The sequence below is a fragment of the Cupriavidus sp. U2 genome (genome assembly GCF_009663685.2).
Taxonomy (GTDB): domain Bacteria; phylum Pseudomonadota; class Gammaproteobacteria; order Burkholderiales; family Burkholderiaceae; genus Cupriavidus; species Cupriavidus necator_C.
The window spans coordinates 1-54,935 of the sequence record NZ_RCOG02000014.1 but is presented as its reverse complement, the minus strand read 5'-3'; the positions used below and the strand labels follow the sequence as shown (position 1 = coordinate 54,935).

The 54,935-nt window shown below is 66.9% G+C and carries 53 protein-coding genes and 2 riboswitches (1 of these 55 running past the window's edge); of the genes, 23 read left to right on the top strand and 30 right to left on the bottom strand.

Annotated features, from left to right (window positions below; translation table 11 throughout):
* The 3 genes from metF to ahcY all read right to left on the bottom strand — a co-directional run.
* Nucleotides 1–265, bottom strand: partial view of a methylenetetrahydrofolate reductase [NAD(P)H] gene (metF, locus tag D9X30_RS13730; RefSeq protein ID WP_153949881.1) — the beginning only. It extends 566 nt beyond the left edge of the window; only the first 265 of its 831 coding nucleotides appear in the window; its start codon is at nucleotides 263–265; its stop codon lies off the left edge, out of view.
* 46 nt (nucleotides 266–311) lie between these two features.
* Nucleotides 312–659: a phage holin family protein gene (locus tag D9X30_RS13725; protein ID WP_153949882.1), complete on the bottom strand. Its 348-nt coding sequence runs from the start codon at nucleotides 657–659 to the stop codon at nucleotides 312–314.
* 145 nt (nucleotides 660–804) lie between these two features.
* Nucleotides 805–2,223: an adenosylhomocysteinase gene (ahcY, locus tag D9X30_RS13720; RefSeq protein ID WP_153949883.1), complete on the bottom strand. Its 1,419-nt coding sequence runs from the start codon at nucleotides 2,221–2,223 to the stop codon at nucleotides 805–807.
* 142 nt (nucleotides 2,224–2,365) lie between these two features.
* Nucleotides 2,366–2,438, bottom strand: a riboswitch (S-adenosyl-L-homocysteine riboswitch).
* Nucleotides 2,439–2,539: 101 nt separating this feature from the next.
* Between ahcY and thiD the strand changes: the two genes are divergently transcribed.
* Nucleotides 2,540–3,370 carry a bifunctional hydroxymethylpyrimidine kinase/phosphomethylpyrimidine kinase gene (gene thiD / locus D9X30_RS13715; protein ID WP_153949884.1) on the top strand — a complete coding sequence of 277 codons (831 nt, stop codon included), beginning with the start codon at nucleotides 2,540–2,542 and terminating at the stop codon, nucleotides 3,368–3,370.
* 18 nt (nucleotides 3,371–3,388) lie between these two features.
* Nucleotides 3,389–3,844 carry a PGDYG domain-containing protein gene (locus tag D9X30_RS13710; RefSeq protein ID WP_153949885.1) on the top strand — a complete coding sequence of 152 codons (456 nt, stop codon included), beginning with the start codon at nucleotides 3,389–3,391 and terminating at the stop codon, nucleotides 3,842–3,844.
* Here D9X30_RS13710 and D9X30_RS13705 read toward each other — a convergent pair.
* The 6 genes from D9X30_RS13705 to thiC all read right to left on the bottom strand — a co-directional run bounded on the left by D9X30_RS13705 (nucleotide 3,841) and on the right by thiC (nucleotide 10,665).
* Complete coding sequence (locus tag D9X30_RS13705; RefSeq protein WP_153949886.1) at nucleotides 3,841–4,326, bottom strand: PaaI family thioesterase; 486 nt, start codon at nucleotides 4,324–4,326, stop codon at nucleotides 3,841–3,843. The genes D9X30_RS13710 and D9X30_RS13705 overlap by 4 nt on opposite strands.
* Before the next feature lie 893 nt (nucleotides 4,327–5,219).
* Nucleotides 5,220–6,350, bottom strand: coding sequence for a thiamine phosphate synthase (locus tag D9X30_RS13700; RefSeq protein WP_153949887.1), 1,131 nt, complete (start codon nucleotides 6,348–6,350; stop codon nucleotides 5,220–5,222).
* On the bottom strand, nucleotides 6,347–7,195 hold the full coding sequence (locus D9X30_RS13695; protein WP_153949888.1) for a thiazole synthase: 849 nt from the start codon (nucleotides 7,193–7,195) through the stop codon (nucleotides 6,347–6,349). The genes D9X30_RS13700 and D9X30_RS13695 overlap by 4 nt, the downstream gene beginning before the upstream one ends.
* Nucleotides 7,196–7,206: 11 nt before the next feature.
* Nucleotides 7,207–7,404, bottom strand: coding sequence for a sulfur carrier protein ThiS (thiS, locus tag D9X30_RS13690; RefSeq protein ID WP_092602951.1), 198 nt, complete (start codon nucleotides 7,402–7,404; stop codon nucleotides 7,207–7,209).
* Between the two features lie 12 nt (nucleotides 7,405–7,416).
* Nucleotides 7,417–8,625: an FAD-dependent oxidoreductase gene (locus tag D9X30_RS13685; protein ID WP_194946597.1), complete on the bottom strand. Its 1,209-nt coding sequence runs from the start codon at nucleotides 8,623–8,625 to the stop codon at nucleotides 7,417–7,419.
* Between the two features lie 162 nt (nucleotides 8,626–8,787).
* On the bottom strand, nucleotides 8,788–10,665 hold the full coding sequence (gene thiC / locus D9X30_RS13680; protein ID WP_153949890.1) for a phosphomethylpyrimidine synthase ThiC: 1,878 nt from the start codon (nucleotides 10,663–10,665) through the stop codon (nucleotides 8,788–8,790).
* Nucleotides 10,666–10,789: 124 nt separating this feature from the next.
* Nucleotides 10,790–10,892: riboswitch (TPP riboswitch) on the bottom strand.
* Between the two features lie 174 nt (nucleotides 10,893–11,066).
* Between thiC and D9X30_RS13675 the strand changes: the two genes are divergently transcribed.
* Entirely contained in the window at nucleotides 11,067–12,761 is a 1,695-nt protein-coding gene (locus tag D9X30_RS13675) for an acyl-CoA dehydrogenase family protein (protein ID WP_153949891.1), read from the top strand.
* A gap of 178 nt (nucleotides 12,762–12,939) precedes the next feature.
* Nucleotides 12,940–14,481: a methyl-accepting chemotaxis protein gene (locus D9X30_RS13670; protein ID WP_153949892.1), complete on the top strand. Its 1,542-nt coding sequence runs from the start codon at nucleotides 12,940–12,942 to the stop codon at nucleotides 14,479–14,481.
* A 64-nt stretch (nucleotides 14,482–14,545) separates the two neighbouring features.
* Here the strand turns inward: D9X30_RS13670 and D9X30_RS13665 are convergent, their stop codons facing one another.
* Nucleotides 14,546–16,228 (bottom strand): GMC family oxidoreductase, encoded by a 1,683-nt coding sequence (locus tag D9X30_RS13665; protein ID WP_153949893.1) that lies wholly within the window; start codon nucleotides 16,226–16,228, stop codon nucleotides 14,546–14,548.
* A gap of 236 nt (nucleotides 16,229–16,464) precedes the next feature.
* Here D9X30_RS13665 and D9X30_RS13660 point away from each other — a divergent pair, with 236 nt between their 5' ends.
* On the top strand, nucleotides 16,465–17,868 hold the full coding sequence (locus D9X30_RS13660) for a coniferyl aldehyde dehydrogenase (RefSeq protein WP_153949894.1): 1,404 nt from the start codon (nucleotides 16,465–16,467) through the stop codon (nucleotides 17,866–17,868).
* Nucleotides 17,869–17,877: 9 nt separating this feature from the next.
* On the opposite strand, the gene kdoO is transcribed toward D9X30_RS13660, so the two are convergent.
* Both kdoO and metK read right to left on the bottom strand, forming a co-directional pair.
* Complete coding sequence (gene kdoO, locus D9X30_RS13655; protein WP_194946598.1) at nucleotides 17,878–18,765, bottom strand: Kdo hydroxylase KdoO; 888 nt, start codon at nucleotides 18,763–18,765, stop codon at nucleotides 17,878–17,880.
* A gap of 136 nt (nucleotides 18,766–18,901) precedes the next feature.
* The gene (gene metK / locus D9X30_RS13650) at nucleotides 18,902–20,065 is read right to left on the bottom strand and encodes a methionine adenosyltransferase (RefSeq protein ID WP_092602939.1); all 1,164 of its coding nucleotides are present in this window, start codon (nucleotides 20,063–20,065) and stop codon (nucleotides 18,902–18,904) included.
* 285 nt (nucleotides 20,066–20,350) lie between these two features.
* Between metK and D9X30_RS13645 the strand changes: the two genes are divergently transcribed.
* The 4 genes from D9X30_RS13645 to D9X30_RS13630 all read left to right on the top strand — a co-directional run bounded on the left by D9X30_RS13645 (nucleotide 20,351) and on the right by D9X30_RS13630 (nucleotide 23,901).
* Complete coding sequence (locus tag D9X30_RS13645) at nucleotides 20,351–21,244, top strand: lysophospholipid acyltransferase family protein (protein WP_153949896.1); 894 nt, start codon at nucleotides 20,351–20,353, stop codon at nucleotides 21,242–21,244.
* Nucleotides 21,241–22,134, top strand: a complete 894-nt coding sequence (locus D9X30_RS13640) for a lipid A biosynthesis lauroyl acyltransferase (protein ID WP_153949897.1) — start codon at nucleotides 21,241–21,243, stop codon at nucleotides 22,132–22,134. Before D9X30_RS13645 ends, D9X30_RS13640 begins: the two co-directional genes overlap by 4 nt.
* Nucleotides 22,135–22,148: 14 nt before the next feature.
* On the top strand, nucleotides 22,149–23,015 hold the full coding sequence (dapF, locus tag D9X30_RS13635) for a diaminopimelate epimerase (protein WP_153949898.1): 867 nt from the start codon (nucleotides 22,149–22,151) through the stop codon (nucleotides 23,013–23,015).
* A gap of 76 nt (nucleotides 23,016–23,091) precedes the next feature.
* Nucleotides 23,092–23,901, top strand: a complete 810-nt coding sequence (locus tag D9X30_RS13630; RefSeq protein ID WP_153949899.1) for a polyphosphate kinase 2 family protein — start codon at nucleotides 23,092–23,094, stop codon at nucleotides 23,899–23,901.
* A gap of 65 nt (nucleotides 23,902–23,966) precedes the next feature.
* Here the strand turns inward: D9X30_RS13630 and D9X30_RS13625 are convergent, their stop codons facing one another.
* Together D9X30_RS13625 and pyrE are read right to left on the bottom strand one after the other, a co-directional pair.
* Complete coding sequence (locus tag D9X30_RS13625) at nucleotides 23,967–25,298, bottom strand: DUF3734 domain-containing protein (protein ID WP_249640957.1); 1,332 nt, start codon at nucleotides 25,296–25,298, stop codon at nucleotides 23,967–23,969.
* 58 nt (nucleotides 25,299–25,356) lie between these two features.
* Nucleotides 25,357–26,034, bottom strand: coding sequence for an orotate phosphoribosyltransferase (gene pyrE, locus D9X30_RS13620; protein ID WP_153949901.1), 678 nt, complete (start codon nucleotides 26,032–26,034; stop codon nucleotides 25,357–25,359).
* A gap of 30 nt (nucleotides 26,035–26,064) precedes the next feature.
* Between pyrE and D9X30_RS13615 the strand changes: the two genes are divergently transcribed.
* Nucleotides 26,065–26,841: an exodeoxyribonuclease III gene (locus D9X30_RS13615; protein WP_153949902.1), complete on the top strand. Its 777-nt coding sequence runs from the start codon at nucleotides 26,065–26,067 to the stop codon at nucleotides 26,839–26,841.
* Nucleotides 26,842–26,887: 46 nt separating this feature from the next.
* Here the strand turns inward: D9X30_RS13615 and D9X30_RS13610 are convergent, their stop codons facing one another.
* A complete protein-coding gene (locus tag D9X30_RS13610) occupies nucleotides 26,888–27,289 on the bottom strand; it encodes a type II TA system antitoxin MqsA family protein (RefSeq protein WP_153949926.1) in 402 nt (133 codons plus the stop codon).
* A 211-nt stretch (nucleotides 27,290–27,500) separates the two neighbouring features.
* Between D9X30_RS13610 and argC the strand changes: the two genes are divergently transcribed.
* Nucleotides 27,501–28,448: an N-acetyl-gamma-glutamyl-phosphate reductase gene (argC, locus tag D9X30_RS13605; protein WP_228771091.1), complete on the top strand. Its 948-nt coding sequence runs from the start codon at nucleotides 27,501–27,503 to the stop codon at nucleotides 28,446–28,448.
* A gap of 87 nt (nucleotides 28,449–28,535) precedes the next feature.
* Here the strand turns inward: argC and D9X30_RS13600 are convergent, their stop codons facing one another.
* Both D9X30_RS13600 and D9X30_RS13595 read right to left on the bottom strand, forming a co-directional pair.
* A complete protein-coding gene (locus D9X30_RS13600) occupies nucleotides 28,536–29,000 on the bottom strand; it encodes an excinuclease ATPase (RefSeq protein ID WP_153949904.1) in 465 nt (154 codons plus the stop codon).
* A gap of 109 nt (nucleotides 29,001–29,109) precedes the next feature.
* Nucleotides 29,110–30,045 carry a M48 family metallopeptidase gene (locus D9X30_RS13595; RefSeq protein WP_502799634.1) on the bottom strand — a complete coding sequence of 312 codons (936 nt, stop codon included), beginning with the start codon at nucleotides 30,043–30,045 and terminating at the stop codon, nucleotides 29,110–29,112.
* 117 nt (nucleotides 30,046–30,162) lie between these two features.
* Here D9X30_RS13595 and D9X30_RS13590 point away from each other — a divergent pair, with 117 nt between their 5' ends.
* Nucleotides 30,163–31,443, top strand: a complete 1,281-nt coding sequence (locus D9X30_RS13590; protein WP_153949905.1) for a muropeptide transporter — start codon at nucleotides 30,163–30,165, stop codon at nucleotides 31,441–31,443.
* Between the two features lie 50 nt (nucleotides 31,444–31,493).
* Here the strand turns inward: D9X30_RS13590 and D9X30_RS13585 are convergent, their stop codons facing one another.
* The 6 genes from D9X30_RS13585 to argB form a co-directional block, all read right to left on the bottom strand.
* Nucleotides 31,494–32,312 carry an acyl-CoA thioesterase gene (locus D9X30_RS13585; RefSeq protein WP_153949906.1) on the bottom strand — a complete coding sequence of 273 codons (819 nt, stop codon included), beginning with the start codon at nucleotides 32,310–32,312 and terminating at the stop codon, nucleotides 31,494–31,496.
* A gap of 132 nt (nucleotides 32,313–32,444) precedes the next feature.
* Complete coding sequence (gene metW / locus D9X30_RS13580; protein WP_153949907.1) at nucleotides 32,445–33,053, bottom strand: methionine biosynthesis protein MetW; 609 nt, start codon at nucleotides 33,051–33,053, stop codon at nucleotides 32,445–32,447.
* Complete coding sequence (gene metX, locus D9X30_RS13575) at nucleotides 33,050–34,222, bottom strand: homoserine O-succinyltransferase MetX (protein WP_153949908.1); 1,173 nt, start codon at nucleotides 34,220–34,222, stop codon at nucleotides 33,050–33,052. Before metX ends, metW begins: the two co-directional genes overlap by 4 nt.
* Before the next feature lie 287 nt (nucleotides 34,223–34,509).
* A complete protein-coding gene (gene slmA / locus D9X30_RS13570) occupies nucleotides 34,510–35,166 on the bottom strand; it encodes a nucleoid occlusion factor SlmA (protein ID WP_153949909.1) in 657 nt (218 codons plus the stop codon).
* The gene (locus D9X30_RS13565; protein ID WP_249640955.1) at nucleotides 35,163–36,197 is read right to left on the bottom strand and encodes a pyrimidine 5'-nucleotidase; all 1,035 of its coding nucleotides are present in this window, start codon (nucleotides 36,195–36,197) and stop codon (nucleotides 35,163–35,165) included. The genes slmA and D9X30_RS13565 overlap by 4 nt, the downstream gene beginning before the upstream one ends.
* Nucleotides 36,198–36,267: 70 nt before the next feature.
* A complete protein-coding gene (argB, locus tag D9X30_RS13560) occupies nucleotides 36,268–37,185 on the bottom strand; it encodes an acetylglutamate kinase (RefSeq protein WP_066735077.1) in 918 nt (305 codons plus the stop codon).
* A gap of 157 nt (nucleotides 37,186–37,342) precedes the next feature.
* On the opposite strand from argB, the gene D9X30_RS13555 reads away from it, so the two are divergent.
* Nucleotides 37,343–37,564, top strand: coding sequence for a cysteine-rich CWC family protein (locus tag D9X30_RS13555; RefSeq protein ID WP_153949910.1), 222 nt, complete (start codon nucleotides 37,343–37,345; stop codon nucleotides 37,562–37,564).
* A gap of 63 nt (nucleotides 37,565–37,627) precedes the next feature.
* Nucleotides 37,628–38,569 carry a LysR family transcriptional regulator gene (locus D9X30_RS13550; protein WP_153949911.1) on the top strand — a complete coding sequence of 314 codons (942 nt, stop codon included), beginning with the start codon at nucleotides 37,628–37,630 and terminating at the stop codon, nucleotides 38,567–38,569.
* 56 nt (nucleotides 38,570–38,625) lie between these two features.
* Here the strand turns inward: D9X30_RS13550 and D9X30_RS13545 are convergent, their stop codons facing one another.
* The gene (locus D9X30_RS13545; RefSeq protein ID WP_153949912.1) at nucleotides 38,626–39,123 is read right to left on the bottom strand and encodes a copper chaperone PCu(A)C; all 498 of its coding nucleotides are present in this window, start codon (nucleotides 39,121–39,123) and stop codon (nucleotides 38,626–38,628) included.
* 204 nt (nucleotides 39,124–39,327) lie between these two features.
* Here D9X30_RS13545 and D9X30_RS13540 point away from each other — a divergent pair, with 204 nt between their 5' ends.
* Nucleotides 39,328–40,701, top strand: a complete 1,374-nt coding sequence (locus D9X30_RS13540; protein ID WP_153949913.1) for an ATP-binding protein — start codon at nucleotides 39,328–39,330, stop codon at nucleotides 40,699–40,701.
* Nucleotides 40,701–41,315 carry a response regulator transcription factor gene (locus D9X30_RS13535; RefSeq protein WP_092602904.1) on the top strand — a complete coding sequence of 205 codons (615 nt, stop codon included), beginning with the start codon at nucleotides 40,701–40,703 and terminating at the stop codon, nucleotides 41,313–41,315. Before D9X30_RS13540 ends, D9X30_RS13535 begins: the two co-directional genes overlap by 1 nt.
* 37 nt (nucleotides 41,316–41,352) lie before the next feature.
* Here D9X30_RS13535 and D9X30_RS13530 read toward each other — a convergent pair whose 3' ends face one another.
* Nucleotides 41,353–41,679: a hypothetical protein gene (locus D9X30_RS13530; RefSeq protein ID WP_153949914.1), complete on the bottom strand. Its 327-nt coding sequence runs from the start codon at nucleotides 41,677–41,679 to the stop codon at nucleotides 41,353–41,355.
* Between the two features lie 302 nt (nucleotides 41,680–41,981).
* Here D9X30_RS13530 and D9X30_RS13525 point away from each other — a divergent pair, with 302 nt between their 5' ends.
* Complete coding sequence (locus D9X30_RS13525; protein ID WP_153949915.1) at nucleotides 41,982–42,539, top strand: YcnI family copper-binding membrane protein; 558 nt, start codon at nucleotides 41,982–41,984, stop codon at nucleotides 42,537–42,539.
* Between the two features lie 87 nt (nucleotides 42,540–42,626).
* Here D9X30_RS13525 and hslU read toward each other — a convergent pair whose 3' ends face one another.
* The 4 genes from hslU to D9X30_RS13505 all read right to left on the bottom strand — a co-directional run bounded on the left by hslU (nucleotide 42,627) and on the right by D9X30_RS13505 (nucleotide 46,914).
* Nucleotides 42,627–43,958, bottom strand: a complete 1,332-nt coding sequence (hslU, locus tag D9X30_RS13520) for an ATP-dependent protease ATPase subunit HslU (protein WP_153949916.1) — start codon at nucleotides 43,956–43,958, stop codon at nucleotides 42,627–42,629.
* Between the two features lie 19 nt (nucleotides 43,959–43,977).
* The gene (gene hslV / locus D9X30_RS13515; RefSeq protein ID WP_092602898.1) at nucleotides 43,978–44,514 is read right to left on the bottom strand and encodes an ATP-dependent protease subunit HslV; all 537 of its coding nucleotides are present in this window, start codon (nucleotides 44,512–44,514) and stop codon (nucleotides 43,978–43,980) included.
* A 261-nt stretch (nucleotides 44,515–44,775) separates the two neighbouring features.
* On the bottom strand, nucleotides 44,776–45,762 hold the full coding sequence (locus tag D9X30_RS13510) for a tripartite tricarboxylate transporter substrate-binding protein (protein WP_153949917.1): 987 nt from the start codon (nucleotides 45,760–45,762) through the stop codon (nucleotides 44,776–44,778).
* 240 nt (nucleotides 45,763–46,002) lie between these two features.
* Nucleotides 46,003–46,914 carry an alpha/beta fold hydrolase gene (locus D9X30_RS13505; protein WP_153949918.1) on the bottom strand — a complete coding sequence of 304 codons (912 nt, stop codon included), beginning with the start codon at nucleotides 46,912–46,914 and terminating at the stop codon, nucleotides 46,003–46,005.
* A 195-nt stretch (nucleotides 46,915–47,109) separates the two neighbouring features.
* Between D9X30_RS13505 and D9X30_RS13500 the strand changes: the two genes are divergently transcribed.
* From D9X30_RS13500 to D9X30_RS13475, 6 genes are all read left to right on the top strand, one after another.
* Nucleotides 47,110–47,643 (top strand): Fur family transcriptional regulator, encoded by a 534-nt coding sequence (locus D9X30_RS13500; RefSeq protein WP_153949919.1) that lies wholly within the window; start codon nucleotides 47,110–47,112, stop codon nucleotides 47,641–47,643.
* A gap of 56 nt (nucleotides 47,644–47,699) precedes the next feature.
* Complete coding sequence (locus D9X30_RS13495; RefSeq protein WP_153949920.1) at nucleotides 47,700–48,785, top strand: CobW family GTP-binding protein; 1,086 nt, start codon at nucleotides 47,700–47,702, stop codon at nucleotides 48,783–48,785.
* 354 nt (nucleotides 48,786–49,139) lie between these two features.
* Nucleotides 49,140–49,826, top strand: a complete 687-nt coding sequence (dksA, locus tag D9X30_RS13490) for an RNA polymerase-binding protein DksA (RefSeq protein ID WP_228771094.1) — start codon at nucleotides 49,140–49,142, stop codon at nucleotides 49,824–49,826.
* A gap of 217 nt (nucleotides 49,827–50,043) precedes the next feature.
* Nucleotides 50,044–51,228, top strand: coding sequence for a GTP-binding protein (locus D9X30_RS13485; protein ID WP_153949921.1), 1,185 nt, complete (start codon nucleotides 50,044–50,046; stop codon nucleotides 51,226–51,228).
* Nucleotides 51,218–51,655, top strand: coding sequence for a hypothetical protein (locus D9X30_RS13480; protein WP_153949922.1), 438 nt, complete (start codon nucleotides 51,218–51,220; stop codon nucleotides 51,653–51,655). Before D9X30_RS13485 ends, D9X30_RS13480 begins: the two co-directional genes overlap by 11 nt.
* A gap of 108 nt (nucleotides 51,656–51,763) precedes the next feature.
* A complete protein-coding gene (locus D9X30_RS13475) occupies nucleotides 51,764–53,944 on the top strand; it encodes a TonB-dependent receptor (RefSeq protein ID WP_153949923.1) in 2,181 nt (726 codons plus the stop codon).
* A 702-nt stretch (nucleotides 53,945–54,646) separates the two neighbouring features.
* Here D9X30_RS13475 and D9X30_RS13470 read toward each other — a convergent pair.
* The coding region (locus tag D9X30_RS13470; protein WP_153949369.1) for an integrase core domain-containing protein at nucleotides 54,647–54,935 on the bottom strand (289 nt) is incomplete at its 5' end.

The following is a 54,935-nucleotide window of genomic DNA, read 5'->3' as shown; positions in this document are numbered from 1 at the left end:
CGTCGCGATAGGTCTTGAGGATGTCGCGGATGCTCTCGCGCGACGACCCCACGCACGACAGGTGCGGCGCCGCCTCGATGCCCTCGCGCTGGATTTCCAGCACGGCGTCGAGCGTGCCCTGCTGCGTGGTGCCGCCGGCGCCGAACGTCACCGAGATGTACTTCGGCTGCAACGGTGCCAGCTGGGCGCGGGTGTTGCGCAGTTTCTCGGCGCCCTCCGCCGTCTTGGGCGGGAAGAATTCGAAGCTGTAGTAGCGATCAGTCATGGTTGGCACGCCGCACGCGCGGCGCCCCGAAGAATTTCAGTCGCGCTTAGTCACGGTCGCCAAGCAGTACGCTGGCGAGAATCGTGGAGATCACGCTATAGAGAATCGAGCCAAGCAGCGCGGCGCCAAATCCGGCTACGACAAACCCCTGCAGCAGGTTGCCGACGAACAGGAACAGCAGCGCGTTGATGACGAAGATGAACAGCCCCAGCGTCAGCAGCGTCACCGGCAGGGTCAGGATGACCAGGATCGGCCGGATCAGCGTATTGACCAGACCCAGCACCAGCGCGGCAATCATCGCCGCGCCAAATCCGCGCAGTTCGATACCGCCGATCAGATAGCTCACCAGGAACAGCGACGCGGCGTTGATGATCCAGACGGCCAACAGTCTCATTGGGACTCCTTGTTATTGGATGACATCGGAACTGCGCGCTTCTGGCGGAGCCCGGTCGCGCAGTCAGCTCAACGCCCTCTCCCCCGGGCCCCTCTCCCGCCGGGCGGGAGAGGGGAGAACACCGTCGGGGAGAATCTCGGGCCGATCAGTAGCGGTAGTGGTCGGCCTTGTACGGGCCCTGCTTCTGCACGCCGATGTAGGCGGCCTGCTGGTCGGTCAGCTCGGTCAGCTGCGCGTTCAGCTTCTTCAGCTGCAGGCGCGCCACCTTCTCGTCCAGGTGCTTCGGCAGCGTGTAGACGCCCACCGGGTACTTGCCGCTGTCGCGCTCGGCCCACAGTTCGATCTGGGCGATCGTCTGGTTGGCGAACGAGCTGCTCATCACGTACGACGGGTGGCCCGTGGCACAGCCCAGGTTCACCAGGCGGCCCTTGGCCAGGATGATGATCTTCTTGCCGTCCGGGAACTTGACGTGGTCCACCTGCGGCTTGATCTCCTCCCATTCGTACTTCTCGACCGATGCGATGTCGATCTCGTTGTCGAAGTGGCCGATGTTGCAGACGATGGCCTGATCCTTCATCCGGGCCATGTGGTCATGCGTGATCACGTGGTAGTTGCCGGTGCAGGTCACGAAGATGTCGCCGTGCTCGGCGGCGTAGTCCATCGTCACCACGCGGTAGCCTTCCATGGCGGCCTGCAGTGCGCAGATCGGATCGATTTCGGTGACCCACACCTGGGCCGACAGCGCGCGCAGGGCCTGGGCGCTGCCCTTGCCCACGTCGCCGTAGCCGGCAACCACGGCGACCTTGCCGGCGATCATCACGTCGGTGGCGCGCTTGATGCCGTCCACCAGCGATTCGCGGCAGCCGTACAGGTTGTCGAACTTGCTCTTGGTCACCGAGTCGTTGACGTTGATGGCCGGGAACTTCAGTTCGCCGCGCTGGGCCATCTGGTACAGGCGGTGCACGCCCGTGGTGGTTTCCTCGGTCACGCCGCGGATGGCGGCCAGGTTGCGGCTGTACCAGGTGGCGTCCTTGGCCAGCTTTTCCTTGATGGCGGCGAACAGGTAGGTTTCTTCCTCGCTGGTCGGCTTGCTGATCAGCGATGCGTCCTTCTCGGCGCGGGCGCCCAGGTGCAGCAGCAGCGTGGCGTCGCCGCCATCGTCCAGGATCATGTTCGGCGTGCCGCCGTCGGCCCAGTCGAAGATGCGGTGGGTGAAGTCCCAGTATTCCTTGAGCGACTCGCCCTTGAACGCGAACACCGGCGTGCCCGATGCGGCGATGGCGGCGGCGGCGTGGTCCTGGGTCGAGAAGATGTTGCACGAGGCCCAGCGCACGTCGGCGCCAAGTGCCTTGAGCGTTTCGATCAGCACGGCGGTCTGGATCGTCATGTGCAGCGAACCGGCGATGCGGGCGCCCTTGAGCGGCTGCGCAGCGGCGAATTCGTCGCGGATGGCCATCAGGCCGGGCATTTCGGTCTCGGCGATCGCGATTTCCTTGCGGCCCCAGCCGGCCAGGCCGATGTCGGCGATCAGGTAGTCTTGCTTCAGGTCAGTCACAGCGTTCATGTTCACTCCGATGTAAGAGTGGCGCATACGCGGGACGGGAGACGGATAAGGCCCATGAAACCAGGGGCCTGGGCGCGTCACGGATACCTCACGGGAGGCCATGACGGACAGACAGGTCGACTCGCGCCCCGTGCGAACCACGGAACAGCGAGCGCCGTTGAGACATTCCGAGCCTGGCGGATGGCAGGGCATCCGTTGCAACGCTCCTCGGAGTGGCGGTATTGTAGCGTGCCTGTTCGCGCCGAGCGGGCAGAAATGCCAGATTTTTTCCCGCCTAATTGTTTCGGACTGTTCCCGTCCCGTTCCCGCCTTGCACATGCTCCCCACGCCACCCCGCACCCTGACCATCGCCGGTTCCGACTCCGGCGGCGGCGCCGGCATCCAGGCGGACCTGAAGACATTTGCCGCGCTGGGCTGCTTCGGCATGAGCGCGATCACCGCCATCACGGCCCAGAACACGCTGGGTGTGACCGGGGTACACGCCATTCCGGCCGACATGGTGGCCGCCCAGATCGATGCCGTGGCCAGCGACATCGGCGTGGATGCCGCCAAGACCGGCATGCTTGGCACGGCGGCCATCGTCGAGGCCGTGGCCGGCGCGGTGGACCGGCACGGCATCCGCAAGCTCGTGGTCGATCCGGTCATGATCTCCACGTCCGGCGCCACGCTCTCGGACGACGCCACCAGCCAGGCCATGGTGAAGCGGCTCTTTCCGCGCGCCATCCTGGTCACGCCGAACCTGCCGGAAGCCTCGTACCTGCTCGGGCGCCGCATCGCACGCCGCGCCGAGATGGAAGCCGCCGCCGCCGACCTGCTGGCGATGGGCTGCCAGGCCGTGCTGCTCAAGGGCGGGCACCTGGAGGACGATGGCCCCGACGCCACCGGCCTGGACGACCTGCTGATGCTGGCCGACGGCACCACGCGCATCTACACGCATCCGCGTATCGACACCCCCAACCTGCACGGCACCGGCTGCACGCTGGCGGCGGCCATCGCGTCGCAACTGGCGCGCGGCGACGCGCTGCCCGACGCCGTGGGCACCGCGCTGGACTACGTGGCCCGGGCCATCGCAGCTGGCGCGCCACTGCGCCTGGGTGCCGGCAACGGCCCGCTCAACCACAGCTTCGCCCCGCGCCAGCTAGGCTGACGCGGCATCGGATTGGACATGGAAACCCTGAAAGACATCGACCTGCGCGACGATCCCGCCGCGCGCTGGTACGTGAAGGACGAAACCGTGCAGGTGGCGTTTGCCGCCGAGCCCGGCGAACTGATCAGCCGCGAGGGGCCGAACCGCTACCAGCGCGGGGATGCCATCGTGACCGGCGCCACCGGCGACCGCTGGGTGGTGTCGCGCGGGCGTTTCGACGCGCGCTATGTGGCCGTGGGGCCGAACGCGCACGGCGAGGCCGGCCCGTATCGCAACAAGCCGGTGCCGGTGCTGGTCAAGGAAATGCCGGTCGCGTTCGCGCTGGAACGCTCGGCCGGCGGCGATGTGCTGACCGGCAAGCCGGGCGACTGGCTGATGCAATACGCGCCCGGCGACTATGGCATCACCGAGCGCGCAAGGTTCGTGGCGGTCTATCGCCCCACGGAAGGCCCGCCGGACGGGCCGGACGCCTAGTTCCCGCCGGCCAGCTGCACCAGCTTGAACGACGCGCGGGCCACGCAGCAGACCGTGCCCGATGCGTCGCGGGCCTCGCCCTCGCAGAAGGCGATCTTGGCGCCCCGGCGCAGGATGCGCGCCTCGAACGTCAGCGCGCCGCGCGCGGCGGCCAGGAAATGCGTGGACATGTCGATCGTGATCACGCCCACGTCCAGCGGGGCATGCGAGCGCGCCGCGCCGCTCAGCGTGAAGTCCAGCACGGCCATCAGCGTGCCGCCATGCACGTCACCACGGCTGTTCACCACGTTCGGGCTGGCCGGCAGGCGCGTACGGCATAGCCCTTCCTCCATATGCACCGGCTGCAGGCCCAGCAGGCGCATCAGCGGAATCTCGATACCGAAATAGGGCTTGTCGGGGGTGCCCGGGGCGGCGGGGATGATCTCGTTCACTGCTGTTTCCTCTCTGCGGGTCCCGTTCCGTACTGCGGAACCTCTATCCATTGGTGACTGGATGGAGAGGATATGCGGATTGTCCGGTCGCGACCAGCCGGCGTGGCCGGTCAGCGCCCAAACTGTGAGTTCTCGATACGCTAGCCCTCTCCCCGGGGGGTGTCCATTGCTGATGGTCCGCTCCCCTTGCTTGCACCGGAGGGAGCGGCTCCCCTCTCCCGCCTGCGGGAGAGGGGTTGGGGGAGAGGGCAAGGCGTGTCGCACTTGCCGAGCCGGGTTAGCACCCCATGCTCCTGCCCTCTCCCCCGCCCCTCTCCCGCGCGCGGGAGAGGGGAGAAAACCGCGGCAGCGAATCTTCGGGGAGAAAACCGTCGCGGCAGCGCAGCGGTGACGGATTTGCTTTGCTTTCAGGGCGCTTGAAGATTGCGGCCCTTGCTTGCACAGCAGGGCGCGGCTCCCCTCTCCCGCCTGCGGGAGAGGGGTTGGGGGAGAGGGCAAGCGTGTCGCACTTGCCGAGCCGGGTTAGCACCCCATGCGCCTGCCCTCTCCCCCGCCCCTCTCCCGCCATGCGGGAGAGGGGAGAAAACCGCGGCTGCGAATCTTCGGGGAGAAAACCGTCGCGGCAGCGAATCTTCGGGGGAGAAAACCGTCGCGGCAGCGCAGCGGTGACGGATTTGCTTTGCTTTCAGGGCGCTTGAAGATTGCGGCCCTTGCTTGCACCGCAGGGCGCGGCTCCCCTCTCCCGCCTGCGGGAGAGGGGTTGGGGGAGAGGGCAAGGCGTGTCGCACTTGCCGAGCCGGGTTAGCACCCCATGCGCCTGCCCTCTCCCCCGCCCCTCTCCCGCGCGCGGGAGAGGGGAGCACACCGAAGGGTTATCAAGCCCCGGCGGTTCGCTCGCTCAGAGCGGTTTGGGGGAGCGGGTAAAACCGTTCAACCAGCGACCATCAAACAAACAAGGCGTTGAGCCCCGCCACCGCCGCCGGCACATCGCTGGCTTCCGTGATCGCCCGCACTACGGCGGCGCTGCCCACGCCGACATCGAGCACTTCGCGCATATTGCCGGCGTTCACCCCGCCGATGCCCACCAGCGACGGCATCACCGGCTTCATCAGCGTCACATACGACTGGAAGCGGCCCATGCCTTGCGGCTGGGTCGGCATGACCTTGGTCGTGGTCGGGAAAATCGCGCCCAGCGCCAGGTAGCTGGGGCGGATCGCCGCCACGCGCAGCATCTCGGCGTAGCCGTGCGTCGACACGCCCAGGCGCAGGCCCGAGGCGCGGATGGCATCGAGATCCGCCTCGTCCAGGTCTTCCTGGCCCAGGTGGATGCCATAGATGCCGCTGTCACCGCCGCAGGCCGCGTGATGGTCGACCGCCACGCGCCAGTGGTCATTGATGAACAGGCGCGATGTCGAACCCCTGGCGGCGTTGGCTGCCCGCACCACTTCGGCCTTCACCTCGGCGGCGTCGGCCGACTTGAAGCGCAGCTGCACGGTTGGCACCCGCAGCGGTACGAGCTGTTCGATCCAGGCGGCGGTCGGCATGACCGCATACAGGCCCAGATCGGGCGGGCACGGCGCGAAGGCTGGCGCCGGCTGGTCGGGCGAAACCAGCGCGGCATGGCGCACACGCGGGAAGCGCGCGAAATCGCCGGGCCACGCGGTGCTGCCCGGCTCCCAGGCGCGGGCGATGCACAGCGCGTCGTGCGCGGGAAAATGCAGCGACAGCGCCGCCGCCAGCACCGCCACGAAGCCCGGCGAGTGCGCGGTGTCATCGTCGGCGTGCGAATCGAACACCCACGTACCCATCCACGAGCGCACCGTGTCGATCCAGCGGCCGCCTTCGCGCTCCGACACGATCAGCACGGCATTGGCCGCCGCCACGCGGTCGATGAGGTCGGCGGCAGCCTCGCCGTCCGCCAGCACCACGTCGTGACGGCCCAGCGTGGCCGGGGCATTGGCCAGCGGCCACACCTGCCACGGCGATTCGTCGCGGCCGAACATCGCGGCAAAGCGCTGCATCACGTCTTCGAACAGTGCGGCATCGATGGCCGCCGCAACCCCCTGGCGCGTCATGCGCGATCCTCCGCGCCTTCGGCGTGCCAGAACGGCATGCCGACCACCGGCGTGCTGGCCTGCGCCACCTCGCGCTCCGGCATCGGGCCGGCCAGGTAGGCGGTGCGGCCCGCTTCCACGGCCAGCGCAAACGCGCGCGCCATGTTCACCGGGTACGCGGCCTGCGCCACGGCGGTGTTCAGCAGCACGCCGTCGTAGCCCCACTCCAGCACCTGCGCCGCGTGCGACGGCAGACCCAGGCCGGCATCGACGATCAGCGGCGTGTCGGGCAGGCGGTCGCGCAGCGTGCGCATGGCGTGCGGATTCACGGCGCCACGGCCGGTGCCGATCGGGGCCGCCCAGGGCATCAGCGCCTGGCAGCCCACGTCGAGCAGGCGGCGGCACAGCACGAGGTCCTCGGTGCAGTACGGCAGCACTTTGAAGCCTTCCTTGATCAGCGTCTCGGCCACGGCCGGCAGGTTCAGCGTGTCGGGCTGCAGCGTGTAGTCGTCGCCGATCAGTTCGAGCTTGATCCAGTCGGTCTCGAAGACCTCGCGCGCCATCATCGCCGTGGTGATGACTTCCTGCGCGGTGAAGCAGCCGGCGGTGTTGGGCAGCACGGGCACGCCCAGCGAGCGCAGCATCTGCCAGAAGGTGTCGCCGCCCAGCGTCTGGCCGTCGCCGCTGCCAACGGCGGTCTGGCGGCGCAGGGCCACGGTGATCATGGCCGGGCGCGAGGCTTCCACCGCAGCCTGCAGCGTGGCCGGCGACGGATAGCGCGCGGTGCCCAGCAGCAGGCGCGAATCGAAGGATTCGCCGTAGAGCACGAACGGGTCGCGCAGGGTTTCAGCAGGTTCGAATGTCATGGAGGGTCCCTTTAGCCGCCCGTTACCGGTTGCACGAGGTCGATCTGGTCGCCCGCATTGAGCGATGTGGCCGCATGCGCGGCGCGCGGCACGAACTGGCCGTTCACCGCGGCGGCGAACGGCGGCGCGATGGCTGCCGCCGTCACGGCGTCGGCCAGCGTGGCGGCGTCCGGTACGTCGAGCGGTTGGCCATTGAGCAGGATTTGCATGATGGTTATCGGTTAATGCAGCGTGCCGCCGCCGGGGTTGACGACCACGCTCGGCGCGGGGCAGACCACCTCGCGCACCTGCTGGATCATGCCGGGCCAGCGCAGCGCGGACGGCACGGCATAGGCGGCCGGGTCGTCGTTGAGCAGGGCACGTACCACGTGGCAGGCCGCTTCCGTCACGGCCGGAGCGATCAGCCAGCCATGGCGATACAGTCCGTTGATGCGCACCACGCGCGCGCGCTGGTCCACGCGGATGGACGGCAGGTGGTCGGGGCGCGTCGGGCGGCGCTGCACGTTCAGTTCCAGCACCCGCGCCTCGCCAAAGGCGGGATGCAGCGAGTGCGCGGCCGACAGCAGCTCCAGCGCGGAGCGCACGCTCATCGGCGAATCGTCCTCGCTTTCGATTTCGGTGGCGCCGATCACGTACAGGTCGTTCGGCTTCGGTGCGATGTAGATCGGGTAGCGCGGATGCAGCAGGCGCACCGGCCGGTGCAGCTTCACGTCGGGCGCATGCACGCGCACCACTTCGCCGCGCAGGCCACGCAGGCCCGGGACGGGATTGCCCTGCGCGTCCAGGTCCATCCAGGCGCCCCGGGCGCCCAGGCCACGGCAATCGAGCACCACGTCGGCCTTGACGCCCAGCGATGGCAGCGATTCGGCGTCGATTTCGCCGGCTTCCCACACGCAATGCAGCCCTTCGTCGATGGCACAGTGGAGCAGGGCCCGCAGCGCGCCACGATTGTCGAGCTGGCCTTCGCCCTGCAGCAGCAGGCCCTGCGCGAAGCGGCCGGCCAGTTCGGGTTCCACATCGGCCACGCCCTTGCCGTCCAGCGCGCGCAGGCGCGCCTGCACCAGTTCCGGCGGGGCGACGGCGCGCATGCGGCTGGTGAACAGCGACACCTCGCTGCGGTCCCGCGCATGCCAGACCACCAGCGTGCCGTCCTCCTGGAAGAACACGGGCTCGGGCAGTTCCTGGATCCACGTGCGCCAAAGGTCGACGCTGGCAATGCCGAGGTCGACGATGCGCCGTTCGGCGATGGCCGATTCGGCCAGCGGCGCCAGCATGGCCGCGGCCACGTGCGCGGCCGAGCCGCTGCCGTCGGGGCCGCCACGCTCCACCAGCGCCACGCGGGCACCGGCACGCACCAGCAGCCAGGCGGAAATCCGCCCGGCCAGGCCGGCGCCGAGAATGGCGACATCGAAGGACTGTACTGCTGTCATGGGCTTGTATGCCGGCGGCATTGGCCAGGTGAGTGGCGCCGACCGGCCTCCGGTTGGGTGAATACCGCCGCGCTGCGTGGGGGCGCCGCGCGCGGAACTCTCGGTGCTACGGTACTGCCGGGCGGCGCCGCGTGGGCGGCCGCCCGTCCTGCAAGACAACGCTTACGAGTAGATCTTCGAGCCCGACTTCACGAACTCGATGGACTTCTCTTCCATTCCCTTCTGGGCAGCCGGCAGCGATGCCGCGTAGTCGCGCACTTCCTGCGTGATCTTCATCGAGCAGAACTTCGGCCCGCACATCGAGCAGAAATGGGCGATCTTGGCGCCTTCGGCCGGCAGCGTGGCGTCATGGAACGACCGTGCGCGCTCCGGATCGAGGCCCAGGTTGAACTGGTCTTCCCAGCGGAACTCGAAACGTGCCTTGGACAGCGCATTATCGCGCAGCTGCGCGCCGGGCCAGCCCTTGGCCAGGTCGGCGGCATGGGCGGCGATCTTGTACGTGATGATGCCTTCGCGCACGTCTTCCTTGTCCGGCAGGCCCAGGTGCTCCTTCGGCGTGACGTAGCACAGCATGGCCGTGCCCATCCAGCCGATGTTGGCGGCGCCAATGCCGCTGGTGATGTGGTCGTAGCCCGGCGCGATGTCGGTCACCAGCGGTCCCAGCGTGTAGAACGGGGCTTCGTAGCAGTGCTTCAGTTCCTCGTCCATGTTGGCCTGGATGCGCTGCAGCGGCACGTGGCCCGGGCCTTCGATCATCACCTGCACGTCGTGCTCCCACGCCTTGGCGGTCAGTTCGCCCAGCGTGCGCAGTTCACCGAACTGGGCGTCGTCGTTCGAATCGGCGATGCATCCCGGACGCAGGCCGTCGCCGAGGCTGAACGACACGTCGTACGCCTTCATGATTTCGCAGATCTCGTCGAAGTGCGTGTACAGGAAGTTTTCCTTGTGGTGCGCCAGGCACCACTTGGCCATGATCGAACCGCCGCGCGACACGATGCCGGTCACGCGGTCTGCGGTCAGCGGCACGTAGCGCAGCAGCACGCCGGCGTGGATCGTGAAGTAGTCCACGCCTTGCTCGGCCTGCTCGATCAGCGTGTCGCGGAACATTTCCCAGGTCAGGTCCTCGGCGATGCCGCCGGTCTTGTCCAGCGCCTGGTAGATCGGCACCGTGCCGATGGGCACCGGCGAGTTGCGCAGGATCCATTCGCGCGTTTCGTGGATGTGCTTGCCCGTGGACAGGTCCATGATGGTGTCGGCGCCCCAGCGGATCGACCACACCATCTTTTCCACTTCCTCGGCCAGCGACGACGTCACCGCCGAATTGCCCAGGTTGCCGTTGATCTTCACGCGGAAGTTGCGGCCGATGGCCATCGGCTCCAGTTCCGTGTGGTTGATGTTGGCCGGGATGATCGCGCGGCCGGCGGCCACTTCGCGGCGCACGAATTCCGGCGTCATGTCTTCCGGACGCAGCGGCAGCGCGGCGCCCAGCGCATTGCCGGGATGCTGGCGCAGCAGCGCCTTGTATTCGGGCTTGTCGTACAGCGCCTGCAGGTTCAGCGATTCGCGCAGCGCCACGTATTCCATCTCGGGCGTGATGATGCCCTTGCGCGCGTAGTGCATCTGCGACACGTTGGCACCGGCCTTGGCGCGGCGCGGGTTGGTCAGCTGGGCAAAGCGCAGGTGGGCCGTGGCAGGGTCGTTGGCGCGCGCCAGGCCATATTCCGACGACAGGCCGGACAGCACTTCGGTATCGTTGCGCTCTTCGATCCACTTGGCGCGCACGGGCGGCAGGCCGGCCTTCAGGTCGATATGCACGTCGGGATCGCTGTACGGGCCCGAGGTGTCGTAGACGGGAATTGGCGGATTTGCCATCTCGCCCTTTTCGGTGCGGGTGGCGGTCTGCAGGATCGTGCGCAGCGGCACGCGGATATCGGGGCGGCTGCCCGTCAGGTAGGTCTTGGTCGATGCCGGATAGGCAAATTTCTGGTCGAGATCGCTTTCCAGCGACTCAAACGATGCAGCGGGGGCAGTACGGGCCATGGGTGTCGTCCTCTCTCTTGCGGGGATGGACGAAACCAGGAGCCCTGTGAGCCGGCCTGCGCGGCATGGCCGGCGGCGGCGTCCCGGTGCGGCAAAGGCGGCTTTCCCGCGGGACAAGAGGCAAATCGGTTTTTGTGAAACTTCCCACGCCGGTACTAGCCGGATCGGGTTCGAAGGGACTCTCTCAGCGCGCCCGGCCCATCCGGACGGCACCCCTGTTTCATCCAACGGGGTGAATTTAAGCACAAGCCCCGGCCCCGCGCCACCCGAAATTCGGTTTCAGCTGTCTGCTTCACGGTATCGGAATCATGGTGCCTTGCAGCATTGCGAACGGGCGAGTTGCCGTACCATGACCGCAGCCCGCCGAAGTGCCGAGACGCATTGCCGCCCCAGGAGATGCCATGACCGCCACACCCGCCGCCGACGTCGATCACGCCCGCATCGCAGATACCCACAGCGTGTTCAACCAGGTGCCCGACCTTGCCCACTACAACCTGTTCGACGCCGACCCCGGCCTGCGTGCCGCGCTGGATCGGCTGGGCGGGACGTGGCATGCCGACGCGCTGTCCGGCTATGGCGCCCGGCTTGGCGACCCCGAGGTGCAGGCATGGGCGGCCGATGCCAACCGCCTGCCCCCCACGCTGCATACCCACAGCCGCACCGGCGAACGGATCGACCAGGTGCAGTTCCACCCCGCCTGGCATCATCTGCTGGCCCTGTTGCGCAGCCAGCAACTGCAGGCGCTGCCTTTCGCGCAACCGCGCGAAGGCGCCTGGGTGGCACGCACGGCCGGTTATTTCCTGCAGGCCCAGGTGGAATCGGGCTCGCTCTGCCCCACCACGATGACATTTGCCAGCATCCCGGTACTCGGCAAGGAACCGGCGCTCTATCGGGATCTGCGGGCCCGGCTGTTCTCGACCGGGCACGATCCGCGCGACCTGCCGTGGCGCGACAAGACCGCCGTGATGATCGGCATGGGCATGACCGAAAAACAGGGCGGCTCGGACGTCCGCGCCAATACCACCGTAGCCATGCCGGTACGCGGCGAAGGCCGTGGCGCCGAGTACGCGCTGACCGGCCACAAGTGGTTTTTCTCTGCGCCGATGTGCGATGCCCACCTGGTGGTGGCGCGCATGGGCGCGGCCGACGGTCCGCTGTCGTGCTTCTTCGTACCGCGCTTCCGGGACGACGGCAGCAAGAATCCGATCCTGATCCAGCGGCTCAAGGACAAGCTCGGGAACAAGTCCAATGCCAGCAGCGAGGTGGAATTCCGGGGCGCCACGGGCATCCTGATCGGCCCCGAAGGCCGCGGCATCCCCACCATCATCGAGATGGCCACCAACACCCGGCTCGACTGCGTGATCGGCAGCGCCGCGCTGCTGCGTGCGGCGCTGGTGCAGGCGCTGCATCACGCGCGCCACCGTATGGCGTTTGGCCGTCTGCTGGCCGACCAGCCGCTGATGCGCAACGTGCTGGCCGATCTGGCGCTGGAATCCGAGGCGGCCACGCAGATCATGATGGCGCTGGCCCACGCGTTCGAGCATGCCGGGCAGGACCCGCTGGCTGCCGCCTGGAAGCGCGTGATGACGCCGGCCGCGAAGTTCTGGATCTGCAAACGTGCGCTGGAAGCCACCGGCGAGGCGATGGAGGTCTGGGGCGGCAACGGTTATGTCGAGGAAGGCCCGATGGCCCGGCTGTACCGCGAGGCGCCCGTCAATTCGATCTGGGAAGGTTCGGGCAACATCATGTGCCTGGACGTACTGCGGGCGCTGCAGCGCAATCCCGACGATGGTGTCCGCATCCTGCACGACCTGGCGCGCCTGTCGAACGGCCACGCTCTTGTGCGTGCGGAGCTTGCATCACTTCAGGCGATGCTCCACGGTCCTGCCGACGCGCTCGAAGCCAGCGCCCGCCGGTTTGCGCAGGGCCTGGTGCTGACCGCGCAGGCCGCGCTGATGATCGCCCACGCGCATCGGGAATCGGCCGAACACTTCGCGGCCAGCCGCCTGGGCCGTCAGCATGGCCGCGTGTTCGGAACGCTGGATGCCGATATCGCCACTTTGGCCCGTATCGCCAATCGCGCCTGGCCTGCCTGACACTTATAGTGTGCGGACATCGCACATTGCATGCTGCACGGCAGTATCCCCACCTTCAGGGGATATGGCACCTGCCGTAAACGTTGTGGCGACGGGCCCCGGCCCGGCTGCGAAACCTTCCAAGTCGTCGTCACAACGGACGGTCCACGCCAAGTAACGTGGCCGCCAAGCCACCCCCATGAATATCAGCAAACGTCTGCTTCTTACGCTGTCCCTTGCATTGCTCGCGCTACTCTTCGTTGGCCTGGGCGGTATCTGGCAGCTGTCCAGGGCCGAAGACCGGTTCGAGTACTTCAACGACAACACGCTGGCGAGCGTGCGCGATCTCAACAATGTCAGCGGCGCGCTGGCCAATATCCGCGTCTCGCTTTACCGGCATGCCATGACCGCCGATGCCGCCGCCAAGACCGAAGCCAAGGGCATGCTCGACAGGTCCAACAAGCGTTTCGACGATCTGCTGGCCAAGTACGAGCGCGAAGACATCTCGGACGAGACTGACCGCAAGATGCTGGAAGCCGATCGCGCGGCCATCAAGGCCTATCGCGAGACCCTGGGCGCGTTCCTGGAGAAATCCCGCGGCAATGATTTCGATGCCACGCGGGAAATGATCACGTCGGGTCCGGTGCACCTTGCATCGACCGCCGTGCGCAAGGCCCTGGACGAGCATCTGGACTACAACACCAGGCTCGGCGAAGAGGCAGTGGCCTTCAACAAGGCCCAGTACCACACGTCGGTGCGCGTGTTCCTGATCGTCATCGTGGTCGCCGTGGCACTGACCGCGTTCCTCGCCTTCGGCCTGTACCGGCGCATCCGCACCAGCCTCGATGAAATTCAGGGCACTCTCGCGCACGTCAGCAACACGCTCGACCTCGACCACCGCGCCCCGGTGGACCGCCTCGACGAGATCGGCCTGACGGCGCAGTCGTTCAACGCGCTGATCGAGCGGGTGGCGGGCACGCTGCGCGAAGTGCGCCGTTCCACCGATTCGGTGAGCGTGGCTGCCGCGCAGATCGCCGCCGGCAACGTCGACCTGTCGTCGCGCACCGAAGAGCAGGCCGCGTCGCTGGAGGAAACGGCGTCGAGCATGGAACAGCTCACCGCCACCGTGCGCCAGAACGCCGAAAACGCCCGCCAGGCATCGTCGCTGGCGTCAAGCGCCGCGCTGGTGGCCGACCAAGGCAACCAGTCGGTACAGCAGATGGTGGGCACCATGGGCGCCATCAGCAGCAGCTCCGAGCGTATCGCCGAGATCACCAACCTGATCGAGGGCATCGCCTTCCAGACGAACATCCTGGCGTTGAACGCCGCCGTGGAAGCGGCGCGTGCCGGCGAACAGGGCCGCGGCTTTGCCGTGGTGGCCGGCGAGGTGCGCAGCCTGGCGCAGCGTTCGTCGAGCGCCGCCAAGGAAATCAAGGAACTGATCGAGGCATCGGTCGATACGGTACGGACGGGTTCCGGCCAGGCCGAGGAAGTCGGCAAGACCATGACCGACATCCGCCAGGCCGTGAAGCGCGTGTCCGACATCATCGCCGAGATCTCGGCCGCGTCGCAGGAACAGAGCGCCGGCATCGAGCAGGTGGGCCACGCCGTGGGCCAGATGGACCAGGTCACGCAGCAGAACGCCGCGCTGGTGGAAGAAGCCGCCGCCGCCGCGCAATCGCTGGACGAGCAAGCCGGCCGCCTGCGCGACATGGTGGGCCAGTTCCAGATGCGCGGGTAAGGCCGGTATCTGTGTTGTGCCTTTCTCCGCTCCCCCACTGGTGGGAGAGCGGAGAACATGCCTCTCAGTCCGCTACGGCCGCCTCGCGGAACCGCAGCGTCACATGGGGCGCGAAGCGGATGAGGTCGTGGGCTCGCTCGCCGATCATGATGGCCGGCGCGTTGGTATTGCCGCCCACCAGCGTCGGCATGATCGACGCATCGACCACGCGCAGCCCCTCCACGCCTCGCACCCGCAATTGCGGGTCCACCACGGCCAGGGCGTCCATGCCCATGCGGCAGGTGCCCACCGGGTGATAGATCGTGTCCGCGTGCCGGCGGATCAGCGCGCGCACCGCCTCGTCGTCGCTGCCATCGAGCCGCAAGGCGTCCGAATACAGTTCGCGGCCGCCGAAAACCGCCAGCGGCGCCTGCATGAAGATGCGCCGCACGATGCGCAGGCCTTCCAGCATCGTCGCCATGTCTTGCGGATCCGTCAGGTAGCGGGGGTCGATGCGCGGCGCCTGCCGCATGTCGGCCGATGCCAGCCTGACCTCGCCCCGGCTACGCGGACGCAGCACGCAGACATGGCAGGAATAGCCATGACCCAGGTTGACGCGCCGCATGTGGTTGTCGGCCATGCCGACCACGAAGTGCAGTTGCAGGTCGGGCTCGGCCAGGTCCGGACGGCTGCGCACGAACGCGCCGGCTTCGGCAAAGTTCGATGTCATCATGCCGGTCCGGTCGCGCCGATAGCGCAGGAATTCGGCCACCAGGCGCCTGGCCCCGCCCAGCGATATGCCGAACAGGTCGGACGCCGGCACGCGCTTGTGCAGGATGATGTCCAGATGATCCTGAAGGTTGCCGCCGACGCCGGGCAGATCATGCACCACGTCGATACCGTGCTCGCGCAGATGGCCGGCCGGCCCCACGCCTGACGCCATCAGCAGCTGCGGCGACCCGAACGCCCCGGCCGACACGATCACCTCGCGGCGCGCGCGCAGCACGATTTCCTGGCCGTCGCGCCACGCCAGCACGCCCACGGCGCGCCGTTTTTCGAACAGGATACGCAGCACCTGCGTGCCGGTCATCACATGCAGATGGCTGCGCCCGCCGTTGCAGTTGCGGTCGCGGACATTGCCGCCGTGCAGGTAGGCGCGCGCAGCGTTCCACCGTTCGCCGTTGTGCTGCGTGACCTGATACCAGCCCACGCCCTCCTGCTCCTCGCCGTTGAAATCGTCGTTGCGCACGATGCCCGCATGCTGCGCGGCATCGATGAAATGCTGGCCGAACGGATTGGGCGAGCGCAGGTCGCTGACATGCAGGGGGCCGGTGCCGCCGTGCAGCGGATCGTCGTCATGGCCGGCCACGCGCTCATTGCACTCGGCGCGGCGGAAGTACGGCAGCACATCGTCCCATGACCAGCCGTCGCAGCCCGCCGCGGCCCATCCGTCGTAGTCGGCGGGCCGGCCACGCATATAGATCATGGCGTTGATCGACGACGACCCGCCCAGGCCGCGCCCGCGTGGCTGATAGCCACACCGCCCGTCCAGACCAGGCTGGGGCGCGGTCAGGTAGCCGTAGTTGCGCGCGCCGGCGCGCGGCAGCATGGCCGCGCAGCCGGCAGGTGTGCGTACCAGCACATGATGGTCGTGGGCGCCGGTTTCCAGCAGCGCGATGGTGTCATTGCCGCTGTCGGCCAGCCGTCCAGCCAGCGCACAGCCTGCCGAGCCCGCACCCACGACGAGATAGTCAAAGGTCGTTTCCATCTGTCTCCCCGCGTGTCCGGCGCCGGTCCAGTCTCCCCGCGGACGCCCGCCGCGAAAATCCAGTGTAGGCGTTGCCGCCGGCGTGGTGAAGCGGGGCTGCCCCGGAATCCAGGCGGCCAGCGCGCGGTGCCGCACGCCCCGCGTTTGGGAGCCGTCCTCCATTGATATAACCGACGCTCTGCCTTATGGTGCGCGATGGCCTACGGAAAACAGATCGCGCCCCAAGGAGACCGCCGATGAGAGAAGTGCCCGCCATGTCCACGGTGTTCAACGCCATGCATGCCGCGTCGCGCCACGACCAATCCCCGGCGTGGCCGGTCCGGGCCCACCGGCTGCGGCGCCTCAAGGCGCTGGTGCGCGACAACCACGACGCCATCGCGGCCGCGATCAGCGCCGATTTCACCAACCGGCCGCGCCAGGAAACCGCGCTGCTGGAAGTATTCCCGAGCATTTCGGGCATCGATGACGCACTGCGGCATGGCAAGCGGTGGATGCGCGTGCGCCGGGTAAAGACCGGGCTCTGGTTCAAGCCGGGCAAGTCGCGCCTGATGCCGCAGCCGCTGGGCGTGGTCGGCATCGTGGTGCCCTGGAACTATCCGCTGTACCTGGCCATCGGGCCGCTGACCGGCGCGCTGGCGGCCGGCAACCGCGCGATGGTTAAGCTGTCCGAATTCACGCCACGGTTTTCCGACCTGTTCGCGCGGCTGGTACAGGCCACGTTCGCGCCGGACGAGGTGGCGGTCATCAACGGCGACGCCGAGGTAGCCGCCGCCTTCAGCGCAATGCCGTTTGACCACCTGCTGTTCACCGGCTCCACCAGTGTCGGCCATCACGTGATGAAGGCCGCCGCCGCGAACCTGACGCCAGTGACGCTGGAACTGGGCGGCAAGTCGCCGGCCATCATCGGCCCCGGCGCCGATTTCGAGCGCGCCGTGGAGCGCATCCTGGTGGGCAAGCTGCTCAATGCGGGGCAGACCTGCATTGCGCCGGACTATGTGCTGGTGCCGGCCGATCAGCGCGACCGGCTGGTCGACACCGCACGGCGCGTGGTGAGCCGGCTCTATCCCGACATCGCCCGCAACCCGGACTACACGAGCATCATCAGCCCGCGCCATTTCGACCGGCTGGTATCGCTGATCGACGCCGCGCAGTCGGCCGGCGCCCGCGTGGTGCCGCTGACCGATGCCGGCCCCAACGCCGCCGTCCGGCAGCTGCCGCCCGTGCTGCTGACCGACGTTCCGGACGACGTGCGCGCGATGCAGGAAGAGATTTTCGGGCCGGTGCTGCCCGTGGTGACCTACCGCAACCTCGACGACGCGATCGGCTTCGTCAATGCGCGCCCCCGGCCGCTGGCGCTCTACGTGTTCGACAAGGGCGGCGACGTGGTGGATCGGGTGATGCGCCAGACCGTGGCCGGCGGCGTGACCGTCAACGACACACTGTTCCATATCGCCCAGGACGATTTGCCCTTCGGCGGCGTGGGGCCCAGCGGGATGGGCGACTATCACGGCGCGGCCGGCTTCGAGACGTTCTCCAAGCTCAAGCCCGTGTTCTATCAGGCCGGCCTGAACGGGGCCGGGCTGCTCAAGCCGCCCTATGGCAAGCGGTTCGCGTCGATGCTGAAGATGCTGATGCGCTAGCTGGCGAACTCAGGCAGCCAGCATCGGCTTGCCCAGCATGCGCGACAGCACGGCCTCGGGCGAATGGGTACGGTCGCCGATGGCGGCCGGGTCCAGGTAGATCGTCTGTTCCATCATCGCCTTGCCGCGCATGGCGGCGTGCAGCAGCTGGTCGCTGAACACGATCCACGTGGCGCCCGGCGGGAAATGGAATTCCTGCTGCGGCACCGACTTCTGGTAGTCCAGGTCGGCCTTGGCCAGGTCGTGCAATTGCAGCATGCGGTGATCGTATTCGCTGCGCTCGCGCTTGGTGATGTGCAGCGTCTTCATCAGCCAGGCCTGGCCCGGCCACATGCCGTGCGTCTTCGGCACGAATCGCGCAGCAAAATCGCCAAATGGCTCGCCCACGCGCCAGACACGCGGCGCTTCGGGGTCGATGTTGTGGAACACGCGCAGCAGGCGCTTGCCCAGCATCGGGTTCGACGGGAACGAATCCACGTGCAGCCGCGTATCGTCCTTGCGCCAGCTGACCGGGCGGCCGGCGATTTCGCTCGGACGCAGCGACGTGCCCGCACGCGTCATGTGCCCCTCGTACTCGGGAAACAGCGTGCGGATCAGCAATTCGCTCGACGTGGCATAGCGATGGATCAGATTGTAGAGATCGGTCAGGTCCTGCTCGGTGCCGGCCGCCCCACGCACGGCGCGGTCGTTGGCGCGCAGGTTGATGTTCTTCGACTTGCCGTCGGAATAGCGCGGGTCCAGAAACCGCTCCTCGCCCGGCTGCAAGCGGAACGCCAGGTTCGGAAAGTACAGCACGGCGCCCTGCTCCAGTTCGCGGCGCAGCGTGGCGCGCGTCTCGGGCGTTACCTCGGGCGACCAGTCGGTATAGGGCTGGGTGCGGATCAGGTCCAGGGACATGGCAATTCCGATAATTTCAGGTTGACCGGATTCTACCTCCATGCGGGCGCCCGCCCTGGTGACGCCCGCGCAACAAAAAACCCCGCGGGTCCGTGAGGACCGGCGGGGTCTCGCAGCGTGAAGACGCCCTGGGCGCTTACAGGCCGGCGGCGGCGCGCAGCACGGCGGCCTTGTCGGTGGCTTCCCACGAGAATTCCGGCTCCTCGCGGCCAAAGTGGCCGTAGGCGGCGGTCTTTTCGTAGATCGGGCGCAGCAGGTCCAGCATCGCCACGATGCCCTTCGGGCGCAGGTCGAAGTGTTCCTGCACCAGCTGGGCGATCTTCTCGTCGGAGATCTTGCCGGTGCCTTCCGTGTAGACGGTCACGTTGATCGGCCGCGCCACGCCGATGGCGTAGCTGACCTGCACCTGGCACTGGCGCGCCAGGCCGGCGGCCACCACGTTCTTGGCCACGTAGCGGGCGGCGTAGGCAGCCGAGCGGTCAACCTTCGACGGGTCCTTGCCCGAGAACGCGCCACCGCCGTGCGGCGAAGCACCGCCGTAGGTATCGACGATGATCTTGCGGCCGGTCAGGCCGCAGTCGCCCTGCGGGCCACCGATCACGAAACGGCCGGTCGGGTTCACCAGGTACTTCGTTTCCTTGAGCATGTCGGCCGGCAGCACGGGCTTGATGATCTCCTCGATCACCGCCTCGCGGATCTGTGCCTGAGAAATGTCCGGCGAATGCTGGGTCGACAGCACCACGGTGTCCACGCTGTGCGGACGGCCGTCCACGTAGCGCACCGTCACCTGCGACTTCGCATCTGGGCGCAGCCAGGGCAGGCGGCCATCGCGGCGCAGTTGCGACTGGCGCTCCACCAGGCGGTGCGAGTAGTAGATCGGGAACGGCATCAGTTCCGGCGTCTCGTCGCAGGCGTAGCCGAACATCAGGCCCTGGTCGCCGGCGCCCTGGTTCAGGTAGTCGTCCGATGCGCGGTCCACGCCCTGGGCGATGTCCGGCGACTGCTTGTCATAGGCAACCAGCACGGCACAGCCCTTGTAGTCGATGCCGTAGTCGGTGTTGTCGTAGCCAATGCGCTTGATGGTGTCGCGTGCGACCTGAATGTAGTCGACGTTGGCGGTCGTGGTGATTTCGCCAGCCAGCACCACCAAACCGGTGTTGCAAAGGGTTTCGGCGGCCACGCGGGCGTACTTGTCCTGGGCAAGGATGGCGTCCAGGACGGCGTCCGAAATCTGGTCAGCGACTTTGTCGGGATGGCCCTCGGAAACGGATTCCGAAGTAAAGAGGAAATCGTTCGACACGATCTAGTTTCTCCAGGTTGGCTTCTCGGCTATTGCGTGCCACCTTCGGAAACGATGCGGCGACGCTTTAGCGGTATTTAGGCTGCTCGGGTAGAGCGGCATCGCCCCGCAAGTTGTCAGTTAACTCGGCGATGGCAGGTATTATACCGCCCTGCCGCTTCCGTTGCAGGCCGCTAATTCTTCAAATAACGGCAGGAAACGGGCGTATCTCAGAAATCCCTGACTGCTTTTGCGGTTTTTACGCTTTACTTTCCGCTTTACCGGCTTCGTCTCGCCCGCACCGACATGACCTTTCTGTTCTGGCTCGTCTCCCGCCTGCCACTGCGCGTGCTGCACGCCATCGGCGGTGCATTGGGGCTGCTCGTGGCGCGTCTGCCCGGCCGCTATGGGCGGCGCCTGGCGGAGAATTTTCGCCATGCATACCCGCAGGCCACCGACGCCATGATTGCGGAGTCGGCGCGCCACACGGGGCGCCTGATCATGGAGATGCCGTACTTCTGGAGCCGCAGGGCGATCACCGTACGCACGGACGATTTCGCTACGTTGTGGTCGGAAACGGCCCGGCTGGGCGCGGCCGGCAACGGCGTGATCGTGCTGACCCCTCACCTGGGCTGCTTCGAGGTATTGCCGCAGGACTACGCTCGGCAGTGGCGGGTGACCTGCCTGTTCAAGCCGCCCCACCAGCCCTGGCTGCGCGATTTCGTCGAGAACATGCGCACCCGGCCCAATATGGCCATGGCGCCTGCCACGCCGCGCGGGGTGCGTATGCTGGTCAAGGCACTCAAGCGCGGCGAGGCCATCGGCATCCTGCCCGACCAGGTTCCAAGCGGCGGAGAGGGCACCTGGGCGCCGTTCTACGGCAAGCCTGCCTATTCGATGACACTGGTGCATCGGCTTCAGCAACTGACAGGGGCACCGATCGTGATGGTCTTTGCCGAACGCCTGCCGCGCGGCGCCGGCTACCGTGGGCACCTGCGCGTCCTGTGCGGCGGCGGCATGCTGCCGGAAGACCCGGCCGCAGCGTCTGCTGTCATCAATGCAACGATCGAAGAGTTGATCCACATCGACCCGACGCAATATTTGTGGGGATATAACCGCTACAAACATCCGGCCGGGGCCGGGCTGCCACCGGACATGGCCCCCGCCATGCCGGCGGTTACCAACAACGAGAATCAATGAGCCGCATCCTTACCTGGCTCGGCATCGGCTTGCTGACGGTGCTGGGCAAACTCCCCTACGCCTTTGTGGCGCGCTTTGGCGAGGCCCTGGGCAGCATCCTCTATCTTGTGCCGAACCCGCGCCGCGAGGTGGTGCGCGCCAACCTGCGCCTGTGCTTTCCGGAGCGGTCCGACGCCGAGATCGAGGCCATGGCGCGCGAAACCTATCGGAAGGTGTTCCGCAGCTTTGCCGAAGGCGGCATCTTCTGGACCTGCGGCGAAGCCAAGATGCGCCGCCTGGTGCAGATCAAGGACCACGGCAACCTGCCGGCGCTAAACGGCACGCCGCATATCCTGGTGACGCTGCACCTGTCGGGCCTGGAAGCGGGTGCCATCCGCCTGACCATGCACCTGCGCGACACCGTCGGCCGCTCGGGCGCGTCGCTGTACACGGTGCAGAAGAACAGGCTGTTCGACGATTTCCTGAAGGTGGCGCGCGGCCGTTTTGGCGCCAACATGATCTCGCGCAACGACAGCGTGCGTAACATTCTGCGGGTTCTGAAGAAGGGCGAGGCGCTGCAGCTGATTTCCGACATGGACTTCGGCGAGCGCGACTCGGAATTCGTGCCGTTCTTCGGCGTGCAGGCGCTGACGCTGACGTCGGTGTCGCGCCTGGCGCGGCTTGCCGGCGCCCGCGTGGTGCCGATCTACACCGAGCAGTTGCCCGACTACCAGGGCTACGTGCTGCACCTGCTGCCGCCGTGGGAGGATTACCCCGGAGAAAGTGTCACGGACGACACGCGGCGCATGAATGCGTTCTTCGAAGAGGCGATCCGTCCGCGCATCGCCGACTATTACTGGGTGCACAAGCGCTTCAAGCACCGGCCGCCCGGCGAACCGGACATCTACTGATTACAATCGGCACCATGAAACTCCAGTTCACCAAGATGCACGGCGCCGGCAACGATTTCATCGTGCTGGACGGCATCCACCAGAAGCTCGACCTGACCGACGCGCAATGGCGCGCCCTGGCCAGCCGCCATTTCGGCATCGGCGCCGACCAGATCCTGATCGTCGAGAAATCGGCGCGCGATGACGTCGACTTCCGCTATCGCATCTTCAATGCGGACGGCGGCGAGGTGGAGCACTGCGGCAATGGCGCCCGCTGCTTCGTGCGCTTTGTCACCGACAAGGGCATGACCGACAAGCGGTCCGTGCGCGTGGAAGTCATGAACGGTGTCATCACCCTGACGCTGCAGGACGACGGCCAGGTCACGGTGGACATGGGCGCGCCCGAATTGACGCCGGCCCGCGTGCCCTTCATCGCCGACGGCCTGCCCACGCGCACCGAGGGCGACGACACGCTGTACGGCCTGGAAGTCAACGGCCGCACCGAGTGGATTTCGGCCGTATCGATGGGCAACCCGCACGCGGTGCAGGTGGTGGACGATGTCGAGCAGTTTCCGGTGCTGCAGGACGGCCCCGTGATCGAGCATCACAAGTCGTTCCCGAACCGCGTCAATGCCGGCTTCATGGCCATCGCCGATCGCCACACGATCAACCTGCGCGTCTTCGAGCGTGGCGCGGGCGAGACCCTGGCCTGCGGCACCGGCGCCTGCGCCGCCGTGGTGGCCGGCATTCGCCGTGGCCTGCTCGATTCGCCTGTCAAGGTGCATACGCACGGCGGCGACCTCAGCATTGCCTGGCAAGGCGTGGGGCAGCCGGTGCAGATGACCGGTCCGGCGACGACCGTGTTCGAAGGGTCTATTGACCTGGCGACGCTCCCTGCCTGACCATAAGGGCTCGCCTCCGCACCGGCGGGGGCCGTGTGGAACGCGGGACGACACCGGTCCCGTCACCGGAGAGCCCATGAGCCTGGACGATTTCCGCATCACCACGGGCAAGCAGTTCAAGCTTGCCGCCTTCGACGCCGCCAGCAAGCCGCTGTCCACCGGCAACAAGACTTCCGATAACGCCCATCTGGCCGAACTGAGCGCCCGGCTCGATGCCGTGCAGGACATCTTCTACGCCGAGCACAAGCACAAGCTGCTGATCGTGCTGCAGGGCATGGACACCAGCGGCAAGGACGGCACGGTCCGATCGGTCTTCCGCAGTTTCGATCCGCTGGGCGTGCGCGTCGCCAGCTTCAAGGCGCCCACCCCGGAGGAACTGGCGCGCGACTACCTGTGGCGCGTGCATGCCCAGGTGCCGCGCAAGGGCGAAATCGTGATCTTCAACCGCAGCCACTACGAAGACGTGCTGATCACGCGCGTGCACGGCTGGATCGACGAAGCCGAATGCAAACGGCGCTACCGGCAGATCCGCGAATTCGAACAGATGCTGGTGGAGACGGGCACGACCATCGTCAAGTGCTTTCTGCATATATCCAGGGGCGAGCAGAAGCAGCGGCTCGAGGAACGGATCGCCGATCCGCAGAAGCACTGGAAGTTCGACATGCAGGACCTGGCCGAACGCAAGTTCTGGAAGGAATACCAGCAGGCCTACGAAGACGCCATCGCTGCCACGGCCGCGCCCGAGGCGCCCTGGTATATCGTGCCGGCCGACTCGAAGAGCCATCGCAATCTGATGGTGGCGGAGATCCTGCGGGCCACCTTCGACAAGCTGCGGCCCGACTACCCGCCTCCCAAGCCCGAGCTGGCGCAGGTCGTGGTCGAGTAGGGGTCGAGTAGGGGTCGATTCAAAGCAAGGGCCCGTGTCATTGCGGGCTCCGCCCTCAGTCGCGGTCAGCCGTCGCCGTTGCCGCGATGCACGTCGTGCGTGACGAACGGGCGTTCGGGGCCGGGCATGGCCAGCCAGTGCGGATGCTTGAGCGTGTCGCGGATATCGTCGAGCCCACTGGACCAGTGCTCGTGCATCGTCAAAACGCCAAACTGGTAATCCTTGGCGCTGCCTTCGAAGCTCTTGTCGCGATAGATCAGCTGGATCACGTTGCGGCGCGCGTCGCAGGCGTGCTCGGCGGCACGCTTGTACCACGCGTCGTCGCGCTTTGACGGCGGCACCAGCGCCATCAGTTCGCTGAGCATGCGGCGATAGTTCTGCTGTTCACGCATGGCGTCGGTGATGGCGCGCGTTCGGCTCGAATACTGGATGTCCTTCTGGCGCTCGGCCACGTCAAGCAGGTTATGCGGCAGCTTGCCCCGCGCACTCCACAGGTCCACCTGGAAGATCAGCGCGTCGCGCCGTGGCTGGGCCGTCAGCACTTCCTGCAGCGGGGTGTTCGATACCAGCCCGCCATCCCAGTAATACTCGCCATCGATTTCGATGGCCGGAAAGCCGGGCGGCAGCGCGCCCGATGCCATGAAATGCTCGGCGCGCAGCGTCATGCGGGTGTTGTCGAAGTACGCGAAGTTACCGGTGCGCACGTTGACCGCCCCCACCGACACGCGCATCTCCTTCGGCCTGTTGATCCGGTCGAAGTCGACAAACCGCTCCAGCGTGGCCTTGAGCGGCGCAGTGTCGTAATAGCTGGCGCTGCCCGGATCGTCGAAGCGCGACCAGAGATCGGCGATGTTGCGCGGCGAGAAGAAGCCGCGCTGGCCTTCCAGCAGCGCGCGCGTGGCGTTGATGCCGTCGAACCAGATGCGCATGGGCTCCGGCCACATCGGCGCGGCCTCGGTGAGCAGGTCCAGCGGCAGGCCGGGCAGCCACGGCTGGGCGCAGATGTATTCCCAGAACGCCCGCAATTGTGCGACCCGCGTTTCGGGCGGGTTGCCGGCGATGACCGCCGCGTTCAGCGCGCCAATCGAAATCCCGGCAATCCAGTTCGGATGGATGCCGCCTTCGGCCAGCCCCTGGTAGACGCCGGCCTGGTAGGAACCAAGCGCCCCGCCGCCCTGCAGCACCAGCGCGCGGATGGCGTAGGCTTCATGGGCAGGCCCCGCGTGCGGCGGCGCGTCCGGGGCGCAATGTTCGTGCGGCAGCGCCTTGCGGCGGCTTGCGGGCCGTTTGGCCTTGGACGGTGTGGCGGCGTCGGCCGCCGAATCCTGGGGCGGCGCACCCTGTTCGCCAATCTCGCGCTGGATCGCTTCCTGATTCTGCCGCCGCTTTTCCGCCACGCCCCTGCTCCCCTCAAAATGAAAACGGCCCCGAGCGGGGCCGTGTGCAACACAACTGTCAGACGCCGTACTTCTGACGATAGGCAGCAACCGCGTCCCGGGAGTTCCCGAGCGCCGGGTCCTGCGACGCATCCAGATAGGCCAGCAAGTCCTTCAGCGACGCGATGGCGATCACCGGCACGCCGTATTCGCGCTGCACGTCCTGCACGGCCGAATGGGTGCCGATATTGTCGGCGGTGCCGCTCTTTTCCATGCGGTCCAGCGCGATCAGCACGGCGGCCGGCTCGGCGCCGGCGGCGCGGATCATCTGCATCGACTCGCGCACCGAGGTACCGGCGGAGATCACGTCATCGACGATCACCACCTTGCCCTGCAGCCTGGCGCCCACCAGCGTGCCGCCTTCGCCATGGTCCTTGGCTTCCTTGCGGTTGTACGCAAACCCGACATCGCGGCCCATGCCGGCCAGCGCGACGGCCGTCGCCGACGCCAGCGTGATGCCCTTGTAGGCCGGCCCGAACAGCACGTCGAACTGCAGACCCGAGTTGATGAGGGTCTTCGCGTAGAATTGCGCCACCTGGCCCAGCATCGCACCCTGGTTGAACAGGCCTGCGTTGAAGAAATACGGCGACTTGCGGCCAGCCTTGGTCACGAACTCGCCAAAAGACAGCACGCCTGCATCCAGTGCAAAGCGGATAAAGGTCTGGCTCAGGTCGGCCGGCGTCGTCTGCTGCGTCATCTTTTCTCTCTGAATTCAAAATTTCCCGAGATGTTACGGATTATCAGCGCCAACCTCAACGGCATCCGTTCGGCCCACAAGAAGGGCTTCTTCGAGTGGATGGGCAAGCAGAACGCCGACATGGTCTGCGTCCAGGAACTCAAGGCGCAGCAAGCCGACATGACCGAGGCGTTTCTGGCGCCACACGGCTATCACGGTTTCTTCCACTACGCCGAGAAGAAGGGCTACAGCGGCGTTGGCCTGTACACACGCCACCAGCCCGAACGCGTGGTCACGGGGTTCGGCTGTGCCGAATTCGACGCCGAGGGGCGCTACGTAGAAGTGCAGTATCCGCACCTTGCGGTCATTTCGGTCTATGTGCCGTCCGGATCGAGCGGCGAAGAGCGCCAGGCGGCCAAGTTCCGGTTCATGGAAGCCTTCCTGCCCCACCTGCTGCAACTGAAGGCCACCGGCCGCGAGATCGTCCTGTGCGGTGACGTGAACATCGCCCACAAGGAAATCGATATCAAGAACTGGAAGGGCAACCTCAAGAACTCCGGTTTCCTGCCCGAGGAACGCGCGTGGATCGGCGCCCTGTTCGACACCCACGGCTACGTCGATGTGTTCCGCCAGCTCGACCCGCGCCCCGAGCAGTACACCTGGTGGAGCAACCGCGGCCAGGCCTACGCCAAGAACGTCGGGTGGCGCATCGATTACCACCTGACCACCGCCAAGATTGCCGCCACGGCCAAAGCCTGCGCCATCTACAAGGACGAGAAGTTCAGCGACCACGCCCCGCTGTCGATCGACTACGACTTTCCGTTGTGATGGGCCGCCCTGGCGCAAGGGCCGGGGCGGCTGACGGATTCCGATCTCAGATGGAGCGGATTTCGTCGAGCAGGTTCGGGTGGCGGTCGAGCAGCTTCAGGAGCTTGACGAGCGCCAGCGGCGGTTTGGTGCGGCCGGTCTCGTAACGCGAAAACGCGTTCACACCGCCGCCGAAGATTTCGCCGGCCTCCTTCTGGTCCAGATGCAGCTTCTTGCGGACCGCGATGATGAAGGTGGGATCGACAAGGGACGCATTGACCTGCTTGTTGAAGGCCAGGGCGAGGCCGTCCAGCCTCTCGTGCGCCTCACGGGAAAGAATCCCTTCGCCGCAGAGCGGACACCACTCGCCGTCCACGTCCTCGAACACTGTCGACTCGCCGCGATAGGCATAAGGCAGATCACGCCGTCCCTTGACCAGTTCGGCGCCGCCACATTCAGGGCATTTCATTTCGTTTCGTCCCTTGGCCGTTGTCGGCCCTCCATCACCGATTTCCATGCAACATTAACCTACTTGGTTATTTTTCATCAGCCCGGAACGCTGCCCCGCCAACACGCCTCTTTTGGCGTAAACCCTGCGTCCGGCAGTCAATCTCGCTACAATGCAGGTTCTCCGCCCCCAAGGACAGGAGACTCTTCGCATTTTTCATAGTGAGTCCGCCATGGTTTTCAAAGTGTTCGTCGATGGTCAGGAAGGCACCACCGGTCTCCGGTTGCTTGACTATCTCTCGGGTCGCTCCGATGTGGAGCTGTTGCGCATTGCCGATGACAAGCGCAAGGACCCGCAGGAGCGAGCACGCTTCCTGAATGCCTCGGACGTCTCTTTCCTGTGCCTGCCCGATGTGGCGTCGCGCGAAGCCGTGTCGCTGGTCACCAATCCGGACACCTGCGTGATCGACGCCAGCACGGCGTTCCGCACCACCGACAGCTGGGCCTATGGCCTGCCCGAACTGACCCGCGGCCAGCGCGAGAAGATTCGCGCCAGCAACCGCATCGCCGTGCCGGGCTGCCACGCCAGCGCGTTCGTGCTGGCCGTGCGACCGCTGGTGGAAGCGGGCCTGATGCCGGCCGATTACCCGATCTCGGCGTTCTCGCTGACCGGCTACAGCGGCGGCGGCAAGTCGATGATTGCCGAGTTCGAAGCCGGCGGTAACCCGAAGCTGAACAGCCCGCGTCCGTACGCGCTGGGCCTGGCGCACAAGCACCTGCCGGAAATGCGCGTGCAGGCCGGCCTGGCCCAGGCGCCGATCTTCAACCCGATCGTCGGCAACTTCCTGAAGGGCCTGTCGGTGACGGTGCCGGTGTATCCGTCGCTGCTGCGCACGCAGGCCAATGCCGAAGCCATCCTCGACATCTACCGCAAGCACTACGAGGGCGAACAGTTCGTCCGCGTGCATCCGTACAACAGCGACGACAACCTGGACCACGGTTTCTTCGACGTCCAGGCCAGCAACGACACCAACCGGGTGGACCTGTTCGTGTTCGGTAACGAAGAGCGCCTGAACCTGGTGGCCCGTCTGGACAACCTGGGCAAGGGTGCGGCGGGCGCGGCGGTACAGTGCATGAACGTGCGAATCGGCGCGGACGAAGCGAGCGGCCTGAAGGCTTGACGGCCGCACGCCAGCGCATGAGGCACAAAAAAACCGGCTCCGTGGAGCCGGTTTTTTCATGGGGCGCCTGGCTGGCAGCAGGCTGGATCAGCCCCCCACCTTGACCAGCGTGGCCTTGAGCGCGACGCCGATATAGGCCGCGCCCTTGGCGCACACATAAGTCTTGTCGCTCGACGTTTCGTCGTCCTTCCAGTTGCTGCGGATCTCCATCAAGGCGTTGTTGCCGGTGCTGCTGGCCCGTTGCTGCAACTCCTGCAGCGCCTCGACAAACACGGTCTGGCACAGTTCGGCATCGGTCGGCACAGGCGTGTCCTGCACCCGGCTCACAGGCCGGCGCACGCGCTTCACCGTCTTGAACAACACCGGATTCTGTGCGCCGTCGAGCCTGTTGAAGCCCCACGACATCTGGATGCCCGGGTCGATCCGGGTCGCCGCCGTGGGCGACTTCAATGCGGCATCGATCGGCATGTTCATGAGTTGGTCGGCCGCGCTGGCGGCCCCCGATGCCAGTACGGCGGTTGCGACGAGGGCACTGCGCAATGTCTTGTTCATGGGCCTCTCCCTGGTTGAGTCGATCCTCGGCATCGGCGGCGCCACGCGCCTCGAACGCCACCCGAACCATGCTACCCGATCCGCCGCTGCACGAATCAGATTGAAGTGTTTACTTTTTTAGTGGCCGCCGCTGGTCTTCGTCGCCGGCGTCCACCGGTGCGCCGGCCAGGCCAGCCATGTTGGCCTGATGCGGCGCCAGCTTGTCCATCGGCATGTTCATGGTCTTGGCGTAGATCGGCAGCACCTCTTGCATGTGGGCCTCCAGCACCGCGATGCGGCTGCGGCCCGACGGATGGGTCGACGAGAATTCGTCGCCCGCCTGCAGGAACTTGCCCATCTTCTGCCACAGCGTGACGGCCGCGCGCGGGTCGTAGCCGGCGCGGGCGGCGATGTCCATGCCGATCAGGTCGGCCTCGGTCTCTTCCAGCCGCGAAAACCGCAGCGACAACATCTTGGCGTTGGACCCGATGTCCATATTGCCCAGGTTGCCGAAGCCGGTCAGCTGCGACACCACGTTAGCCCCCAGATTCGAGATTTCCGCCTGCGCCGCACGCTGGCGCGCGTGCTCTTCCAGCGCATGGGCAATCTCGTGGCCCATCACCACGGCCACTTCGTCGTCGGTCAGCTTCAGTTCGTCGAGCAGCCCCGTATAGACGGCCATCTTGCCGCCGGGCATGCAGAAGGCGTTGATCTGCTTGGCGCGGATGACGTTGATTTCCCACGGCCAGCGGCCGGCGCGCGGGTTCCAGAGCACGGTCTGCGGCAGCAGCCGGATGCCGATCTCGCGCAGGCGCTGCACCTGCGGATCGGCGTCGTCCAGCAGCGTATGTTTGGCGATGGCTTCCTGCTTGACCTGTTCGTATTCGCGGGCGGCCTGCTGGTCGATGACCTCCATCGGCACGATCTCGCGCACCTTCGAATAGCGCCGCTCCACGCGCACGCCATCGTCGGGGGCTGCCACCAGCGCCACCTCCTGGGCCACCACGGGCAGCGCGGGTGCCAGCGCCACGGCGGCCATGATGACGCGCAGGCAGGACTGACGCATGGTCTCGGGCATGATGGGATTCACGGCGGGGCTCGATGCGAAATAAGTCGTGACGGGTTCGGGGGCAGCGCGAACGGGTGATGCAATAATACACGCCAGCCCTGGCGCCACCCCATCATGAATTTCCAGACCTATCTCGACATCTTCCGCAACCGCCGCATCGGCGCCATGCTGACGCTCGGTTTTGCCTCCGGCCTGCCGCTCGCACTGACTTCGGGCACGCTGCAGGCCTGGATGACCGTGGAAGGGCTCGACATCAAGACGATCGGCTTCTTCTCGCTGGTGGGCCAGGCCTATATCTTCAAGTTCCTGTGGGCCCCGCTGATGGACCGCTACACACCGCCGATGCTGGGACGGCGGCGCGGCTGGCTGCTGGTGACCCAGCTGGCGCTGGTGGGCAGCATCGCGGCGATGGCCTTCTGCCCGCCGCACCAGGCGCTGTGGGCGCTGGCGGCACTGGCCACGCTGGTGGCCTTCCTGTCCGCGTCGCAGGACATCGTGTTCGATGCCTACAGTACCGACGTGCTGCGGCCCGCCGAACGCGGCGCCGGCGCGGCGGTCAAGGTGCTGGGCTATCGGCTGGCCATGCTGGTGTCGGGCGGCCTGGCGCTCTACCTGGCCGACCGCGTGCTGGGCTGGTCGAACATGTACCTGCTGATGGCCGCGCTGATGAGTGTGGGCCTGCTCACGCTGATGTGGGCGCCCGAACCGGACACCCCGGCGCGCGCGCCCAGATCGCTGGAAGAGGCGGTACTTGGCCCGCTGCGCGACTTCTTCGGGCGCCAGGGCGCCTGGTGGCTGCTGCTGCTGATCGTGCTGTACAAGCTCGGCGATGCCTTCGCGGGCAGCCTGTCGACCACCTTCCTGATCCGCGGGCTGGGCTTCGACCCCGGCGAGGTCGGCATCGTCAACAAGACGCTGGGCCTGGCGGCCACGATCATCGGCGCGCTGTTCGGCGGATCGCTGATGGTGCGGCTGGGGCTGTATCGGTCGCTGATGCTGTTCGGCGTGCTGCAGGGGGTGTCGAACCTGGGCTACTGGGTGCTGGCGGTGACGCCGCCCCACCTGTGGACCATGGCCGCGACCATCGCGGTGGAGAACATCTGCGGCGGCATGGGCACGGCGGCCTTCGTGGCGCTGCTGATGACGCTGTGCAACCGCTCGTTCTCGGCCACGCAGTACGCGCTGCTGTCGGCGCTGGCGTCGATCGGCCGCGTCTACGTGGGCCCGACCTCGGGCTACATGGTCGAGGCGTGGGGCTGGGCGCCGTTCTACCTCGGCACCGTCATCGCGGCCGTGCCCGGCGTGGCGCTGCTCTGGGGCATGCGCAACACCGTCCACCGCTATGAAGCCCAGGCACGCGAGCCGGCAGAAGCGGCGGCGGCCCGGCCGGCATAGTTCAAGGCGCCAGGCCGGCCCGGCCAAGGCGCACCGCGCAGGTCCCGGACTTACTCCTTGTAATAGACGATCTGGTGCGAGGTGGCGAGCAACTCGCCATCGGGGCTCCAGATCTCGGCGGTCTGGTCGAAGAAGCCCTGCCGGAACACGCGCGCCTGGGCGCTGCCCAGCACGTGGCGGTCGCCTAGCGCGGCCAGCGTGGCCGCATCGGCGTGGAAATACGTGGTCAGCGATACCGTGCCGGCCGGCACGAAGCCCGCGCGCTTGAGAAAGATGCGCGGATAGAACGCGTCGCACCAGGCCGCCATGGCAGCATAGTCGGGCGTGCGCGCCGGTTCGTCGCGGATCCAGAATTGCGTCAGGCTGTCCGGATTCTCCGTGCCCGGCGCGGCCGCGGGCTTGGCGCCCCGCACCGCGCGCATGTCATAGCTGTTGATCCATTTCACGGGTGCGAAGCCACCCATTTTCGGCAATGTCTGGGCGGCGGGCACGTCCGGCATCGCCGCTTCGCCACAATTCCATGTTTCGCGGCGCACCGCGAACACGGCGCTGCCGGTGGTGGTGACTTCGCCGTTCTGCTGCACCTCCAGATGCCAGTGCTGGGTCGACCGGTTGGTCCGCGCCGGCCGCGCGACGATCTCGAACGCCCCTTCCGCGATCGGGCCAGCAAAGTTGACGGTCAGCGCGCTGGGATCGCCCAGCCGCTCGGGATGGATCAGCGCCGCCTGCAGCATCGCTGCCGCCGTGGCGCCGCCGAACGGCCCGATCATGTTCCAGTAGGCCTGGCTGGTGTGTCCCCGGAAGCGGTGTTCGCCGGCCGGTTCCAGTTGCAGGGCGTGATCGAGCGGATGCAGGGGCGCTTGCGTCATGGCGGTGGATGCAGGAAAAAAGTACGGTCGTTCGGTAACGACGTACGGTATGCCCGCCGGAAGCTTGCGTCAAGCTAGGGACGCTTCGATTCCGCCCTGCAGCGCGCCGGGCGGCATCGGCGGAGCCCCATGTCAGGTGGCCGCCACCCGGTACACCGCCAGGCTGCCGCGCCAGTTGACGCCCCAGTTCACGGTCACGCCTTCGTGCATCACCACGCGGTCCAGCACGCGCAGGCCCACCTTGGGTGCCAGTTCCTCGAAATCGCGGATCGTCAGCACGCGCACGTTCGGCGTGTTGTACCACTGGTAGGGCAGCGACTCCGACACCGGCATGCGGCCCTGGAACACCGACAGCCGGTGCGGCCAGTAGCCGAAGTTCGGGAACGACACGATGCACTCGCGGCCCACGCGCAGCGTGTCGCGCAGCACCTGCGCCGTGTTGTGGATGGTCTGCAGCGTCTGCGACAGGATCACCGTGTCGAAGCTCTTGTCCTCGAACAGCGCCAGGCCGCCCTCCAGGTTCTGCTGGATCACGTTGACGCCCTTCTGGGCGCAGGCCAGCACCTCTTCGTCTCGGATCTCGATGCCGTAGGCCTTCACGTCCAGCTCGTCCTGCAGCACGCGCAGCAGGCTGCCATCGCCGCAGCCGGCGTCGAGCACGGTGGAGTTCGGCTCCACCCAGCGGGCAATCGCGCGAAAGTCGGGGCGCAGCGCGAGGATATTGGGATTGGCGGCGTTCATGCACCGATCTCCTCGGCAATGCGTTCGTAGTAGGCGCGCATCAGGTTGTGATAGCGCGGGTCTTCCAGCAGGAAGGCGTCGTGGCCATGCGGCGCGTCGATCTCGGCGTACGATACCTGCCGCTTGTTGTCGAGCAGTGCCTTGACGATCTCGCGGCTGCGGTTCGGCGCGAAACGCCAGTCCGTGCTGAAGCTGACCACCAGGAACTTCGAGTGCGTCTGGGCCATGGTCTTCGTCAGGTCGCCCTGGAAGGCCAGCGCCGGGTCGAAATAGTCCAGCGCGCGCGTGATCAGCAGGTACGTGTTCGCGTCGAAGTACTCGGCGAACTTGTCGCCCTGGTAGCGCAGATAGCTTTCCACCTGGAACTCGACGTCGAACGAGAACTGGATGTCTTCGGCCTTGAGCGTCCGGCCGAATTTCTCGGCCATGTCCTCGTCGGACAGGTACGTGATATGGCCGATCATGCGCGCCACGCGCAGCCCGCGCTTGGGCTTCACGTTGTGCGCGTAGTAGTTGCCGCCGTGGAAATCGGGGTCGGACAGGATGGCGCTGCGCGCCACCTCGTTGAACGCGATGTTCTGCGCCGACAGCTTCGGCGTGGAGGCCACCACGATGCAGTGGCGCAGGCGGTCCGGGTACATCAGGCTCCAGGCCAGCGCCTGCATGCCCCCCAGGCTGCCGCCCATCACCGCCGCGAACTGATCGATGCCGAAGTGGTCGGCCACGCGCGCCTGCGCGTTGACCCAGTCCTCGACCGTCACCACCGGGAACAGCGCGCCGTAAGGGGCGCCGGTGGCCGGGTTGGTGCTCATCGGCCCCGTCGAGCCGAAGCACGACCCGAGGTTGTTCACGCCGATGACGAAGAAGCGGTTGGTATCGAGCGGCTTGCCGGGGCCGACCATGTTGTCCCACCAGCCGATATCGCGCGGGTTGTCGGCGGCGATGCCGGCCACGTGGTGCGAGGCGTTCAGGGCGTGGCACACCAGCACGGCATTGCTGCGCGAGGCGTTGAGCGTGCCGTAGGTCTCGACCATCAGGTCATAGCCGGCGATCTGGCTGCCGTTGCGCAGCTTCAGCGGTTCGGCGAAATGCAGGCGCTGGGGCGTGACGACGCCGACGGAATCGGTCGGCACATCGAGCACGCCAGCGGGAGGAGCGACATCGGTCATGGAGCAGGCCCGCGTCAAGTCAGCAGGCGAAAAAAAACCCGACCGGCCAATGCGTAGGTTTCGCAGCCAAGTCGGGCTTTTCGCGGGATTCCGCGTGTCGGTGCTGGAGCGTGGAAGATTCCATCCGCGAGGCACCGACCCAACCTCTTTAGCCGCATTTATATTGGCAACCGGAGCGTTTTCCCCAGGTGCCGCGCGCCCGCAAGCCAGTCATCAAATCGGCGCGACCCGCACATTATAGTGCAAAGCGCCGGCCGCACGCATGACCGCTCGCCGGCGCGGGGCATTTACCCCAGCAGCACGCGCAGCTGCGCGTCGATGTTGTCGCTCGGCAGCTTGCGGAACCCGCTGCGGGCGTAGCGGTGCCAGTGGCCCTGCACCGTGGCGGTAATCAGCGCCACGCGCCCCGGAATATCGGCGTCGGCCGGAAACGCGGCCTGCGTGACCGCCACCTTCAGGCACTGGCGCAGCGATGCCTCGATGCGGTCCACCATCTGGTTGATGCGTTCCTGCAGGCGCTCGTGCTCGCCCACCAGGGCCTCGCCGGTCAGCACGCGCGTCATGCCCGGGTTCTTTTCGGCAAACGTCAGCAGCATGCGCACGATGGCCTGCACCTGGCGCAGGCCGTGTTCTTCCTGCGTGGTGATCTGGTTGATCAGGCCGAACACCGTCTGCTCGATAAAGCCGATCAGGCCTTCGAACATCTGCGCCTTGCTGGCGAAATGGCGATACAGGGCGGCCTCGGACACTGACAGCCTGGCAGCCAGTGCGGCCGTCGTGATCTTTTCCCCGCGCGGGTGCTCGAGCATGCCGGCCAGCGTCTGCAGGATCTGGATGCGGCGTTCGCCCGGGCGTGGCCGCTTGCGCGCCGGGGTCTCCGGCTCGATGGCCGATGGGGCGACTGGCATGAGAGCCTCTGCCTCGCGAGCGATGGTTTGCGTCATGACCCGATTCTCCGCTTTTGTCGTAGGAGTTGATGCATCAATTGTACTTTTATGTCCACATATCCCGGGCGATTCACCACGCGGGCACGCATTCTGGGGGCGTGATCGGCCTGCATCTGTGGCGCCGTTGCCGCAGTCCGGGCACTTGACTCGCCGTCCAGGCCGGCCGACGGGTCCTGGCTTTCGGCCGCGACCAGCGTCACCGAACGCTCCTGGGCCGTGTGGCCCACATGCTGGCGATCCTCGGCCGACAGCATCGAGCGCGTGGCGGCATCGCGCGCGGCGCCAGCCTGGGCCGGCACCACATGGGGCCGCGACGGCGCCAGCGTGCGCAGGAAGCCGGTGACCCACGCCGTGCGGATGCCCATGGCCGCATAGTGCTTCAGGTGAGACACGGTGTCCTCCACCAGCACTACGCGGCGCCGCGCCACGCCAATCTGCGTCAGCAGCCGGCGCAGCATGCGCCGGTCGGGCTTGGGCCGCAGATGGCCATGCACCCACATGTCCTCGATCGCCACCACGCGCTCGAAGCAGCGGTCGATCCCGGCCACCGCCATCACCGCCATCGCGTAGTCGCGCGGCGCGTTGGTCACCAGGATCTTGCGGCCCGGCAACCGGCGCAGCGCGGCCACCAGCCCGCGGCGCACGCGCACCATGTCCGCCAGTTCGGGGAAGTCATGCGCGGCACGCAGGAAATCCGCCGGGTCCACCTGGTGATGGCGGATCATGCCAAGCAGGGTGGCGCCGTAACGCTGCCAGTAGTCCACGCGCACGCGGCTGGCCGTGGCCTCGTCGCTGCCCAGTACCCGTGCCACGTAGGCGGTCATCAGCCGGTTGATGGCCGGAAAGATCGCATGCGAGGCATCGTGCAGCGTGTTGTCGAGGTCGAACAGCCACACCGTATCGCCGGAGGCATTTCCTGCCGGGTCGCGCAGCAGATGCCGGCGCGGACGGTGGACGGAAGCCTGTCCGGACGTAAGACGGCGTGCGCGATCCCTGCCGCGACGCTGGGTGGGCTGACGGATAAACACGCCTGGATTGTGAACTGAATGGAGAGGAAGACCGGGAACCCGCACCGGGCGGGCTCCCTGACGGACGCGCTCAGTGCGAGCGGATCATCGTGCCGAAGGCCTGTTCGGTCAGGATTTCCAGCAGCAGCGAATGTTCGATGCGGCCGTCGATGATGTGGACCGAATGCACGCCGCTCTTGGCGGCATCCAGCGCCGACGAGATCTTCGGCAGCATGCCGCCGGAAATCGTGCCGTCGGCGAACAGTTCCTCGATCTCGCGCGCCGACAGGTCGGTCAGCAGGTTGCCCTTCTTGTCCATCACGCCCGGGATGTTCGTCATCATGACGAGCTTCTCGGCCTTCAGGATCTCGGCCATCTTGCCGGCCACGACGTCGGCGTTGATGTTGTACGCCTGGCCATCGTCGGAGAAGCCGATCGGCGAGATCACCGGGATGAACGCGTCGTCCTGCAGCGCCTTGACCACGGCCGGGTTGATCGCCTCGATATCGCCAACGTAGCCGATATCGATGAAGGTGCCCGGGTTCTCGCGGTCGGGCATCTGCAGGCGCTTGGCGCGGATCAGGCCGCCGTCCTTGCCGGTCAGGCCCACGGCCTGGCCACCGTACTGGTTGATCAGCATGACGATGTCCTGCTGGACTTCGCCGCCGAGCACCCATTCCACCACTTCCATGGTTTCCTCGTCGGTGACGCGCATGCCCTGGATGAACGTGCCGACCTTGCCGACCTTCTTCAGCGCCTCGTCGATCTGCGGACCGCCGCCGTGCACCACCACCGGGTTCATGCCCACGAGCTTCAGCAGGATCACGTCGCGCGCAAAGCCGTGCTTGAGCTTTTCCTCGGTCATCGCATTGCCGCCGTACTTGACCACAATGGTCTTGCCGTGGAACTTGCGGATGTAGGGGAGCGCCTCGGCAAGGATTTCGGCCTTGAGAGAGGGGGCGATGGCCGCTACCGACGTGGTGGCAGGCCCAGGATTGTCAGCGTTCATGGCTTCGGACATTCCGTGTGATCTGGAGCAGGTATCATGACGAACCGTCCGCCTGACAAGGCGGTACGGGGCGGGCCGGCATTGCGGGCAGGCGCCGATTCTACAAGAAACCGGCGGCGGCATTGCAATCGCGGCAATGCAAGAAGGATACAACGCCATGACCGACCCCTCGACGATACAGACCGGCCGGCTGCGCCCCGTGGAACATTGCAGCGCCTGCGGGGCGGCCTTCGTCTGCGGGTATGCGGCCGGGCTGCCGGAATGCTGGTGCGCCAGCCTGCCGCTGCTGCCGGCGCGCCAGATCGTGCCGGGGCGGCATTGCCTGTGTCCCGACTGCCTGAAACGTCGTCAGGCCGAGACACCTGCCGCTTCATCATGAAAATTTTCGCTCCTGCGTTCGGCGAATGACAAAACGGACGCGGTCCGGTTTAACATTCGCGACATGAATAGCCTACGCGGAATCGATCTCAACCTGCTGGTGGTGCTGGAAGCACTGCTGGCCGAACGCCATATCTCGCGCGCCGCGCTGCGGCTGCAGCTGAGCCAGCCGGCCGTGAGCCATTCGCTGGCGCGGCTGCGGCAGTTGCTGGACGACCCGCTGCTGGTGCGAGGCCAGGGCGGACTGGTGTTGACGCCGCGCGCCCACGAGCTGACCGGCCCGCTGGCCGAGGCGCTGGCGCAGGTGCGCATCCTGCTGGGACCGGGCGGCTTCCAGCCGGCCACGGCCCGGCGCACGTTCCGCCTGGCGATGTCCGACTATGGCGCCCTGGTGGTGTTGCCCCGCCTGCTGCGCGCCCTGCGCCGGGCGGCGCCCAATATCGACCTGGTGGTGACGCAGTCCAGCCGCGAGACCATGACCGCGCAGATCGCCGACGGCGAGCTGGACGTGGCGCTGGCCGCCTTCTCGTTCGAGCCCGAGGGCGTGCGTACGGCGGTGCTGTTCGATGACGATTTTGCCTGCGCGGTGGATGCAGCCACGGTGCGCGACACCGGCCGGCTCGACCACGTGGCCTACCTGGCGCGCTCGCATGTGCTGGTGACGGCCGCCACCGAGCGCGGCGAGGCCATCGACGCCGCCGTGACGCGGCTGGGCGGCCGGCGCAAGATTGCCTGCGCGGTGCCGCACTGGAGCGTGGCCCCGGGGCTGATCGTCGGCACCAACATGGTCCTGACCACGGCCCGGCGCAGCCTGGAAGCCCTGGCCGACCCACGCCTGGCCATCTTCGAGGCGCCGTTTACGATCCCGGGCTTCAGCTACAGCATGATCTGGCCCGAAAAGGCCGAGGCCGATCCCGGCCATACCTGGCTGCGCGAACGCGTGCGCGAGGCCGCCACGTCAGCCGACGCGGACGCCGAAGCCGCCGCCATCAGCCTGCGCGGCTGACCCGGCGGGCCAGCCCGGCGGCGCCGGCCCAAGCCGGTCAGTGCTTGGGGTCCCGGTCAGTGCTTGTGGTCCATGTGGCCAGCGTGGCCGCCCGACTGGGCCGACGCGGTCACGTCGCGCACCTCGGCCTTGACGGTCTGTTCCGTCACCTTGCCGTTCTGTTCGATCTTCAGCGTGATGGGCACCGTATCGCCGGCCTTGAGCTGCTGCTTCAGGCCCATCAGCATCACGTGATAGCCGCCCGGCTTGAGCTGCACGTCCTGCATCTTCGGCAGGTCCAGCGCCTGGACCTGGCGCATCCGCATCACGTTGTTGTCCATCTTCATTTCGTGCAGCTCGGCCGTGGCCACCGGCGACGACACGCCCACCAGCTTTGCCGCGTCGTGCGCGTGCAGCGTCATGAACGCGCCGGACGCGGTCTGGGCCGGCACCGTGCCGCGCACCCAGGCGTCGCTGACGTCGACCTGCGCCATGGCGTGGGCGCTGGCCAGCAGGCCGGCCAGGCCAAGAGTGACGATGGAAGCGGCACGCGCCGCACGGATTTTGGCTTGCATGGGAAACATCTCCACGATTCGGATCGAAGGCGACGATATTGGGGCGATCATTAGACCATGGCCGGCAGGACCCTGCCCGCCGCCCTGCACGCCGCCCTGCACGCCGCCCGGTAACCCCACAGTCTGGCAGCCCCGCCCACGGCCCAGAATGCGGCACGGTGTCGCATGACGGGCAACCCGCCGCAGCATTGCTACACTCGCGCCATGCACGCCTCGATCGACCTGTCCCCCACGCCGCTGCCGGCCATCTTCGGCATGCCGGCGCAACGCCATAGCCTGGTCAGCCTGCGCCGCCTGTGCTGGCTGCGCTGGGCCCTGCTGGCCGGCCAGGCCATGCTGCTGGTGTCGTGCGAATCGGTGGCCGGCATCATGCTGCCGTACAAGCCGCTGCTGTTCCTGTTTTCGGTCCAGGCCGCGTTCAACCTGTATTCGGTGGCGCGGCTGCGCTGGCACGCCACACGCGGCTCCATGCCCGGCGACGGCGAGCTGATGGTGCAGATGATGGTGGACCTGACCGCGCTGTCGGCCATCCTGTTCTATACGGGGGGCGCCACCAACCCGTTCGTGTCGTTCTACCTGCCCGGGCTGGCCATTGCGGCGGCCATCCTGCCTTGGCGCCTGGTGGTGGTGCTGGCGGTCTACGCGCTGTCCTGCTATTCGCTGCTGCTGCTCGAATACCTGCCGCTGCATCTGCACAACCCCGACAACGCGGTGAACTATCACCTGGCCGGGATGTGGCTGAATTTCGTGGCCAGTGCCGTGATGATCGCGTTCTTCGTGGCGCGGCTGTCGAACGTGCTGCGCCAGCGCGATGCCCAGCTCAACCATGCGCGCGAACTGCTGCTGCGCGAGGCGCGCGTCGAGGCGCTCAACGACCAGGCCGCCGCCGTGGCGCATGAAATCGGCACGCCGCTGGCCACGCTGGCCGTGATCGCCGGCGAATTGCGCGCCGATGCCGAGGACGCCCGGCGCGGCGCCACCGCCGTGGCCGGCTACCTGCCCGATTTGCGCACGATGGAGCAGCAGCTCGAACTTTGCCGATCGATCCTGGCGCGGCTGCGCGAGGACCACGAGACGCTGGCCCCGCAGCGCATCGACGCCTGGATCGCTTCATTTGTGGAACGCTGGCAGTTGCGCCATCCGCAGGCCAGCCTGCAGGCAGACGTGCTGCCCGATGCCGCGTCGCAGGCCGTGGATACGGCGCGCGTGAGCCAGATCCTGACCATCGTGCTGGACAACGCCGCGCGCAGCCAGTACGGCGAGGGCGGCGGCACCCGTCAGGCCCCGCCGCTGGCGCTGACCGTATCGGTGGACGCCGACGCGCTGGTCTGGCGCGTGACCGACCACGGCAGCGGCATCGCGCCCGCGCTGCGCGCGCAGCTGGGCGAAGCGCCGGTGGCCAGCAGTCACGGCGGCCAGGGCATCGGCCTGTATCTGGCGCAAAGCGCCGCCCGCCAGCTTGGGGGCGGGCTGGCATGGCTCGACAACCCCACGGGCGGCACGGTGACAGAGCTGCGCCTGCCGCTGGCCGGCGCGGCCGCAAACCCGCTCTCCCCGCAATCCGATTTCCAACCGTAATGACCGACGCACCTGCCGACGCACTGGCCGCCGTACCTGCACCCGACGCCACGCCCTTCCTCGTGATCGATGACGACGAGGTGTTTTCCGGCACGCTGGCCCGTGCGCTGACGCGCCGCGGCTACGCCGTGCAGGTGGCGCACAACGGCGGCAGCGCGCTGGCCCTGGCCGCGAAAACGCCGTTCGCCTATGTCACGCTGGATCTGCATCTGGGGCCGCCGCCCGAGGCCAGCGGCACCGCGCCGGCCGAATCGGGGCTGCATCTGGTGGCGCCGCTGCGCCAGGCGCTGCCCGACGCACGCATCCTGGTGCTGACGGGCTACGCGAGCATTGCCACGGCCGTGGCAGCGGTCAAACAGGGGGCCGACGAATACCTGGCCAAGCCGGCCAACGTCGATTCGATCCTGACCGCGCTGATGGCGGGCGTTTCGGAAGAGGCGGCCGAGGCCGCGCTGGAAGAACCGGTGCCGCTGTCGGTGGCCCGGCTCGAATGGGAGCACATCCAGCGGGTGCTGACCGAGCATGGCGGCAATATCTCCGCCACGGCGCGGGCGCTGAACATGCATCGACGCACGCTGCAGCGCAAGCTGGGCAAGCGGCCGGTGTCGCGCTGATTCCGGCTGGACTGACTTGCCGGGCTGGCGCGCGGTATTACAGGCGCAGTTGCACGTAGTCCCAGCCCAGGTCGTCGTCCGACGCATCGGCCATGCGCACGGCATCGCTGGCGTGGCGGTCGGCCAGCGTCACCAGCGCGCCCGAGGCCATGGCCGTGGCGGCCACGACGGCGCTGCGCTCGGTCTGGTCCGCGACCCTGGCCACGTTGGCGGCCGGCACCGCCGCAGCATGAGCGTTGGTCATCACGCCGGGGCGGATGCAGAGGAATACGGTGGCGGCGGTAATGGCAGCTACGACGCCCGTGGCGGCCATGGCCACCCGGCGCTTGCGCACGCGGTTGCGCTTGAAGAAGGTTGTACGCATGGCTGACTCCCTTTAGGTGTTTGCGCAGGATGCGGTGGCTCCCGCATCGGTCCCATCGACCAGGACGGTGACAGACAAGGTGCGCAAGGGTCGCATTTTCTTCAGGATCGGCGCCAGTGTGCTTACCAATGCTTACGAGGGTTACGGGTGCGACAACGGGCGGGCCGCCTTTGAAACACCGCTGACTTGAAACGGGCCACCCGCGACCGCCGACCGCGCTGCGGCACCACGTCGCACGCCGGCGCCCGGTGCGCAAAGTTAGACTGATGCACTTTGTTACCTTCTCGGACGACTCCCGCTCCATGATCCCGCGCCTCCTCGCTGCCGCCCTGCCCGCCGCCCTGTCCGTTGCCCTGCTTGGCACCGCGCCGCTGGCCTCCGCCCATATCGTCTTCGAACAGAAGCAGGCGCCCGCCGGCAGCTACTTCAAGGGCGTGCTGATGGTGGGCCATGGCTGCAATGGCAGCGCCACGAAGTCGGTCACGGTGACCATCCCCGAAGGCGTGCAGGGTGCGCATCCGCAGCCGAAGCCGGGCTGGCAACTCGATGTCCAGCGCGCGAAGCTAGCCAGGCCCTATGCCTCGCATGGCAAGACGGTCGAGGACGATGTGCGCACGATCCGCTGGTATGGCAACACGCTGGCCGACCAGCATTTCGACGAGTTCCGCCTGCTGATGAAGCTGCCCGAGCAAGGCGGCAAGCTGTACTTCCCGGTGGTGCAGGAGTGCGAGAACGGCAAGTCGGAATGGACGCAGGTTCCGGCGGAAGGCCAGAACCCGCGCGAGCTGAAGTCGCCCGCGCCGGCGCTTGAGGTGATCCCGGTCGATGCCCATGCCGGGCACGCCGGCCACGCGCACTGACCGGGGCGGCCTGGCCCGCGCAGGCAAAAAAAGAGCCGGACAGTGCAAATTGTCCGGCTCTTCTGTTTTGCGGCGAAGCCCCGCGCGTTACAGCACGTAGCGCGACAGGTCCTCGTTGCCCGCCAGGTCGCCCAGGCGTTCATCCACATACGCGGCGTCGATCGTCACGGTGTTGCCCGACGACTTCGTGGCATGGAACGACAGGTCTTCGAGCAGACGCTCCATCACCGTGTACAGGCGGCGCGCGCCGATATTCTCGACCTTCTCGTTGACCGAGAACGCGATCTCGGCCAGGCGGCGGATGCCGTCCGGGGCGAACTGCAGGTCGACCTCCTCGGTCTTCAGCAGCGCCTGGTACTGCTTGGTCAGGCTGGCGTCGGTCTGCGTCAGGATGGCCTCGAAATCCTGCACCGACAGCGATTCCAGTTCCACGCGGATCGGGAAGCGGCCCTGCAGTTCGGGGATCAGGTCGCTAGGCTTGGACAGATGGAACGCGCCCGACGCGATGAACAGGATGTGGTCGGTCTTGATCATCCCGTACTTCGTGTTGACCGTGGTGCCTTCCACCAGCGGCAGCAGGTCGCGCTGCACGCCCTGGCGCGACACCTCGCCGCCGCCCACGTCGCTGCGGCTGGCGATCTTGTCGATCTCGTCCAGGAACACGATGCCGTTCTGCTCGACGTTGGCGATGGCCTTGTGCTTGAGTTCTTCCTCGTTCAGCAGCTTGGCGGCCTCTTCGTCGATCAGCAGCCTGAACGCTTCCCTGACCTTCATCTTGCGGCGCGCCTTCTTGCCCTGCCCCAGGCCAGCAAACATCGTGCGGATCTGCTCGGTCATGTCTTCCATGCCCGGCGGCCCCATGATGTCCATGTTGGGCATGCCGGCGGCCACTTCCAGCTCGATGTCCTTGTCGTCGAGTTCGCCCTGGCGCAGCTTCTTGCGGAATACCTGGCGCGTGTTCGAGTCCTTGTCCTCCTGCTGCTGGAAGCCGATGTCGCGCGGCGGCGGCAGCAGCACGTCCAGCAGGCGGTCCTCGGCGGCGTCCTCGGCCTTGGTGCGCACCTTCTTCATTTCCGATTCGCGCGTCTGTTTGACGGCCATTTCGGCCAGGTCGCGCACGATCGTATCGACGTCGCGGCCCACATAGCCCACCTCGGTGAACTTGGTGGCCTCGATCTTGATGAACGGCGCGTCGGCCAGCTTGGCCAGCCGGCGCGCGATCTCGGTCTTGCCCACGCCCGTGGGTCCGATCATCAGGATGTTCTTGGGCGTGATTTCCTGGCGCAGCGGCTCTTCCACCTGCTGGCGGCGCCAGCGGTTGCGCAGCGCCACGGCCACGGCCTTCTTGGCCTTGTTCTGGCCGATGATGTGCTTGTCGAGTTCGGAAACGATTTCCGACGGGGTCATGGTTTGCGACATGGGAATCCGTTGGGGCGCGTCAGTCGATGGTCTCGATGACGAAGTTGGTGTTCGTATAGATGCAGAGTTCGCCGGCGATGGTCAGGGCCTTTTCGACCACGTCCTTCGGCGACAGCTCGGTGTTCTCGACCAGCGCCTTGGCGGCCGATTGCGCATACGCGCCGCCCGAACCGATGGCCGCGATGCCGCCTTCGGGGTCGAGCACGTCGCCGTTGCCGGTGATGACCAGCGTGGTGTCGCGGTCCGCCGTGATCAGCATGGCCTCCAGGCGGCGCAGCGCGCGGTCCGAACGCCAGTCCTTGGCCAGGTCCACTGCCGCGCGGGTCAGGTTGCCCTGGTATTTCTCCAGCTTCGCCTCGAAGCGGTCGAGCAGCGAGAAGGCATCGGCCGTGCTGCCGGCAAACCCGACCAGCACCTTGCCGTTATAAATGCGCCGGACCTTGCGGGCCGTTCCCTTCATCACGATATTGCCGAGCGTGACCTGGCCGTCACCGCCCAGTGCGACCTGATTGCCGCGGCGGACGCTGACGATGGTGGTGCCGTGATACTGTTCCATGGTGCCTTTGCGTGAGAGGTGTTCTGCGGCTAGGTGGCGCCACATGACCGTCTTTCAAGAGGCGGCCATGCCGGCGACGATCTTCCAATATAGGAAATCGCCGATCCGGACGTCGGATCGGACCCGACCGGCGCCGGCAGCACATCGCGCCCCGGCAGGTCTCCGCAAATGGAAAAAGGCCACGCATGGCGTGGCCTTTTCGGCACCGGAGCGATCCCGGGCGGGCAATCGGCAGGATCGGTCCGCCGGTCAGTCAGCGGATCAGTCAGCGTACACACCGGCCTTCTTGATCACCGGCGTCCACTTGTTGATTTCCGACGTCAGGAACGTGCGCAGCGAATCGGGCGTGGCGCGCTGGGCCGGTACGGCCTCGGCGCCCAGTTCCGCCATCTTGGCGCGGAAGGTCGGGTCTTGCACCGACTTCTGCAGCGCGGCCGACAGCTTGTCGATGATCGGCTTCGGCGTGCCCTTGGGCGCGTACATGGCGTGCCAGATCTTCACTTCCACGCCCGGCATGCCTTGTTCGGCGGCGGTCGGGATGTCCTTGAACGCTTCCACGCGGCGCGACTGCATCGCGGCGTACGGCTTCAACGCGCCCGCCTTCAGCTGGCCGGCGATGTTGGTGGTCTGGTCGCACATCAGGTTGACCTGGCCGCCGAGGATATCGGTCAGCGCCGGGGCGGTACCCTTGTACGGCACGGTGGTCAGTTCGGTCTGGAGCGCGCTCTGGAACAGCAGGCCGCACAGGTGCGAGGCCGAGCCGATGCCGGCGTTGGCCAGCGACAGCTTGCTGGCGTTGGCCTTGATGTACGGCACCAGGTCCTTGAAGGTGGCAGGCGGCAGTTGCTTGTTGCCCACCATCACCATCGGCACGTCGGCCACTTCACCGACCATCTCGAAATCCTTCAGCGGATCGAAGCCCAGGTTGCGGTACAGCGCCGGCGCCGTGGACATGCCGATATGGTGGATCAGGATCGTGTAGCCGTCGCCCTTGGCCTGCGCCACCTTCTTGGCGCCGATGGTGCCGCCGGCACCGCCCAGGTTTTCGATCACGATGGTCGTGCCCAGATGCTTGGACATGATCATCGTCAGTTCGCGCGCCACCTTGTCGGTCGGGCCGCCCGCGGCAAACGGCACCACCGCCTGCACCGGCTTGCCGCCGGGGTATTCCTGCGCCTGCGCTCCCGTGAAGACACCCACGCCGGCAACGGCCAGCGCGGCTGCAATATTCAATGCAACTCGTTTCATTACGTCTCTCCTGTTCCCTCTTGGATTCCCCGTTCCAACGCTGTGGGTGCCGCCGGGCTTTGTCGTGGTTCGCGACCCCCGAGCGCGTCGATCCATATCGGAAAAACGCGGTGACCATCGGCACGATGTATGGATTCCATGCAGCGTCCAGCCCCGCCGACAGGCGGAGCCGGAGGTGGATGTTAGCAATCGCGAACAAGCACCAGATATAGGGGCTAACCCGCGAGAAAGTGGCGTTTCTTACGAGAATGTAATGAAATTGAGGATTTCTTCGAGAAGCGGCTCGGGCGCTTCTTCGGGCAGGTAGTGACCGCACGGCAGCGTGCCGCCCGTGACGTTTGTGCCCACTTCCTGCCAGAGCTGCAGCGGCTCGAAGCAGCGGGCCACCACACCGTGCTCGCCCCACAGCACGCGCACCGGCATCTGCAGCTTGCGGCCGGCGTCGCGGTCCGCACGATCGTGGTCGAGGTCGATGGTGGCGGCGGCGCGATAGTCCTCGCACATGGCATGCACGCGCGCCGGTTCGCGCATCGCGGCAACGTAGGCGGCCATGGCATCGGGCACGAACGGGCTCGGCCCCGCGCCCGGATGCCGCAGCCCCAGCAGCCGTTCGATCAGGAACGCGGGCTCGGCATTGATCAGCGTTTCGGGGAACGGCGCCGGCTGGATCAGGAAGAACCAGTGCCAGTAGGCGACGGCAAATGCCATGTCGGTGGCCTCGTACATGGCCAGCGTCGGCGCGATGTCCAGCAGCATCAACTGGCTGACCGCGTCGGGATGATCCATGCAGAGCCGATGCGCCACGCGGGCACCCCGATCATGGGCGCACAGCGCAAAGCGCCGGTAGCCAAGCTGGCGCATCACCTCGACCTGGTCCTGCGCCATCGCGCGCTTGCTGTAGACATCGTGGGTGGCGCTGCCCGGCGGCGCGCTGCTGCTGCCGTAGCCGCGCAGGTCCGTGGCGATGACGGTGAAGCGGTCGGCCAGCGCCGGCGCTACCTTGTGCCAGATCAGGTGGCTCTGCGGGAAGCCGTGCAACAGCAGCAGCGGCGGCCCCGAGCCGCCCCGGACGCCCCCTATCTCGACGTCGCCCACCTTCAGGCGAAACCACTCGAAATTGGGAAACAGCAACGCGCTGGCGTCGTTCTGCATGACAAGGTCTCCGGGTTGTGGTCTGGCCTGCCTGCCGATCATAGGCTTTTTTCCGCGGACCAGAGGTTGCCCGGATACCGCCTGAATACTTCCCGGACGCCCCCGGACGCCGCCCGGCTGCCACCCGCCCTGGCCAAAAACCCTGTTTGTGCAACTGAATTGCAACTCGCCGGGGCCTATGGTTAAATCGTCGGCATGAACCGCCCCACCCCTCATCCGCCCGACATGCCCGCGCCCCCGCCCGATGACGCCGGCGCCGGCGCCGGCCGCCATGACGCGGCGCAGGCGCGCCTGCGCCAGCTTGGCGCCCGTGTGACGCAACCGCGCGTGGCCATCCTGGCGTGCCTGATCGACGCCCAGGCGGCGCTGACGCACCAGGAAGTGATCGACCGCCTGCCGGCCGATGGCGACGTGGACCGCGTGACGGTGTACCGGGTGCTGGACTGGCTGGTGGACCAGGGCCTGGCGCAGAAGCGCGCCGGCAACGACCGCGTCTTCCGTTTCACGCTGCTGGAGCACGAGGCCGCGCGCGCCGAAGTGCATCGCCAGCACAGCCACTTCCATTGCACGCGCTGCGATCGCACGTTCTGCCTGGAATCGGCCGGAAAGTCCGTGGCGCCGAAGGTCCCCAGCGGATTCGCGGTCGATCACGTGGAACTGACGGTCAACGGGGTCTGCGCGGAATGCGGCAAGGTGCGCGCGGAGCCCGGCGGCCATGCCGATCACTGAATAGATACTAGATACGGGCGACCTCTCGATCCCGGCTTTCCTCGGAGCAGAACAATATGTCCAAACTGATTCCGGTCACCATCCTGACCGGCTTCCTAGGCAGCGGCAAGACCACGCTGCTCAAGCGCATCCTCAACGAGCAGCACGGCATGAAGATCGCCGTGATCGAAAACGAATTCGGCGAGGAGAACATCGACAACGAGATCCTGGTGCAGGACGGCCGCGAGCAGATCGTGCAGATGAGCAATGGCTGCATCTGCTGCACGATCCGGGGCGATCTGGTGCAGGCGCTGTCCGACCTGGTCACCCAGCGCGACGAAGGCAAGCTCGACTTCGACCGCGTGGTGATCGAGACCACCGGCGTGGCCAATCCGGGCCCGGTGGCGCAGACCTTCTTCATGGACGAGGAAATCGCCTCGCGCTACCTGCTGGACGCCGTGATCACGCTGGTCGATGCCAAGCACGGCAACATGCAGCTGGACAAGCAGGAAGAGGCCCAGCGCCAGGTGGGCTTTGCCGATGCGATCTTCATCACGAAGTCCGACCTGGTCGACGCGGCCGGCATCGACGACCTGCGCCACCGCCTGAAGCACATGAACCCGCGCGCACCGATCCGCACGGCCAATTTTGGCGAAACGCCGATCGACACGATTTTCGACCTGCGCGGCTTCAACCTGAACGAGAAGCTGGAGATCGACCCGGAATTCCTGCACGCCGACGAGCACGACCATGACCACGAGCATGGCGAGCACTGCGGCACCGACTGCGGCCACGACCACGATCACGGCCACGACCACGATCACGGCCATGGCCAGGCGCACGACCACCATCATCACCACCACCACACCGACCGCATCGCGTCGTTCGTCTTCCGCAGCGACAAGCCGTTCCACTACGGCAAGCTGGAGGAATTCCTGTCGGGCATCCTGTCGGTCTACGGCGAGAAGCTGCTGCGCTACAAGGGCGTGCTCTATATGGAAGGCGTGGACCGCAAGGTGGTGTTCCAGGGCGTGCACCAGCTGATGGGCAGTGACGTGGGCGCCAAGTGGGAAGACGAAACCCCGGGCACCAAGATGGTGTTCATCGGCGTGGACCTGCCGCGCGACGCCATCCTGAAGGGCCTGGCCGCCTGCCTGGCCTGACTTTCCCCCGGGCGCGCCGCCAGGTGCGCCTGCCGCCGCTTGGGCGGCCGGGCGCCGCGCCACCCCCGGCAGCGCCCGCTACCCTCCCCTTGGGTGGGAATATCGGGAAAACTCCTGTCTCTTGTCGGTCTTTCTCCCATATCTCCGAAAAATTTGTTCAAGTACAATAGGCCGGATTTGATACGGGCGGCGCACCTCTGGGCGTAGCCGGTATTTGCAGGGCGGCGGTCGTCGTCAGCATGAGGCACAGCCGCCAGCAGGCGCGGTCGTTGGCTTCGTGCGGAGACCGCCCTCCGCGTGGGGACCAACGATCGATGCGCCGTCACTCTTCGACGCGTTGAGAGAGGTGTCCCCATGACAGCCGCAACAAAGACCAAGGAAAGCCGCAGCAAGACAGGTACCGCTGCGGCGGAGACGCTCAAGGCGCCGCCCGAAAAGGCGACGCCAGCTCCCCGCGGCAGTACGGCGCACGCCGATGCGGGCGAGGCCAAGGGAGGCACGCGAAGCAGCAAGACTGCAGCCAGCCAGAGTGAAACAGCCGCTCCGCGCAAGCGGGCGGCCACTGCACCCGAGCGGACGAAGACGCCGCCGGTCGCATCAACAAGAGAATCAGCAGGAACCATGAGCAGCAACAAACTTCTGACTGAAGCTGAAATCCTGAAGATGAGCGACAAGGATTACATGAACGAGGCGCAGCTCGCCTTCTTCAAGAATCGCCTTGAGCAGCTTCGCGACGAGATCCTCAAGAATGCGGACCAGACCACGGAACACCTGCGCGAGACGGTCATCGTGCCCGATCCGGCGGACCGCGCGACGATCGAAGAAGAACACGCACTCGAACTGCGCACGCGCGACCGTGAGCGCAAGCTGCTGAAGAAGGTGGAGCAGTCGCTGCAGCGCATCGAGTCCGGCGACTACGGCTGGTGCGAGGAAACCGGCGAGCCGATCGGCGTGCCGCGCCTGCTGGCCCGCCCGACCGCCACGCTGTCGCTGGAAGCCCAGCAGCGCCGCGAACTGCGCCAGAAGCTGTTCGGCGACTGATCGTCTCCGGCGGTCACCCGCGCGGCTGACCCGCTCCGACGCCCAACGGCCCGGTCTTCCGGGCCGTTTTGCTTTGCGCGCCCGCATCGTCCCGATTGCAATTGCCTTTGTGGCGTCACGGCTACGGCACTACCATTGCGGAATACCGCCAGCCTGTTGCCGCAGCCGGCTTTCTGTTACAGTCGCAACTTTGTTGCAATAACAACGTCCTTTCGTCATGGCCGCTCGCCTGCCCGTCACCGTGTTGTCCGGATTTACCGGCGCCGGCAAGACCACCGTGCTGCATCAGCTGATGTCGCAGCCCGGGGTACGCCTGGCCGTGGTCGACAGCCGTGCCGACCTGCTGGCCGAAGTGGACCGGCTGGCCCAGACCGGGCAGTACGACTTTGCCGTGATCGAAGCCGATCCGACCGACGAACCGCTCGGTATCGCCGAAGGCTTCGCGTTCGAGGACGCCCACGGCGAGCAGTCGCCCGGCGTGGCGCACCTGGACACGCTGGTGACCGTGGTCGATGCCAGCCGCTTCCTGACCGACTATCACGACGCCGACTTCCTGTCGGCGCGCGGCCTGGCCGCCCACGATGACGACGACCGCACGGTGGTGGACGTACTGATCGACCAGATCGAAGTCTGCGACGTCATCGTCATCAACAAGATCGATCTGGTCGACGCCGGCCAGCTGGGCCGCCTGCACGTGGTGCTGCGCGCGCTGAACCCGCGCGCCAGCATTGTCGATGCCAGCCATGGCAACGTGCCGGCCGCGCAGGTGCTGGGGACCGGCCGCTTCGACATGGAAGCCACGCCCAACGCGGCCGGATGGCAGGCGGCGCTGCAGAACGACGCAGTGCCCGATGCCGCCGGCATTGCCACGCTGGTGTACCGCCGCCGGCGCCCGTTCCATCCGCAGCGGTTTGCCGACCTGATCCACACCGAATGGATGCGCGAGCATGGCGACGTGCTGCGCTCCAAGGGCCTGTTCTGGCTGGCCAGCCGCATGGACATTGCCGGCGACTGGAGCCAGGCCGGCGGTGTCTGCCGCCCTGGCGCGGCCGGTGCGTGGTGGGCCGCGATCGATGCCGAGGAATGGCCGGCCGAGGGCCTGGCCCGTGCCGCCATCGAGGCCGATCTGCTCGAAGACGGCCTGCCCGCCGCCTATGGCGACCGCCGCCAGGAACTGGTGCTGATCGGCGCCGACCTGGACGCGCCCGCGCTCGAAGCCCGGCTCGACGCCTGCCTGCTGACCGACGACGAAATGGCGGCCGGCCCCGACGCCTGGGCGGCGTATCCCGATCCGTTCCCGGACTGGGGCGATGCGTTCGACGACGATCACGATCATGGCCACGACCACGGTTACGATCACGAGCATGGCGACGGGCCGTGCGACTGCGGGCATGCGCACTGAATTCCCGCTCCTCGCTCGCTGGCGCGCGCGCGGCATCGGCTTCTGGCCGGCGCTGTGCCTGGTTGCGTGCCTGCTGCTGGCGCAGCACGTGGGCCTGGTCCACCGCGTGGTGCACGGCGGGCTGCTGAACGCCCCGCAGGCCGCCGCACAGCTCGAATCCACCGATTCCACCGGCACCACCGATGCCACGGATGACGCCGCCGACGCGGGCCATGCCGAACCGTTTTCGCTGAAACTCGGCCTCCACTCGTGCGTGCTGTTCGACGGCGCCACGCTGGCCGACACCCACTTTGGCAGCTTCGTGCTGCCGTCGCTCGCCTTCGGCAAGCCGGTCAAGCCGGCCAACCTGGCCTACCGCTGGCCCGATCTGCCCGCGGCCCACGCCTTCCAGCCTCGCGCCCCGCCGGCCTCTTTCGCATTCGCCTGACTTGCAGCCGCGTGTGCGGGGTGACACCCCGCGCCCGCGCGCGCCTGACCGGGCGCGCCCCGCATTGCCGTGGCCGCGCCCGCCCATACCGAATTCGAATCGCGAGCCATGTACTCGAACTCCAACCGTACTCTGGCGGTGCGCCGCACCCCGCTGGCGGCACTTGCCGCATTGATCACCGCGGGCCTGTCCTCGCACGCCATCGCCCAGGCCACCACTCCGGCCGCCCCCGAGGCCCAACCGCCCGCACCGGCCGCTTCGGCACAACCTGCCGCGCAGCCAGCCACCCCGACACTGAAGGAAGTGGTGGTCACCGCGAACCCGCTCGGCAGCGACCTGAACGACATGGTCGCCCCGGTGTCGACGCTGGGCCGCGACGCGCTGGCCGTGCGCCAGGCCAGCACGCTTGGCGAAACGCTGAACAGCATGCCCGGTGTCACATCGAGCTACTTCGGCCCGAACGCCAGCCGGCCGATCATCCGGGGCCTGGACGGCGACCGCATCAAGGTGCTGCAGAACGGCGGCTCGACGCTGGACGCCTCCACGCTGTCCTATGACCACGCGGTGCCCATCGACCCGCTCGTGGCCGAGAAGATCGAAGTGGTGCGTGGCCCGGCCGCGCTGATGTACGGCGGCAACGCCGTGGGCGGCGTGGTCAACGTGATCGACAACCGCATTCCGCGCGATCCGATTACCGGCGTCAGCGGCGCGGCCAACGTCAGCGGCACCATTGGCGGCGACAAGGGCCGCAATGCCAGCGGCCTGCTGGAGGCCGGCAACGGCAAGTTCGCGGTGCACGCCGATGCCTTCGTGCGCCAAACCAGCGACCTGCGGATTCCGGGCTACGCCCGCAGCGGCACGCAGCGCGCCAACCAGCCGCTGCCCGAAGGCGAGAGCGAAGCCTACGGCAAGATTCCGAACACCAACGCCCACCAGGAAGGCGGCTCGATGGGCGGCTCGTACACGTGGGCCGACGGCTTCGTAGGCGCCAACTGGTCGACCTATCGCAACGACTACGGCACGCCAGCCGAGGAAGACGCGCGCATCAAGATGCGCCAGGACCGCTTTGCGCTGGAGGGCGAGTCACGCAACCTGGCCGGTGCCACCAACGGCATCTTCGAGTCGGTCAAGGGCAAGTTCAGCTACACCGACTACGAGCACCGCGAGATCGAGGGCGGCGAAACCGGCACGACCTTCAAGAACCACGGCTGGGACGCCCGCCTGGAAGCCACGCACGGCAAGATCGGCAACATGACCGGCGTGATCGGCACGCAGTTCGGCCATACCGACTTCTCTGCCCTGGGCGAAGAGGCCTTCGTGCCGAGCACGACCACCGACAACGCCGCGTTCTTCGTGTTCGAGGAACTGCCGCTGATCCCGTCGGGCGACCTGAAGCTGAACTTCGGTGGCCGCCTGGACCACAGCAAGGTGAAGTCCAGCGCCAACGGCAACGACCGCTTCAGCGATGCCGAGCGCAGCTTCAACGCCGGCAGCGCATCGGCTGGCCTGCTTTACAAGCTCAACCCGGTCTGGACGGTCACCTCGAACCTGTCGTACACCGAGCGCGCGCCCACGTTCTACGAGCTGTACGCCAACGGCCCGCACCTGGCCACGGGATCGTTCGAAGTGGGCGACCCGAACGCCGCCAAGGAACGCGCCACGTCGATCGACCTTGGCATGCGCTTCAAGCAGGGCAACCATAGCGGCAGCGTGTCGGGGTACTACAGCCGCTTCCAGAACTACCTGGCGCTGCTGAACACGGGCGGCTATCGCGACGCCGAAGGCAACGTGGTGGCCGCCGGCAGCGACGGCGCGCTGCCCGAACTCCAGTACGCGGGGGTACCCGCCACGCTGTACGGCTTCGAGGCCGAAGGCAAGACGCGCCTGCTGCAGAAGATGCTGACCACCAGCGATTCGCTCGACTTCGAAGCGCGCGCCGACTACGTCCACGGCGAGAACCGCAGCAACGGCCAGCCGCTGCCGCGCCTGTCCCCGCTGCGCCTGGGCGGGTCGCTGGTCTACGCCGCCGGCCCGTGGGGCGCCCGCGTCAACGTGGACTGGAATGCGCGCCAGAGCCGTGTGCCGACCGGCGATACGCCGACCGACGCGTACACGATGCTGGGTGTGGCGCTGACCTACAAGATGAAGCTGTCGGGCACGCAGACGCTGTTCTATGTCCGCGGCGACAACCTGACCAACACCGAGGCACGCAGCGCCACGTCGATCCTGCGCGATATCGCGCCACTACCCGGCCGCAGCGTGCGGATCGGGATGCGGACGCAGTTCTGACACTGAATTGCGGCTGCCTGGTTTGCTCCCCTCTTCCGCCAGGCGGGAGAGGGGCCGGGGGAGAGGGCGCGGCGCTTCCATTGACGGCATGTCGGCAAGCAGCGCCTCGATGCCCTCTCCCCCAACCCCTCTCCCATTGCATGGGAGAGGGGAGCAAAACGGCAGTGTGCGAACGCGCCGCAGCGTGCGGATCGGGATGCGGACGCAGTTCTGACGCTGAATTGCGGCTGCCTGGTTTTGCTCCCCTCTCCCGCCAGGCGGGAGAGGGGCCGGGGGAGAGGGCGCGGTGCTTCCATTGACGACATGCCGGCAAGCAGGGCCTCGATGCCCTCTCCCCCAACCCCTCTCCCATTGCATGGGAGAGGGGAGCAAACCGGCAGTGTGCGAACGCGCCACTACCCGGCCGCAGCGTGCGGATCGGGATGCGGACGCAGTTCTGACGCTGAATTGCGGCTGCCTGGTTTGCTCCCCTCTCCCGCATCGCGGGAGAGGGGCCGGGGGAGAGGGCGCGGTGCTTCCATTGACGACATGTCGGCAAGCAGGGCCTCGATGCCCTCTCCCCCAACCCCTCTCCCATTGCATGGGAGAGGGGAGCAAAGCGGCAGTGTGCGAACGCGCCACAGCGTGCGGATCGGGATGCGGACGCAGTTCTGACGGCTGGATTGCCGCTGCCTGGTTTGCTCCTGTAGTGGTCAAGTTTTTTCAGACAGGTGTTAGGGTGGTCTGTTGGAACTTGTCCTCGTAGTCTGTTGGCGACGCGTAGCCCAGTGTCGAATGCAAGCGCACCGGGTTGTAGAAGCCCACGATGTACTGTGTGATGTCGCGCCGGGCTTCGGCGCGGTCGGCGTACCGCCTTTGCCAGACGCGCTCCATCTTCAGGTTCAGGAAGAAGCGTTCGGCTACGGCGTTATCCCAGCAATCGCCCGACCGGCTCATGCTGCAAACCAGGCCGTGGCGCGCCAGCAATCCCTGGTACTCCTCGCTTGCATAC

Bases quoted from the DNA above. Each gene is read 5' to 3' on its own strand.
- D9X30_RS13725 (WP_153949882.1), bottom strand. From the start codon at position 659: ATGAGACTGTTGGCCGTCTGGATCATCAACGCCGCGTCGCTGTTCCTG.
- ahcY (WP_153949883.1), bottom strand. From the start codon at position 2,223: ATGAACGCTGTGACTGACCTGAAGCAAGACTACCTGATCGCCGACATC.
- thiD (WP_153949884.1), top strand. From the start codon at position 2,540: ATGCTCCCCACGCCACCCCGCACCCTGACCATCGCCGGTTCCGACTCC.
- D9X30_RS13710 (WP_153949885.1), top strand. From the start codon at position 3,389: ATGGAAACCCTGAAAGACATCGACCTGCGCGACGATCCCGCCGCGCGC.
- D9X30_RS13705 (WP_153949886.1), bottom strand. From the start codon at position 4,326: ATGGATAGAGGTTCCGCAGTACGGAACGGGACCCGCAGAGAGGAAACA.
- D9X30_RS13700 (WP_153949887.1), bottom strand. From the start codon at position 6,350: ATGACGCGCCAGGGGGTTGCGGCGGCCATCGATGCCGCACTGTTCGAA.
- D9X30_RS13695 (WP_153949888.1), bottom strand. From the start codon at position 7,195: ATGACATTCGAACCTGCTGAAACCCTGCGCGACCCGTTCGTGCTCTAC.
- thiS (WP_092602951.1), bottom strand. From the start codon at position 7,404: ATGCAAATCCTGCTCAATGGCCAACCGCTCGACGTACCGGACGCCGCC.
- D9X30_RS13685 (WP_194946597.1), bottom strand. From the start codon at position 8,625: ATGACAGCAGTACAGTCCTTCGATGTCGCCATTCTCGGCGCCGGCCTG.
- thiC (WP_153949890.1), bottom strand. From the start codon at position 10,665: ATGGCCCGTACTGCCCCCGCTGCATCGTTTGAGTCGCTGGAAAGCGAT.
- D9X30_RS13675 (WP_153949891.1), top strand. From the start codon at position 11,067: ATGACCGCCACACCCGCCGCCGACGTCGATCACGCCCGCATCGCAGAT.
- D9X30_RS13670 (WP_153949892.1), top strand. From the start codon at position 12,940: ATGAATATCAGCAAACGTCTGCTTCTTACGCTGTCCCTTGCATTGCTC.
- D9X30_RS13665 (WP_153949893.1), bottom strand. From the start codon at position 16,228: ATGGAAACGACCTTTGACTATCTCGTCGTGGGTGCGGGCTCGGCAGGC.
- D9X30_RS13660 (WP_153949894.1), top strand. From the start codon at position 16,465: ATGAGAGAAGTGCCCGCCATGTCCACGGTGTTCAACGCCATGCATGCC.
- kdoO (WP_194946598.1), bottom strand. From the start codon at position 18,765: ATGTCCCTGGACCTGATCCGCACCCAGCCCTATACCGACTGGTCGCCC.
- D9X30_RS13645 (WP_153949896.1), top strand. From the start codon at position 20,351: ATGACCTTTCTGTTCTGGCTCGTCTCCCGCCTGCCACTGCGCGTGCTG.
- D9X30_RS13640 (WP_153949897.1), top strand. From the start codon at position 21,241: ATGAGCCGCATCCTTACCTGGCTCGGCATCGGCTTGCTGACGGTGCTG.
- dapF (WP_153949898.1), top strand. From the start codon at position 22,149: ATGAAACTCCAGTTCACCAAGATGCACGGCGCCGGCAACGATTTCATC.
- D9X30_RS13630 (WP_153949899.1), top strand. From the start codon at position 23,092: ATGAGCCTGGACGATTTCCGCATCACCACGGGCAAGCAGTTCAAGCTT.
- pyrE (WP_153949901.1), bottom strand. From the start codon at position 26,034: ATGACGCAGCAGACGACGCCGGCCGACCTGAGCCAGACCTTTATCCGC.
- D9X30_RS13615 (WP_153949902.1), top strand. From the start codon at position 26,065: ATGTTACGGATTATCAGCGCCAACCTCAACGGCATCCGTTCGGCCCAC.
- D9X30_RS13610 (WP_153949926.1), bottom strand. From the start codon at position 27,289: ATGAAATGCCCTGAATGTGGCGGCGCCGAACTGGTCAAGGGACGGCGT.
- argC (WP_228771091.1), top strand. From the start codon at position 27,501: ATGGTTTTCAAAGTGTTCGTCGATGGTCAGGAAGGCACCACCGGTCTC.
- D9X30_RS13600 (WP_153949904.1), bottom strand. From the start codon at position 29,000: ATGAACAAGACATTGCGCAGTGCCCTCGTCGCAACCGCCGTACTGGCA.
- D9X30_RS13595 (WP_502799634.1), bottom strand. From the start codon at position 30,045: ATGCGTCAGTCCTGCCTGCGCGTCATCATGGCCGCCGTGGCGCTGGCA.
- D9X30_RS13590 (WP_153949905.1), top strand. From the start codon at position 30,163: ATGAATTTCCAGACCTATCTCGACATCTTCCGCAACCGCCGCATCGGC.
- D9X30_RS13585 (WP_153949906.1), bottom strand. From the start codon at position 32,312: ATGACGCAAGCGCCCCTGCATCCGCTCGATCACGCCCTGCAACTGGAA.
- metW (WP_153949907.1), bottom strand. From the start codon at position 33,053: ATGAACGCCGCCAATCCCAATATCCTCGCGCTGCGCCCCGACTTTCGC.
- metX (WP_153949908.1), bottom strand. From the start codon at position 34,222: ATGACCGATGTCGCTCCTCCCGCTGGCGTGCTCGATGTGCCGACCGAT.
- slmA (WP_153949909.1), bottom strand. From the start codon at position 35,166: ATGACGCAAACCATCGCTCGCGAGGCAGAGGCTCTCATGCCAGTCGCC.
- argB (WP_066735077.1), bottom strand. From the start codon at position 37,185: ATGAACGCTGACAATCCTGGGCCTGCCACCACGTCGGTAGCGGCCATC.
- D9X30_RS13555 (WP_153949910.1), top strand. From the start codon at position 37,343: ATGACCGACCCCTCGACGATACAGACCGGCCGGCTGCGCCCCGTGGAA.
- D9X30_RS13550 (WP_153949911.1), top strand. From the start codon at position 37,628: ATGAATAGCCTACGCGGAATCGATCTCAACCTGCTGGTGGTGCTGGAA.
- D9X30_RS13545 (WP_153949912.1), bottom strand. From the start codon at position 39,123: ATGCAAGCCAAAATCCGTGCGGCGCGTGCCGCTTCCATCGTCACTCTT.
- D9X30_RS13540 (WP_153949913.1), top strand. From the start codon at position 39,328: ATGCACGCCTCGATCGACCTGTCCCCCACGCCGCTGCCGGCCATCTTC.
- D9X30_RS13535 (WP_092602904.1), top strand. From the start codon at position 40,701: ATGACCGACGCACCTGCCGACGCACTGGCCGCCGTACCTGCACCCGAC.
- D9X30_RS13530 (WP_153949914.1), bottom strand. From the start codon at position 41,679: ATGCGTACAACCTTCTTCAAGCGCAACCGCGTGCGCAAGCGCCGGGTG.
- D9X30_RS13525 (WP_153949915.1), top strand. From the start codon at position 41,982: ATGATCCCGCGCCTCCTCGCTGCCGCCCTGCCCGCCGCCCTGTCCGTT.
- hslU (WP_153949916.1), bottom strand. From the start codon at position 43,958: ATGTCGCAAACCATGACCCCGTCGGAAATCGTTTCCGAACTCGACAAG.
- hslV (WP_092602898.1), bottom strand. From the start codon at position 44,514: ATGGAACAGTATCACGGCACCACCATCGTCAGCGTCCGCCGCGGCAAT.
- D9X30_RS13510 (WP_153949917.1), bottom strand. From the start codon at position 45,762: ATGAAACGAGTTGCATTGAATATTGCAGCCGCGCTGGCCGTTGCCGGC.
- D9X30_RS13505 (WP_153949918.1), bottom strand. From the start codon at position 46,914: ATGCAGAACGACGCCAGCGCGTTGCTGTTTCCCAATTTCGAGTGGTTT.
- D9X30_RS13500 (WP_153949919.1), top strand. From the start codon at position 47,110: ATGAACCGCCCCACCCCTCATCCGCCCGACATGCCCGCGCCCCCGCCC.
- D9X30_RS13495 (WP_153949920.1), top strand. From the start codon at position 47,700: ATGTCCAAACTGATTCCGGTCACCATCCTGACCGGCTTCCTAGGCAGC.
- dksA (WP_228771094.1), top strand. From the start codon at position 49,140: ATGACAGCCGCAACAAAGACCAAGGAAAGCCGCAGCAAGACAGGTACC.
- D9X30_RS13485 (WP_153949921.1), top strand. From the start codon at position 50,044: ATGGCCGCTCGCCTGCCCGTCACCGTGTTGTCCGGATTTACCGGCGCC.
- D9X30_RS13480 (WP_153949922.1), top strand. From the start codon at position 51,218: ATGCGCACTGAATTCCCGCTCCTCGCTCGCTGGCGCGCGCGCGGCATC.
- D9X30_RS13475 (WP_153949923.1), top strand. From the start codon at position 51,764: ATGTACTCGAACTCCAACCGTACTCTGGCGGTGCGCCGCACCCCGCTG.